The sequence below is a fragment of the Paracidovorax cattleyae genome, assembly GCF_900104515.1.
GTDB classification, from domain to species: Bacteria; Pseudomonadota; Gammaproteobacteria; order Burkholderiales; family Burkholderiaceae_C; genus Paracidovorax; species Paracidovorax cattleyae.
Genome location: NZ_FNJL01000001.1, coordinates 113,182 through 168,191, shown reverse-complemented (window position 1 = coordinate 168,191; position 55,010 = coordinate 113,182). Strand labels below are relative to the sequence as shown.

At 68.9% G+C, this 55,010-nt stretch carries 54 protein-coding genes and 1 tRNA gene (2 of these 55 only partly in view); 40 read left to right on the top strand and 15 right to left on the bottom strand.

The annotated features are described in order from the left end of the window. Together BLR05_RS00790 and BLR05_RS00785 are read left to right on the top strand one after the other, a co-directional pair. Positions 1–1,167, top strand: the 3' portion of a protein-coding gene (locus BLR05_RS00790) for a molybdopterin molybdotransferase MoeA (RefSeq protein ID WP_092831801.1). The gene continues 93 nt to the left of window position 1, outside the view; the window shows 1,167 of its 1,260 coding nt (coding positions 94–1,260); the start codon falls outside the window, past its left edge; it ends in the stop codon at positions 1,165–1,167. Continuing rightward, a complete protein-coding gene (locus BLR05_RS00785; RefSeq protein WP_092831800.1) occupies positions 1,164–1,451 on the top strand; it encodes a MoaD/ThiS family protein in 288 nt (95 codons plus the stop codon). Before BLR05_RS00790 ends, BLR05_RS00785 begins: the two co-directional genes overlap by 4 nt. An 11-nt stretch (positions 1,452–1,462) precedes the next feature. Here BLR05_RS00785 and dapA read toward each other — a convergent pair whose 3' ends face one another. The 3 genes from dapA to BLR05_RS00770 all read right to left on the bottom strand — a co-directional run bounded on the left by dapA (position 1,463) and on the right by BLR05_RS00770 (position 3,136). Continuing rightward, on the bottom strand, positions 1,463–2,386 hold the full coding sequence (gene dapA, locus BLR05_RS00780) for a 4-hydroxy-tetrahydrodipicolinate synthase (RefSeq protein ID WP_092831799.1): 924 nt from the start codon (positions 2,384–2,386) through the stop codon (positions 1,463–1,465). Between the two features lie 134 nt (positions 2,387–2,520). Then, positions 2,521–2,850, bottom strand: coding sequence for a hypothetical protein (locus tag BLR05_RS00775; protein WP_092831798.1), 330 nt, complete (start codon positions 2,848–2,850; stop codon positions 2,521–2,523). A 31-nt stretch (positions 2,851–2,881) separates the two neighbouring features. Next, positions 2,882–3,136 carry a hypothetical protein gene (locus BLR05_RS00770; protein ID WP_092831797.1) on the bottom strand — a complete coding sequence of 85 codons (255 nt, stop codon included), beginning with the start codon at positions 3,134–3,136 and terminating at the stop codon, positions 2,882–2,884. Between the two features lie 91 nt (positions 3,137–3,227). Here BLR05_RS00770 and BLR05_RS00765 point away from each other — a divergent pair, with 91 nt between their 5' ends. From BLR05_RS00765 to BLR05_RS00735, 7 genes are all read left to right on the top strand, one after another. After that, positions 3,228–3,464 carry a hypothetical protein gene (locus BLR05_RS00765; protein WP_092831796.1) on the top strand — a complete coding sequence of 79 codons (237 nt, stop codon included), beginning with the start codon at positions 3,228–3,230 and terminating at the stop codon, positions 3,462–3,464. A gap of 5 nt (positions 3,465–3,469) precedes the next feature. Continuing rightward, complete coding sequence (locus BLR05_RS00760; protein WP_092831950.1) at positions 3,470–3,988, top strand: molybdenum cofactor biosynthesis protein MoaE; 519 nt, start codon at positions 3,470–3,472, stop codon at positions 3,986–3,988. 184 nt (positions 3,989–4,172) lie between these two features. After that, positions 4,173–6,782, top strand: a complete 2,610-nt coding sequence (gene clpB / locus BLR05_RS00755) for an ATP-dependent chaperone ClpB (RefSeq protein WP_092831795.1) — start codon at positions 4,173–4,175, stop codon at positions 6,780–6,782. A 28-nt stretch (positions 6,783–6,810) separates the two neighbouring features. Next, a complete protein-coding gene (locus BLR05_RS00750) occupies positions 6,811–7,164 on the top strand; it encodes a hypothetical protein (protein WP_092831794.1) in 354 nt (117 codons plus the stop codon). 113 nt (positions 7,165–7,277) lie between these two features. Continuing rightward, positions 7,278–8,714 (top strand): coniferyl aldehyde dehydrogenase, encoded by a 1,437-nt coding sequence (locus BLR05_RS00745; protein WP_092831793.1) that lies wholly within the window; start codon positions 7,278–7,280, stop codon positions 8,712–8,714. A 197-nt stretch (positions 8,715–8,911) separates the two neighbouring features. Beyond that, positions 8,912–9,445 carry a GNAT family N-acetyltransferase gene (locus BLR05_RS00740; protein WP_013593723.1) on the top strand — a complete coding sequence of 178 codons (534 nt, stop codon included), beginning with the start codon at positions 8,912–8,914 and terminating at the stop codon, positions 9,443–9,445. A gap of 22 nt (positions 9,446–9,467) precedes the next feature. Continuing rightward, a complete protein-coding gene (locus BLR05_RS00735; RefSeq protein WP_092831792.1) occupies positions 9,468–10,640 on the top strand; it encodes a methyltransferase in 1,173 nt (390 codons plus the stop codon). A 28-nt stretch (positions 10,641–10,668) separates the two neighbouring features. Here BLR05_RS00735 and BLR05_RS00730 read toward each other — a convergent pair whose 3' ends face one another. Next, positions 10,669–11,265, bottom strand: coding sequence for a hypothetical protein (locus BLR05_RS00730; protein ID WP_092831791.1), 597 nt, complete (start codon positions 11,263–11,265; stop codon positions 10,669–10,671). Positions 11,266–11,325: 60 nt separating this feature from the next. On the opposite strand from BLR05_RS00730, the gene BLR05_RS00725 reads away from it, so the two are divergent. Continuing rightward, on the top strand, positions 11,326–12,297 hold the full coding sequence (locus BLR05_RS00725) for a tRNA dihydrouridine synthase (RefSeq protein ID WP_092831790.1): 972 nt from the start codon (positions 11,326–11,328) through the stop codon (positions 12,295–12,297). Between the two features lie 27 nt (positions 12,298–12,324). On the opposite strand, the gene BLR05_RS00720 is transcribed toward BLR05_RS00725, so the two are convergent. Beyond that, on the bottom strand, positions 12,325–14,184 hold the full coding sequence (locus tag BLR05_RS00720) for a phospholipase D family protein (protein WP_092831789.1): 1,860 nt from the start codon (positions 14,182–14,184) through the stop codon (positions 12,325–12,327). 133 nt (positions 14,185–14,317) lie between these two features. After that, the gene (locus BLR05_RS00715; protein WP_092831788.1) at positions 14,318–14,617 is read right to left on the bottom strand and encodes a hypothetical protein; all 300 of its coding nucleotides are present in this window, start codon (positions 14,615–14,617) and stop codon (positions 14,318–14,320) included. Positions 14,618–14,667: 50 nt separating this feature from the next. Here BLR05_RS00715 and BLR05_RS00710 point away from each other — a divergent pair, with 50 nt between their 5' ends. The 23 genes from BLR05_RS00710 to BLR05_RS00600 all read left to right on the top strand — a co-directional run bounded on the left by BLR05_RS00710 (position 14,668) and on the right by BLR05_RS00600 (position 36,737). Further along, a complete protein-coding gene (locus BLR05_RS00710) occupies positions 14,668–15,840 on the top strand; it encodes a pyridoxal phosphate-dependent aminotransferase (RefSeq protein WP_092831787.1) in 1,173 nt (390 codons plus the stop codon). Positions 15,841–15,967: 127 nt separating this feature from the next. Continuing rightward, positions 15,968–16,234 (top strand): 30S ribosomal protein S15, encoded by a 267-nt coding sequence (gene rpsO / locus BLR05_RS00705; protein WP_011794401.1) that lies wholly within the window; start codon positions 15,968–15,970, stop codon positions 16,232–16,234. A 218-nt stretch (positions 16,235–16,452) separates the two neighbouring features. Then, positions 16,453–18,705 carry a polyribonucleotide nucleotidyltransferase gene (gene pnp, locus BLR05_RS00700; RefSeq protein WP_092831786.1) on the top strand — a complete coding sequence of 751 codons (2,253 nt, stop codon included), beginning with the start codon at positions 16,453–16,455 and terminating at the stop codon, positions 18,703–18,705. 103 nt (positions 18,706–18,808) lie between these two features. Further along, on the top strand, positions 18,809–19,801 hold the full coding sequence (locus tag BLR05_RS00695; protein WP_092831949.1) for an NAD(P)H-quinone oxidoreductase: 993 nt from the start codon (positions 18,809–18,811) through the stop codon (positions 19,799–19,801). Next, positions 19,798–20,541: a triose-phosphate isomerase gene (gene tpiA / locus BLR05_RS00690; RefSeq protein ID WP_092831785.1), complete on the top strand. Its 744-nt coding sequence runs from the start codon at positions 19,798–19,800 to the stop codon at positions 20,539–20,541. The genes BLR05_RS00695 and tpiA overlap by 4 nt, the downstream gene beginning before the upstream one ends. A gap of 35 nt (positions 20,542–20,576) precedes the next feature. Continuing rightward, entirely contained in the window at positions 20,577–20,966 is a 390-nt protein-coding gene (gene secG, locus BLR05_RS00685) for a preprotein translocase subunit SecG (RefSeq protein WP_092831784.1), read from the top strand. A gap of 116 nt (positions 20,967–21,082) precedes the next feature. Then, positions 21,083–21,167, top strand: a tRNA-Leu gene (locus tag BLR05_RS00680). Positions 21,168–21,243: 76 nt separating this feature from the next. Further along, positions 21,244–21,603, top strand: a complete 360-nt coding sequence (locus tag BLR05_RS00675) for an NADH-quinone oxidoreductase subunit A (RefSeq protein ID WP_092831783.1) — start codon at positions 21,244–21,246, stop codon at positions 21,601–21,603. Positions 21,604–21,627: 24 nt separating this feature from the next. Further along, a complete protein-coding gene (locus BLR05_RS00670; protein ID WP_011794407.1) occupies positions 21,628–22,107 on the top strand; it encodes a NuoB/complex I 20 kDa subunit family protein in 480 nt (159 codons plus the stop codon). 13 nt (positions 22,108–22,120) lie between these two features. Beyond that, positions 22,121–22,729 (top strand): NADH-quinone oxidoreductase subunit C, encoded by a 609-nt coding sequence (locus BLR05_RS00665; protein ID WP_092831782.1) that lies wholly within the window; start codon positions 22,121–22,123, stop codon positions 22,727–22,729. Between the two features lie 28 nt (positions 22,730–22,757). Further along, positions 22,758–24,011: an NADH-quinone oxidoreductase subunit D gene (locus BLR05_RS00660; RefSeq protein ID WP_092831781.1), complete on the top strand. Its 1,254-nt coding sequence runs from the start codon at positions 22,758–22,760 to the stop codon at positions 24,009–24,011. After that, positions 24,008–24,535, top strand: a complete 528-nt coding sequence (nuoE, locus tag BLR05_RS00655) for an NADH-quinone oxidoreductase subunit NuoE (protein ID WP_092831780.1) — start codon at positions 24,008–24,010, stop codon at positions 24,533–24,535. The genes BLR05_RS00660 and nuoE overlap by 4 nt, the downstream gene beginning before the upstream one ends. Next, on the top strand, positions 24,532–25,890 hold the full coding sequence (gene nuoF / locus BLR05_RS00650) for an NADH-quinone oxidoreductase subunit NuoF (RefSeq protein WP_092831779.1): 1,359 nt from the start codon (positions 24,532–24,534) through the stop codon (positions 25,888–25,890). The genes nuoE and nuoF overlap by 4 nt, the downstream gene beginning before the upstream one ends. A gap of 15 nt (positions 25,891–25,905) precedes the next feature. Then, positions 25,906–28,071 (top strand): NADH-quinone oxidoreductase subunit NuoG, encoded by a 2,166-nt coding sequence (gene nuoG / locus BLR05_RS00645; protein ID WP_092831778.1) that lies wholly within the window; start codon positions 25,906–25,908, stop codon positions 28,069–28,071. Further along, positions 28,068–29,144 carry an NADH-quinone oxidoreductase subunit NuoH gene (gene nuoH / locus BLR05_RS00640; RefSeq protein ID WP_092831777.1) on the top strand — a complete coding sequence of 359 codons (1,077 nt, stop codon included), beginning with the start codon at positions 28,068–28,070 and terminating at the stop codon, positions 29,142–29,144. Before nuoG ends, nuoH begins: the two co-directional genes overlap by 4 nt. 15 nt (positions 29,145–29,159) lie before the next feature. Beyond that, positions 29,160–29,675 (top strand): NADH-quinone oxidoreductase subunit NuoI, encoded by a 516-nt coding sequence (gene nuoI / locus BLR05_RS00635; protein ID WP_092831776.1) that lies wholly within the window; start codon positions 29,160–29,162, stop codon positions 29,673–29,675. A 38-nt stretch (positions 29,676–29,713) separates the two neighbouring features. After that, positions 29,714–30,382, top strand: coding sequence for an NADH-quinone oxidoreductase subunit J (locus BLR05_RS00630; RefSeq protein ID WP_092831775.1), 669 nt, complete (start codon positions 29,714–29,716; stop codon positions 30,380–30,382). Further along, the gene (gene nuoK, locus BLR05_RS00625; protein ID WP_011794416.1) at positions 30,379–30,687 is read left to right on the top strand and encodes an NADH-quinone oxidoreductase subunit NuoK; all 309 of its coding nucleotides are present in this window, start codon (positions 30,379–30,381) and stop codon (positions 30,685–30,687) included. Before BLR05_RS00630 ends, nuoK begins: the two co-directional genes overlap by 4 nt. Before the next feature lie 28 nt (positions 30,688–30,715). Beyond that, positions 30,716–32,752 carry an NADH-quinone oxidoreductase subunit L gene (gene nuoL, locus BLR05_RS00620; protein ID WP_092831774.1) on the top strand — a complete coding sequence of 679 codons (2,037 nt, stop codon included), beginning with the start codon at positions 30,716–30,718 and terminating at the stop codon, positions 32,750–32,752. Positions 32,753–32,765: 13 nt separating this feature from the next. Then, positions 32,766–34,241, top strand: a complete 1,476-nt coding sequence (locus BLR05_RS00615) for an NADH-quinone oxidoreductase subunit M (protein WP_092831773.1) — start codon at positions 32,766–32,768, stop codon at positions 34,239–34,241. A 24-nt stretch (positions 34,242–34,265) separates the two neighbouring features. Then, positions 34,266–35,759, top strand: coding sequence for an NADH-quinone oxidoreductase subunit NuoN (nuoN, locus tag BLR05_RS00610; protein ID WP_026431605.1), 1,494 nt, complete (start codon positions 34,266–34,268; stop codon positions 35,757–35,759). Between the two features lie 124 nt (positions 35,760–35,883). Next, positions 35,884–36,189 carry a DUF2818 family protein gene (locus BLR05_RS00605; protein ID WP_019703758.1) on the top strand — a complete coding sequence of 102 codons (306 nt, stop codon included), beginning with the start codon at positions 35,884–35,886 and terminating at the stop codon, positions 36,187–36,189. 71 nt (positions 36,190–36,260) lie between these two features. Then, positions 36,261–36,737 carry a DUF1178 family protein gene (locus BLR05_RS00600; RefSeq protein WP_092831772.1) on the top strand — a complete coding sequence of 159 codons (477 nt, stop codon included), beginning with the start codon at positions 36,261–36,263 and terminating at the stop codon, positions 36,735–36,737. A 45-nt stretch (positions 36,738–36,782) separates the two neighbouring features. Here BLR05_RS00600 and BLR05_RS00595 read toward each other — a convergent pair whose 3' ends face one another. Then, on the bottom strand, positions 36,783–38,618 hold the full coding sequence (locus BLR05_RS00595) for an ABC transporter transmembrane domain-containing protein (protein ID WP_092831771.1): 1,836 nt from the start codon (positions 38,616–38,618) through the stop codon (positions 36,783–36,785). Between the two features lie 343 nt (positions 38,619–38,961). Between BLR05_RS00595 and BLR05_RS00590 the strand changes: the two genes are divergently transcribed. The 6 genes from BLR05_RS00590 to BLR05_RS00565 all read left to right on the top strand — a co-directional run bounded on the left by BLR05_RS00590 (position 38,962) and on the right by BLR05_RS00565 (position 45,118). Beyond that, positions 38,962–39,735, top strand: a complete 774-nt coding sequence (locus tag BLR05_RS00590; RefSeq protein ID WP_092831770.1) for an ABC transporter ATP-binding protein — start codon at positions 38,962–38,964, stop codon at positions 39,733–39,735. Positions 39,736–39,924: 189 nt separating this feature from the next. Next, positions 39,925–40,638, top strand: coding sequence for an ABC transporter ATP-binding protein (locus BLR05_RS00585; protein ID WP_092831769.1), 714 nt, complete (start codon positions 39,925–39,927; stop codon positions 40,636–40,638). A gap of 56 nt (positions 40,639–40,694) precedes the next feature. Further along, a complete protein-coding gene (locus BLR05_RS00580; protein WP_092831768.1) occupies positions 40,695–41,912 on the top strand; it encodes an ABC transporter substrate-binding protein in 1,218 nt (405 codons plus the stop codon). A 67-nt stretch (positions 41,913–41,979) separates the two neighbouring features. Then, positions 41,980–43,185, top strand: coding sequence for an ABC transporter substrate-binding protein (locus BLR05_RS00575; RefSeq protein ID WP_092831767.1), 1,206 nt, complete (start codon positions 41,980–41,982; stop codon positions 43,183–43,185). 48 nt (positions 43,186–43,233) lie between these two features. Further along, positions 43,234–44,118: a branched-chain amino acid ABC transporter permease gene (locus tag BLR05_RS00570; RefSeq protein WP_092831766.1), complete on the top strand. Its 885-nt coding sequence runs from the start codon at positions 43,234–43,236 to the stop codon at positions 44,116–44,118. A gap of 19 nt (positions 44,119–44,137) precedes the next feature. After that, positions 44,138–45,118, top strand: a complete 981-nt coding sequence (locus tag BLR05_RS00565) for a branched-chain amino acid ABC transporter permease (protein ID WP_092831765.1) — start codon at positions 44,138–44,140, stop codon at positions 45,116–45,118. A 13-nt stretch (positions 45,119–45,131) separates the two neighbouring features. Here the strand turns inward: BLR05_RS00565 and BLR05_RS00560 are convergent, their stop codons facing one another. The 6 genes from BLR05_RS00560 to BLR05_RS00535 all read right to left on the bottom strand — a co-directional run bounded on the left by BLR05_RS00560 (position 45,132) and on the right by BLR05_RS00535 (position 53,102). After that, a complete protein-coding gene (locus BLR05_RS00560) occupies positions 45,132–46,253 on the bottom strand; it encodes a lipocalin-like domain-containing protein (protein ID WP_092831764.1) in 1,122 nt (373 codons plus the stop codon). Between the two features lie 2 nt (positions 46,254–46,255). Further along, a complete protein-coding gene (locus tag BLR05_RS00555; RefSeq protein ID WP_092831763.1) occupies positions 46,256–47,335 on the bottom strand; it encodes a PLP-dependent cysteine synthase family protein in 1,080 nt (359 codons plus the stop codon). 65 nt (positions 47,336–47,400) lie between these two features. Continuing rightward, entirely contained in the window at positions 47,401–48,450 is a 1,050-nt protein-coding gene (locus BLR05_RS00550) for a tetratricopeptide repeat-containing glycosyltransferase (protein ID WP_092831948.1), read from the bottom strand. Between the two features lie 94 nt (positions 48,451–48,544). Next, positions 48,545–49,477, bottom strand: coding sequence for a collagen-like domain-containing protein (locus tag BLR05_RS00545; RefSeq protein ID WP_092831762.1), 933 nt, complete (start codon positions 49,475–49,477; stop codon positions 48,545–48,547). Positions 49,478–49,593: 116 nt separating this feature from the next. Continuing rightward, complete coding sequence (locus tag BLR05_RS00540) at positions 49,594–50,301, bottom strand: IPTL-CTERM sorting domain-containing protein (RefSeq protein WP_092831761.1); 708 nt, start codon at positions 50,299–50,301, stop codon at positions 49,594–49,596. 200 nt (positions 50,302–50,501) lie between these two features. Continuing rightward, positions 50,502–53,102 (bottom strand): FtsX-like permease family protein, encoded by a 2,601-nt coding sequence (locus BLR05_RS00535; RefSeq protein ID WP_092831760.1) that lies wholly within the window; start codon positions 53,100–53,102, stop codon positions 50,502–50,504. Positions 53,103–53,251: 149 nt separating this feature from the next. On the opposite strand from BLR05_RS00535, the gene BLR05_RS00530 reads away from it, so the two are divergent. Further along, a complete protein-coding gene (locus tag BLR05_RS00530) occupies positions 53,252–53,680 on the top strand; it encodes an Hsp20/alpha crystallin family protein (RefSeq protein ID WP_092831947.1) in 429 nt (142 codons plus the stop codon). A 15-nt stretch (positions 53,681–53,695) separates the two neighbouring features. Here the strand turns inward: BLR05_RS00530 and BLR05_RS00525 are convergent, their stop codons facing one another. Further along, positions 53,696–54,367, bottom strand: coding sequence for an ABC transporter ATP-binding protein (locus tag BLR05_RS00525; RefSeq protein WP_192883873.1), 672 nt, complete (start codon positions 54,365–54,367; stop codon positions 53,696–53,698). Positions 54,368–54,396: 29 nt separating this feature from the next. Further along, a protein-coding gene (miaA, locus tag BLR05_RS00520; protein WP_092831758.1) for a tRNA (adenosine(37)-N6)-dimethylallyltransferase MiaA crosses the window boundary here: on the bottom strand, positions 54,397–55,010 show its 3' portion. It continues 439 nt past the right edge of the window; 614 of the gene's 1,053 nt are visible here — the last part of the coding sequence; its start codon lies off the right edge, out of view — the gene reads right to left on this strand; its stop codon occupies positions 54,397–54,399.

The following is a 55,010-nucleotide window of genomic DNA, read 5'->3' as shown; positions in this document are numbered from 1 at the left end:
TCGGACGAGGTGGACACTTTCGAGGCCGACGGCCGTGTGCTGGCGGCCGATGCGGTGTCGCCGCTGAGGGTGCCGCCCCACGACAACAGTGCCATGGATGGCTATGCCGTGCGCCGGGCGGACGTCGCAGCGGCGGGTGCCTCCCTGGCCATCGAATTGCCGGTCTCCCAACGCATTGCGGCCGGTTCCGCACCGCAGCCGCTGCAGCCGGGCACGGCCGCGCGCATCTTCACGGGCGCGCCCCTGCCGCCCGGTGCCGATGCCGTGTGCATGCAGGAGGACTGCGAGGCGCTCGATGGCGGCGCGCGCGTGCGCATCCAAGCCGTGCCCCAGCCGGGCCAGTGGGTGCGCCGTGCGGGCGAGGACATCGAGGCCGGCGCGACGGTGCTGCCAGCCGGCTCGCGGCTCACGCCGGCCGCGCTGGGACTGGCGGCCAGCATCGGCCTGGCCCGGTTGCGCGTGGCGCGCCGGCCCCGCGTGGCGCTGTTTTCCACGGGCGACGAGCTGGTGATGCCCGGCGAGGTGCCGCCGGAGCACATGCCTGCCGGCGCCATCTACAACAGCAACCGTTTCTTCCTGCGCGCGATGCTCCTGCGCCTGGGCTGCGATGTGTCGGATTTCGGCATCGTGCCCGACCGGCGCGACGCCACGGAACAGGCACTGACCGGCGCCGCCGCGGCGCACGACCTGGTGCTCACCAGCGGAGGCGTGTCGGTGGGCGAGGAGGACCATGTGAAGGCTGCCGTGGCCACGCTCGGGCGCATCGACCTCTGGCAGGTGGCGCTCAAGCCGGGCAAGCCGTTCGCCTATGGCCGCATCGGCGAGCGCGTGCATTTCATGGGGCTGCCGGGCAACCCGGTGTCGAGCCTCGTGACCTTCGTGATCCTCGTGCGGCCGTTCCTGCTGCGTCTGCAGGGCGTGCAGGATGTCGTACCGCGCGCCGTGGAAGCGAGGGCGAATTTCCACTGGCCGAGGGCCGACAAGCGGCGCGAGTTCCTGCGGGTGCGCCGCGATGCCGGCGGCGGACTGGAGCTGTTCCCGAACCAGGGCTCGGGCGTGCTGACTTCTGCGGCCTGGTGCGATGGGCTGGTGGACAACCCGCCGGGCCGCACCATCGCCCGTGGCGACATGGTGCGCTTCATCCCCCTGTCCGATCTGCTCGCATGACCTCCGGCACGACCCGTTCATCCTTTCCGGCCGTGAGGGTCATCGTGCGGTATTTCGCGTCCATCCGCGAGGCCGTGGGGCAGGGCAGCGAGACCCTGTCCACGCAGGCCGGCACGGTGGGCGCACTGCGCGATGCGCTGATCGCGCGCGGCGGGCCGTGGGCGGAAAGCCTGGCGCGCGGACGCGCTGTGCGCACGGCGCTGGACCAGGTGCTGTGCTCCGAGGACACCCCGCTGCCGGACGGTGCCGAGGTCGCGTTCTTCCCCCCCGTGACGGGCGGATGAGCCTGACCGTATCAGGCCACGGCCCGGTCCAGCGCCTGCAACTGCCGGGCCTGGGCGCGCGCGGCCTCCTGCAGGCGCAGAGCGAGCGCAGCGGAGACCGGCGCCATGGGTGCGCGCAGGGTTCCGTCCATCCATCCCTCCGCGGCGAGCAGGGCTTTGACCGGCGCCGGATTGGGCTCTGCGGAGAAGGCTTCGATCAGCGGCAGGAGGGCGCGCCAGAGTTCCCGTGCCCGGCCGAGGTCGCCGCGCTCGATGGCTTCCAGGCATTGCACGAGCCGCGCGGGCTGCCAGTGGGCACTGGCCGCGATGGCCCCGGCCCCGCCGAGCGCGGCCGTGGTGAAGATGTGGGCATCCTCGCCTGCCAGCACCTGCAGCGCCCCATCGGCGATCAGGGCCTGCGTCTTGGAGGCGTTGCCGCCGCAGTCCTTGATAGCCCGGATGTGGGGATGGGCCGCCAGCGTGCGCAGCGTGCCCAGTTCCAGCGTGGCCCCCGTGCGGTACGGAATGTCGTACACGATGAGTGGCATGGCGCTCGCGTCGGCGATCGCGTGGAACCACTGCAGCAGCCCCTGCTGGGACGGCCGGATGTAGTGGGGTGCGGGCACGAGCAGCCCGGCCAGCGGCCACGCACCGAGGCGGCGGGTGCGCTGCACCGCGTGGTCCAGGTGGTGGCCCGACAGGCCCATGACCACCGGGAGGCTGCCGGCCGCGTCCAGGATGGTGGCCAGCACCGCGTCCTGCTCCTGCTCGTCCAGCGCTGCGGCTTCGCCGGTGGATCCGCAGGCCACGAAGCCCGCGATGCCTTCGCTCGCGAGCCTGCGGGCCAGCGCATCGAGACCGGCATGGTCCACCGCGTCTCCCGATGGGCTGAAAGGGGTCACGAGGGGTACCCACAGGCCGGAGAAATCGCCGCGGGCGCGCTGCGGCCGCGGCATGGAGGGAGGGGACAGCGCTGGGTTGAGGGGCATGCGGTTCAGTTTATCGGCGCTGCTGTAAAAGCTCTGTCAATAAGTGCCGTGGCGCGTTTCAAAGTGCGCCCGCCACCGCCGGGCCCTGGTGGCACCCGGCTTCAGGCTGGGGCCGTCGGCACCTCGGGCAGCTCAGGGCTGCGCCAGTTGAGCAGCTCTGCCAAGCGCAGCGTGGTCCACCGCGCCTCGATGGGCGATACGCCGGAGCCCGGCGTGCACAGGCCGGCGTGGATGCGCCCGAGGATCTCCGCCTCCGAGGGCGCCTGCACATGGTAGAGCGTCTGCGCCTGCTCCACGAGGTGGTTGGCGAGGTCTTCGCACAGTTCGTAGCGCTCGCGTATCTCGGCCGCCGGGGCTGTCAGGCGCTGGCGCGCGTCGCTGTAGAGCGCAGTGAAGGAGGGCGGGACGTGGATCTGGTTGTCGTCGTGCATGGGCGGGACGGGGCCGGCGGCCGGCCGCGGTTCAGTCGGGAGTGAAGAGCCGCTCGAAGCGCCGGGCGTCGTCCGCCTGCTCGAAGGTGACGAGCTGTCCCATCTTGTTGTCCTCGCGGCGGCATGCGGCAAACAGGCTGGCCGGGCCGGCCAGGCCGTAGTCCGGCAGGTGGATGATCGCGTAGGGATGCGGGACGAAGACCTGGTGCGCATACACGCCGCGGTGCTGGTTGCGCGGCGAGGGGAACAGGACGTAGAGTTCGGTGGTGATGGTCTGCGTGGCCATGGGCGGCCACTGTAGCAAACCGGTCGCGCGGCAGCCGTTCCCGTGGACAATCCGCCCTGGACATCACGCACACGAGTACGAGGAAGACTGCATGGCACGCCAGGACAAGAACGCATGGGCCGCGAAGGTGGTCACCCTGATCCGGGGCGGGCAGACGCAGGCCGCCATGGCGCAGATCAAGGTCGCGCCCTCGGCAGGCGATGTCGCGCGGCTGCAGACGCTCCTGGCGGGTGTTCCGTCCGATACCCCCGTGCGGCGCCAGCTCGACGCGTTCATCGAGGAGGAGCGCGCGCTGCTCGCCGCTCCCCGCCTGCACCGGGCGCCGTGACCGCCATGGCCGAGCGGGTGGTATCCACCTCCGCGCCCCACGCGGCAGGCTTCGCCCGGGTCGCCATCCAGCCGCAGGATTTCGATGTGTCGGCCGAGCTGACCGCGTTGCGCGCCCGGGACGGGCGCGTGGGAGCGGTCTGCTGCTTCGTCGGCACGGTGCGCGACCGCAGCGACGGCGATGCCGTGGCAGCGATGGAGCTGGAGCACTATCCCGGCATGACCGAGAAATCCATCGAGGCCATGGTGGACGAGGCCCTGCTGCGCTTCGACATCTTCGGCGCGCGCGTGGTGCACCGGGTGGGCCTGCTGGCTCCGCAGGACCAGATCGTGCTGGTGGCCGTCACCTCGGCCCACCGCGGCCAGAGCTTCCAGGCCTGCGAATTCCTCATGGACTACCTGAAGACCCGGGCCCCTTTCTGGAAGAAGGAAACCACGCCGCAGGGCGCGCGCTGGGTGGATGCGCGCGTCAGCGACGACGCGGCGCTGGCCCGCTGGGGCATCGCATCGGGCAACCACGGCTGACCGGCCGGCACCGGCCCCATGGCGGCCGGACGGGAAAATCCCTGCACTGTCTCGCCGCAGCAGGGATGGATGCTCCTTTTCTGGTAGCGGTGGTGCCGCTCGTGTGATGCACATGCCGCGCGGGCAGCTTGAAAACTCCGGGCGGGCCCCTCAATTGCCCAGCAGTTCCGGAGGACCACAGACCATGCGTCTCGACAAACTCACCACCAAGTTCCAGGAAGCCCTCAGCGACGCGCAATCGCTCGCGCTGGGCAATGACAACGCCTATATCGAACCCGTCCACCTGCTGGCCGCCATGCTGCGGCAGCAGGAGGGCCCGCGCGCGCTGCTGCAGCGCGCCGGCGCCAACGTGGCCGCCCTGCAGACGGCAGCCGAGAACGCCATCAAGCGGCTGCCCCAGGTGCAGGGCCAGGACCAGGTCCAGGTCGGGCCCGAACTGGGCCGCCTGCTGCAGGCCACGGAGAAGGAGGCCATCAGGCGCGGAGACCAGTTCATCGCCAGCGAACTCTTCCTGCTCGCGCTCGTGGACGGCAAGGGCGATACAGCCCAGCTGGCGCGCGAGCACGGCCTGACGCGCAAGAGCCTCGAAGCCGCGATCGACGCGGTGCGCGGCGGCGCGCAGGTCAACAGTGCGGAGGCCGAAGGCCAGCGCGAAGCGCTCAAGAAGTACACGCTCGATCTCACCGAGCGCGCCCGGGCCGGCAAGCTCGACCCGGTGATCGGCCGCGACGACGAGATCCGCCGCGCCATCCAGGTGCTGCAGCGCCGCAGCAAGAACAACCCGGTGCTCATCGGCGAGCCCGGCGTGGGCAAGACCGCCATCGTGGAAGGCCTGGCGCAGCGCATCGTGGCGGGCGAGGTGCCCGAGAGCCTGAAGGGCAAGCGCGTGCTGTCGCTCGACATGGCCGCGCTGCTCGCAGGCGCCAAGTACCGCGGCGAGTTCGAGGAGCGGCTCAAGGCCGTGCTGAACGAACTGGCCAAGGACGAGGGCCAGACCATCGTCTTCATCGACGAGCTGCACACCATGGTGGGCGCGGGCAAGGCCGAGGGCGCGATGGACGCCGGCAACATGCTCAAGCCAGCCCTGGCACGCGGCGAGCTGCACTGCGTGGGCGCGACCACGCTCGACGAGTACCGCAAGTACATCGAGAAGGATGCGGCGCTGGAGCGTCGCTTCCAGAAGATCCTCGTGGGCGAGCCCAGCGTGGAGGCGACCATCGCCATCCTGCGCGGCCTGCAGGAGCGCTACGAACTGCACCACGGCGTGGAGATCACCGACCCGGCCATCGTGGCCGCGGCCGAGCTGTCCCACCGCTACATCACCGACCGATTCCTGCCCGACAAGGCCATCGACCTCATCGACGAGGCCGCGGCCAAGATCAAGATCGAGATCGATTCCAAGCCCGAAGCCATCGACAAGCTCGATCGCCGGCTGATCCAGCTGCAGATCGAGCGCGAGGCCGTCAAGAAGGAAAAGGACGAAGCCTCGCAGAAGCGTCTGGCGTTGCTGGAGGACGAAATTAGCAAGCTGCAGAAGGAAATCGCCGACCTGGAGGACATCTGGACCTCCGAGAAGGCGCAGGCCCAGGGCAGCCAGCAGGTGCGCGAGCAGGTCGAGAAGGTGAAGCTGCAGATCGAGGAGCTCAAGCGCAAGGGCGACTTCAACAAGGTCGCCGAGCTGCAGTACGGCAAGCTGCCCGACCTCGAGCGCCAGCTCAAGGAAGCCCAGGCCAAGGAAGAGGGCACCGACGGCACCGCCACGCCCAACCGGCTGCTGCGCACCCAGGTGGGCGCGGAGGAGATCGCCGAGGTGGTCAGCCGCGCCACGGGCATCCCTGTCTCGAAGATGATGCAGGGCGAGAAGGACAAGCTGCTGCAGATGGAAGACAAGCTGCATGAGCGCGTGGTGGGCCAGGACGAGGCCATCGCAGCCGTGGCCAACGCCATCCGCCGCTCGCGCTCGGGCCTGTCCGATCCGAACCGGCCCATGGGTTCCTTCCTGTTCCTCGGCCCCACCGGGGTGGGCAAGACCGAGCTGTGCAAGGCGCTGGCGGGCTTCCTGTTCGACAGCGAGGAGCACCTCGTTCGCATCGACATGAGCGAGTTCATGGAGAAGCACTCCGTGGCCCGCCTGATCGGCGCGCCGCCCGGCTATGTGGGCTACGAGGAGGGCGGCTACCTGACCGAGGCCGTGCGCCGCAAGCCCTACAGCGTGCTGCTGCTCGATGAGGTGGAAAAGGCCCACCCTGACGTGTTCAACGTACTGCTGCAGGTGCTCGACGATGGCCGCCTGACGGATGGCCAGGGCCGCACCGTGGACTTCAAGAACACGGTGATCGTGATGACGAGCAACATCGGCTCGCACCTGATCCAGGCGATGGTCGGCCAGGATGCGGACGACGTGAAGGAGGCGGTCTGGGGGGAACTCAAGAACCATTTCCGGCCCGAATTCCTCAACCGGATCGACGAGACGGTGGTGTTCCATGCGCTCGACGCGAAGAACATCGAAGCGATCGCACGCATCCAGTTGCAACTGCTGGAAGCGCGCCTGGCGAAAATGGAATTGCACCTGCAGGTATCCCCCGGTGCTTTGTCCGAGCTGGCCAAGGTGGGGTTCGATCCGGTGTTCGGCGCTCGTCCGCTCAAGCGCGCGATCCAGCAGCGCATCGAGAATCCGCTCTCGAAGCTGCTGCTCGAAGGCCGCTATCCGCCCAAGAGCGTGATCCCGGTGAACGTGGATCCCGTACAGGACCCTGGGGTCTTCCATTTCGGCGAAGCGGCTGCGGTGGGGTAAGTTCGATGTTGTACGGAAAGGATGTGCCTTGAATGATTTCCTGGCCGGTGTGATCCGGTGGATCGTGCGCCTCGCGGTCGTGGCCGTGGGGGCGGTGTTTTTCCTGAGCCTGCTCATCGTCGTGGCGCTGCTCGCCGTGGTGTGGGGCGTGCGCTCTCTCTGGGCGCGCGTTACGGGCCAACCCGCCACGCCCTGGGCCATGCGCATGGATCCGCGCGAAGGCTGGAGCACGGTGTACCGCAGCACCGCGCGCTGGTCGGCCGCCGGCCGGCGGGGCCCGGCCGCCGATGGGGATCCGGGGCCGCTGCGCTCGGCCGAACTGCCCGGTGCGCGCGCCGACGTCATGGACGTGCAACCGCGCGACCTGCCCGGCAAGGTGTGATGTGACCGGCGGGCTCCGCCGCGGCATGTCGGCGCCCGCCCGCACGTGCTTTCCCTGGCTTTTGGAGACGCCCGTTTACAAGGCGTTGCGAGGGCCTTCCCTATGATTGCCGCATGACGCCAGACGACATCCGCCACCATTTCCAACTCCAGCGGCAGGCCAGCCGGGAACAGCCCGGGACACCGCTGCTGGTGCGGCGGGAACGCCTGCTGCGCATGCGCAAGCTGCTGGACGAGCATGGGCCCGCGCTCGCGGCGGCCGTGCAGGCCGACTTCGGCATCCGTTCGCCTCGGCTGACCGAGGTGGCCGACCTGTTCGTGCTGCGCACCCAGCTCGCGCACACGCTGCGGCACCTGGCGCGCTGGAGCAAGCCGCGCCGCGTGCACACGCCGCTGCACCTGCAACCCGCGCACGCCTTCATCCAGCGCCAGCCGCTGGGCGTAGTGGGCGTGATCGCTCCCTGGAACTACCCGGTGCAGCTCGCGCTCGGTCCGGCGATCTGCGCGCTCGCGGCGGGCAACCGCGTCATGCTCAAGCCCAGCGAACTCACCCCGCACACATCCGCCCAGCTCGCATTGCTGGTGGCGCAGTTCTTCTCGCCCGACGAGTTCTGCGTGGTGCAGGGTGATGCGGCCGTGGCCGCGCTGGTGGCATCGCTGCCTTTCGACCATCTCGTCTTCACGGGCTCCACGGCCGTGGGCCGCAAGGTCGCGCAGGCCGCTGCCGCGCACCTGACGCCCACCACGCTGGAGCTGGGCGGCAAGTCGCCCTGCATCATCGACGCGGACTGCGACCTGCAGGATGCCGCGCTCAAGATCGCGCACGGAAAGTTGCTCAACGCCGGGCAGACCTGCGTGGCGCCCGACTACGTGCTGCTGCCGCGCGGCAGCGAGGGGGCGTTTGCGGAGGCATACCGCGCCGCCGTGGCGAAGCTGTTCCCGTATTTCGAGGGCAACCCCGACTACGCCTCCATCATCCATTCGCGGCACCTCGCGCGCCTGCGCACCATGCTGCAGCAGGCCCAGACGCAGGGCGCGGAGGTGCACGTGCTCGAGCCCGTGCCGGGTTCGCCGCCACCGCCTCCACAGAGTATCGGCGATGGCGTGGCGCGGCAGATGCCGCCGGTGCTGGTCTTCCATGCCACGCTGCAGATGCAGATCATGCAGGAGGAGATCTTCGGGCCGGTGCTGCCCGTGCTCGGCTACGACCGCCTGCAGGACGCCATCGACCACATCAATTCCGGGCCGCGCCCGCTGGCGCTCTACTGGTTCGGCCGCAGCGAGGCGGCGCGCGACGACGTGCTGCGGCGCACCGTGAGCGGCGGCGTCACGGTGAACGACACGCTGCTGCACGTCGCGCACGACAATCTGCCGTTCGGCGGTGTCGGCGATAGTGGCTGGGGGGCCTATCACGGGGAGCACGGATTTCTGCGCCTTTGCCACCAGAAATCCGTGCTGGTGCAGTCCCGCTGGTCGCTCGGCAAGCTGCTGCATCCGCCCTACGGCGCGCGTTTCGACCGGGCGCTGGAGTTGCTGCGGCGCTGGCTCTGAAACCTGTTTCCGCCCCGCGGCCGGCGCAGCTGCCGCTCGCTTTCCGGCGGGCTTTGCGGCCGCTGCGCAAGGCCTCGCGCGACCCGCGCGCAGGGGCTTCCATCACCCGGGGTCTGGAGCCGGAAAACCAATTGCGCGACAATCGCGGGTTTTGCGTTCCGCACCCCTTTTTTCTTCTTCTGTTCCGTTCGTTCCCAATGTCCAGTATTCAGGCCAGTATTCAGGTCCGTCCCGCCACGCTCCGCGATGCCAAAGCCATCGCCCAGATCCATACGCAGTCCGCGATGGAAGCGTACCGCGGCCTTGTTCCCGACGACCAATTGAAAGCCATGTCTTCGGTCGAGAAGCGCCAGGCGTACTGGCGTGAAGCCATCGAGTACTGCGAGCCCCAGGTGCAGGTGGCGGTGGAAGGCGACAAGATCGTCGGCTTCGTCGGTTTCGACCGTTCGCGCGATGCCAAGTCCCGCCCCACCACCGGCGAGATCTGGGCCATCTATGCCGCGCCGTCCCACTGGGACCAGGGCGTGGGCGTGGCCCTCTGGGATGCCGCGCGCGAAGGCCTGCAGCAGGAAGGCTGCACCAACGTGACCGCGTGGGTGCCCATGCGCAACGAGCGCGCGCTGCGCTTCCACGAGCTCGCGGGCTTCAAGCGCGAAATGTCCACCGCCAAGACCGCCGTCATCGGCGGGGTGAAGATCGAGGAAGTGCGCCTGCAGCGCCCCCTCAACTGATCCGCCAGAGCCCTTGCCCGGCATGATCCACTGGAACCACGGCGGCCAGGACCGCAGCGCGCAATGGCACTCGGAGGCCGGCGTTGCCGCGCCGCGCCGCGTGGTGGTGGCGGACGACACGCTGCCTGCCGATGCGGCCTATCGCATGGCCTGCGAAGGCACGGGGCTGCTGTGGCAGGGGGATTTCCAGAATGCCCGGCACCTGCTGCAGGCGCTGATGCGCCGGGCCGACGGCCGCAGCCGGCCGCGCGGCGGCGCGAAGGGCCGCGGCAAGGCGGCCGCCGCACCAGCCACGGCACCGGCCCAGGCCCAGGCCTTCCACCTGCACCGCCAGGCCCAGGCCCAGCGGGCGCGGGTGCTCGGCATACTGCTCATTCCCGTGGAGGGCGACCATGGCATCGCGCTACGGCGGGCGCCCGACTGGCGGCCGGCGCTGGCCGAGGCCTGGGGCGCTCCCGACGGCACGCCCCGCGTGGCGTCCCTGCGCGAGCTGCTGGGTCTCGTGGGCGCGCACGAATGGCGCAAGAAGGGCGTGGAGATTCCTGCCCTGGGGGCGCCGCCGGACAACCGCATCCATCCGCACTACGGGGTGTTTTCGCCCGTGCGCGGCGAGTACATCGATCTCGTGGCGCAGGCGCCGTTGCCCGCGGACGCAGCTGCGCTGGCCTTCGACATCGGCACCGGCACCGGCGTGCTCGCGGCCGTGCTCGCGCGGCGCGGCGTGCGCCGTATCGTCGCCACCGACCAGGACCCCCGGGCGCTGGCCTGCGCGCAGGAGAACCTGCAGCGCCTGCGCGCGATGCGAGTCGTGGAAATCCTGCAGGCCGATCTCTTTCCCCCGGGCCGAGCGCCCCTGGTGGTGTGCAATCCGCCCTGGGTGCCGGCGCGTGCCGCCGCTCCCGTCGAGCGGGCGGTCTATGACGAGGACAGTCGCATGCTGCGGGGCTTCCTCGGCGGCCTGGCCGAGCACCTGGAGCCGGGCGGGGAGGGCTGGCTGATCCTCTCGGACCTGGCGGAGCACCTGGAGCTTCGCCCGCGCGCCCAGCTCCTCGGCTGGATCGAGGCTGCGGGCCTGCGGGTGCTGGGCCGGCACGACATCCGGCCGCGCCACGGGAAGGCCGCCGATGCGTCCGATCCGCTGCATGCGGCGCGTGCTGCGGAGGTCACTTCGCTCTGGCGACTCGGCGCCGCCTGACGCCCGCGGGGCCTTCCGGTGCGCCGTGTCAGGCCGGCGTGGGCAGCAGTTGCTCCATGCGCTGGCGCACGATGGCGGCCCGCTCCGGGCCGGCCAGCAGTTCGATCTCTTCCAGCAGCGCTTCGCTGACATCCATCATGCTGTCGCGGTCGCGTGCACCGCGCAGCGCCTCGAGGAAGTTCTGGGCGAGCGCAGGATTGCGGCGCGCGAACATGCGCTCGCAGATGTCGAACAGGTACATGCGCGCGCCCGCGAGCGAGCGCAGCGCGTTGGATGGTGCGGGAGGGGTTGCCGGCTGTGCCGGCGCCGTGGCGGGTGCATCGACTGGCACCGGGCGCGGCGTGGCGGCTGCCGTGGGTGTGGCGGCAGGTACCGGGGCTGCGGAGCCACCGGCCTGCGCGAGGTAGCCGTCCGCCAGCAGGCGGGCCACGATGTCCTTGCCGGCGCCGTGGTAGAGCGCTTCCAGCTCGGCTGCGGGCCGGCCGTCGGCCAGCAGCAGCAGCGAGCGTTCGCGCAGGCTGAGGGTGCGCACGCCGGGGGAGAGTTCCAGGCGGGCCTTGTCGGTCTTCAAGAGCAGCATGGAGTGCGGGGAGGGCGGGACATTGGCGACAATGGAAGGCTGCATTCCACCGCACTCCGATGACGCCGCGATGACGCGGCTTCCGGTGCGGGCGCTCCTGCCCCGATGTCCCATCCTCCCCTGCTGCTGCTCGCCCCCATGGAAGGGCTCCTCGACTTCGTCCTGCGCGACGTGCTGACGCGCGTCGGCGGCGTGGACCGCTGCGTCTCCGAGTTCATCCGCGTGACCGGCACGCTGCTGCCGGACAAGGTGTTCCTGCGCTACATCCCCGAGCTGCGCAATGGCGGGCGCACGGCGGCGGGCGTGCCGGTGCGTGCCCAGTTGCTCGGGTCGGACCCCTCCAGCATGGCCGAGAACGCGGCGCGGCTGGCCGCACTGGGTCCCGAGGGCATCGACCTGAATTTCGGCTGCCCGGCCAAGGTGGTGAATCGCCACGGCGGCGGCGCCGCGCTGCTGCGCGAGCCCGAGCGCATCGCCGCCGTGGTGGCCGCGGTGCGCCGTGCGGTGCCTCCAGGCATGCCGGTGTCGGCCAAGATGCGGCTGGGCTACGACGACACGTCGCTGGCCCGGGAGTGTGCCCAGGCCGCGGAGGCCGGCGGCGCCTGCGAACTGGTGGTGCATGCCCGCACCAAGGCCGACGGCTACCGCCCGCCCGCCTACTGGGAACTGGTTGCGCCGCTGCGCGCGGCCGTGGGCATTCCCGTGATCGCGAACGGCGAGATCTGGACGGTGGCGGATGCAATGCGCTGCCGGGCGCTCTCCGGCGGCGATGCCCTCATGCTGGGCCGCGGCATCGTGGCGGACCCGGGCCTGGGCCTGGCCATCCGCTCAACCGACGCGGGCCGTGCCGATGCTCCGGCGCTGGCCTGGGAGGCGCTGCTGCCGCAACTGGGCGTTTTCTGGCGCACGGTCTGCGAAGACCTGGAGCCGCGCCAGCGCGCGGGGCGGCTCAAGCAGTGGCTCAACCTGCTGCGCCGGCGCTTCCCCGAGGCGGAGGCCGCCTACCAGCACGTGCGCACGGTGACCGACCAGCGCACCATCACCGCCTGGGTGGAGGCGCATACAGGCGGGGCATGAGCCCCTGAGCGCCCGCGCCGGCCCCGCCTACAGCAGGTGGTCCGGTGCCAGCGGGCCCAGCAGCTGGAGCAGCATCCGCAGGCCCAGGCTGGCGTCGGGTTCGTGCGTGGCGTCCGGCAGCCCGCTGCCCTGCGGCGCCCGCCAGACGAGGCTGCCGTCCGGCAGCCGCTCGACGTGCCAGGCATCCTCGCGCATGGCGGTCTCGATCTGCGCCGAAGCCATGCGCGACAGGCTGCGGCTCTGGATCAGCAGGGCGATCTCGGTGTTCTGCAGTTGCGAGCGCAGGTCGAGGTTCATCGAGCCGACGGCGAGGAGCCGCCCGTCCAGCACCAGCACCTTGGAGTGAAGCATCGCGCGGGATTTGCCGGTGGCGTTGGCGCCGGAGTCGCCGAAGGCGGATTTCACGCCGGCCTGTTCGCTGCGCAGCTCGTAGAGCTCCAGGCCCATCGACAGCAGCTCTTCGCGGTGCCGTGCGTAGCCCACGTGGGCGATCGGCGCGTCGTTGGAGGCCAGCGAATTGGTGAGCACGCGGATGCGCACGCCCCGGGCGCGGGCATCGGCGAAGGCGCGCTTCATGTCGTCACCAGGCACGAAGTAGGGCGAGATGACCAGCAGGTCCTGGCGCGCCTGGCCGAGCAGGTGGAGCAGGCCGTCCACGACGGTATCACCCTCTGCGGCACGTCCGGCAGATGTCTGCAGCAGCCCGTCCGAGGGCGCGGAAGGACTGGCTGCCCGGGATGCAGGAGGCACTGCGCCCCGGGGGCCCCGCACGTCCAGTGCGGTGCCCGGCGGAGTGCTGCGGATGCTGGCCGCTTCTCCGTCCGCCGCGATCTTCGCGGGCCGGTCCGCAAGGAGGACCGCCGGCGCCCAGACGAAGGGCGCCGCGCCCAGGTCCATCGGCTGCTCGTTCCAGATGCGTGCGCGCTTTTCGGCGGAAGGCCCGCCGGGCGCGGGACGCGGCTCCCCGTCGGGCGGCCGGGGGCCGTCGCCATCCGCGGCAGGGGCCCTGTCGTCGCCAGGCACCCGGTCGTCCGGCGCGGTGCCGGCGTCGCCTTCTGAAGCGTTGCGCTCCCGATAGCGGTCGAGCGTCTGCTGCCGCAGGCGCCGCAGTTCTTCCTGCGTGATGAGCGACTGCACCGGGTAGGCGCGCGGGTTGTTCCAGTAGGCGTCGAAGCTGCGCGACATCTCCGCGACGATGGGGCCGGCGGCGAGCACGTCCAGGTCCACGAAGTTGCCGGAATCGGCCTGCCCGAAGTAGGCGTCGCCCAGGTTGCGCCCGCCGGTCACCCCCATGGTGTTGTCGGCGATGAAGAGCTTGTTGTGCATGCGCTGCTGCACGCGCGAGAAGTCGGTGAGCGATCCCCACAGCCGGCCCACCATGGAGCCGCGGGGGCCGGCGACGGGGTTGAACATGCGCATCTCGATGTTCGGCTGGAAGGCCAGCCCCATCACCAGCGCATTGCGTCCGGTGCTGTGGAAGTCGTCGAGCAGCACCCGCACGCGCACGCCCCGGCGCGCCGCCGCCACGACGCCGCGCAGCAGCCGCTCGCTGCTGGCGTCCGCGTGGATGGCGTAGTACTGCAGGTCCAGCGTCTTGCGGGCGGCCTCCACCAGTGCCAGGCGGCTGCCGTAGGCGTCCTGCGGCCCGCTCAGCAGCAGGAAGCCCGAGGCATGGCGGGCGCCGGCCGCCTGCCTGCGCTCGTCCACCATGCGCGCGAGCGGGGTGTCCGCGGTGGCCGAGGCGGGCAGGGCGCTGGATTCCGGGCGCTCCACGTTCTGCGGCAGGCCGCTGCAGGCGGCGGTGGCCAGGGCGAGGGCCAGGATGGCGCACCAGCGCCCGAAGGCGGCGCGGGCGCACGGAAGGAGGGCGGCGGAGCCTTCGGGCATGGGAGTCCTGCGGTGCATGGAATGCGAGGGTGCCCGAGGTATAGCGCGGCGCCTGCCGCCGAGCTGTCGGACAACGCCCCGGCGGTGGCGCCGGCCGCCATCTCGCGGCATGCCCGGGCAGGAGGACGGGTGTTCAGCGGCGGGCGTAGCCGAGGCACGCGCCCGCGTTGGGCAGCCCCCTGCATTCCCGGATCAGCCGGCGTTCCCGCTGGGCAGGCGTCTCTGCGGACGAGGAGGCCGGGCTGCTGCGCACGCGTGGCGCCTTCCCGCGCGCCCGCGAACGGGCTTCGGTCTGGTGCGGGCCCGCGGTGGCCGGAGCATTGGCTCCCGGGGGCGCGGGCGTGCTGCCATTGGCTGCGGCCGCGGTGCCCACGGCCAGGATGCCAGCGAGCAGCACCACGGTGGCACGGGCAGGATTTGTTTTCGATTGCATGGGGGTTCCTCCGGCTGGACAATGTACCGTTTCGCCGACCTGACATTTCCATGCGCCACACCCTCGCCCACCTCGAAGAATCCAAGATCCGTGAAGTCGCCAACGCCGGGATGGGACGGCCCGATGTCCTGGCGTTCTGGTTCGGCGAAAGCGACGAGGCCACCCCGGACGTGGTGAACGAGGCCGCCATCGCCTCGCTGCGCGCGGGTGAAACCTTCTATTCCCACAACCTCGGCCTGCCCGCGCTGCGCGAGGCCATCGCAGCCTACATGGCGCGCCTGCACGGTCCGGCCATCGACGCCGGGCGCATCGCCGTCACGTCCGGCGGCGTCAGCGGCCTCATGCTGGCGGTGCAGGCGCTGGTGGACCCGGGCGACGAGGTGGTCGCCGTCACCCCCGTCTGGCCCAACCTCGTGGCGCAGCCGCGCATCCTGGGTGCGCGCCTGCAGTGCCTGCCGCTGCGCCCGCGCGGGGACGGTGCCTGGACGCTGGACATGGACGCCCTGAAGCGCGCCGTGACGCCGGCCACGCGGCTGCTGGTGGTGAACGCCCCCAACAATCCGACGGGCTGGACGCTGTCGGCGGCCGAGCAGCGCGAGATCCTGGCGCACTGCCGCGCCACGGGCACCTGGATCCTGGCCGACGAGGTCTATGAGCGCCTGTACTACGAACCGACGCCCCACGGCTGCGCGCCGAGCTTCCTCGACCTCGCCGTGCCGGAGGACCGCCTGGTGGTGGTGCACAGCTTCTCCAAGAGCTTCCTGATGACGGGCTGGCGGCTGGGCTGGCTCGTCCTGCCGCCCGCGCTCGCCGCCCACATGGGCAAGCTGATCGAGTTCAACACCTCGTGCGTGAGCGTCTTCACGCAGCGCGGCGGCATCGCGGCGCTGCAGCACGAGGCGGAGATCGTCCCGCGCGTCACCGCCCACATGCACCTGTGCCGCGACACCCTGCTGCCACTGCTGCAGGCGGTGCCCGGCGTGCGTGCCCACGCGGCCAGCGGCGGCATGTACGCCTTCTTCCGCATGGACGGCCACGGCGACGCGATGGCCACCGCCAAGCGCCTCGTGGCGGAGGCCGGCCTGGGCCTGGCGCCCGGCAATGCCTTCGGTCCGGAAGGGGCGGGCTGGCTGCGCTGGTGCTTCGCCTCGCGCGACCCCGCGCGGCTGGTGGAAGGGGTGGCGCGCCTGCGGAAATGGCTCGAGAAGGCCGGCGCGTTATAATCCTGGGGTTTTGCATGGTGCAAGACGCACGCCGCCGGCCGTTCCAGCCCGCGGCGCAAGTCAAAACCTGGGGCCGCAGCCTCGCCACGCGCGATGCCCGCCGGCCCCGACACTCAAGGAAAAACCAATGATCGCATCCTCCGTCAAGGCCGAAGTCATCAAGGACAACGCCCGCGCCGCCAACGATACCGGCAGCCCCGAAGTGCAGGTGGCCCTGCTCACGGCCCGCATCAACGAGCTGACCCCCCACTTCAAGCAGCACGCCAAGGACCACCACGGCCGCCGCGGCCTGCTGCGCATGGTGAGCCGCCGCCGCAAGCTGCTGGACTACCTCAAGGCCAAGGACGCCGACCGCTACACGGCCCTGATCGCCAAGCTCGGCCTGCGCAAGTAAGCGCATTCGCATGCAGGAACGCCTGGGTTAGCGTGCTGACTCAGGCGTTTTCTACTTCGGAGCCGCAATAGCAGAGCGAAGCTGTGTCATTCCAATGGCCCTGGGGCTGCCCCGCCCGGGGCTCCAGGCCCACTGGAATGGCATCGTGTTCTGAATTGCCCTCCGGCCCCCGCTGGCCCGCGCGGCCAGCCTTCCACACCGAAGCATAGGAAACACGCATGACCATCTTCAACAAAGTCACCAAGTCCTTCCAGTGGGGCGACAAGACCGTCGTCATGGAAACGGGCGAAATCGCCCGCCAGGCCAACGGCGCCGTGCTGGTCGAGATCGACGGCACTGTCATCCTCGCCACCGTGGCGGCCTCCAAGTCGGCCAAGCCCGGCCAGGACTTCTTCCCCCTGACGGTGGACTACATCGAGAAGACCTACGCCGCCGGCAAGATCCCCGGCAGCTTCTTCAAGCGTGAAGCCAAGCCCAGCGAGCACGAAACGCTGACCAGCCGCCTGATCGACCGCCCGATCCGCCCGCTGTTTCCCGAAGGCTTCCTGAACGAAGTGCACGTGGTCGTCCACACCGTGTCGCTCAACCCCGAGGTCGATGCCGACATCGCCGCCATGATCGGCGTGAGCGCTGCGCTGGCCATCTCCGGCATCCCGTTCAGCGGCCCGATCGGCGCCGCCCGCGTGGGCTACATCAACGGCGAATACGTGCTGAACCCGGGCCAGACCGCCCGCAAGAATTCCCAGATGGACCTGGTCGTCGCCGGCACCGAAGCCGCCGTGCTGATGGTCGAGTCCGAAGCCCAGCAGCTCAGCGAGGAAATCATGCTGGGTGGCGTGGTGTTCGGCCACGAGCAGGCCAACGTCGCCATCAACGCCATCCACGAACTGGTGCGCGAAGCCGGCAAGCCCGTGTGGGAGTGGCAGGCGCCCGCTGAAGACGAAGCCTTCGTCGCCAAGGTCAAGGACCTGGCCGAAGAGAAGCTGCGCGCCGTCTACCAGATCCGCAGCAAGCAGGCCCGCACGCAGGCCCTGCGCGAAGCCAACGCCAGCGTGATGGAAGCGCTCAAGGCCGGCGGCGAGCCCTTCGACGCCGGCAAGGTGGGCGACCTGCTGTTCGCCATCGAATCGAAGATCGTGCGCAGCCAGATCCTGGCTGGCGAGCCGCGAATCGACGGCCGCGACACGCGCACCGTGCGCCCCATCGAGATCCGCAACTCCGTGCTGCCCCGTACGCACGGTTCCGCGCTGTTCACGCGCGGCGAGACGCAGGCCCTGGTGGTGTCCACGCTGGGTACCGAACGCGACGCGCAGCGCATCGACGCGCTGGCCGGCGAGTTCGAGGACCGCTTCATGTTCCACTACAACATGCCTCCCTTCGCCACCGGTGAAGTGGGCCGCATGGGCTCCACGAAGCGCCGCGAGATCGGCCATGGCCGCCTGGCCAAGCGCGCGCTGGTCGCCGTGCTGCCGACGAAGGAAGAGTTCCCCTACACCATCCGTGTGGTCTCCGAGATCACCGAGTCCAACGGCTCGTCCTCGATGGCTTCCGTCTGCGGCGGCTGCCTGTCGATGATGGACGCCGGCGTGCCGATGAAGGCCCACGTGGCCGGCATCGCCATGGGCCTGATCAAGGAAGACAACCGCTTCGCGGTGCTGACCGACATCCTGGGCGACGAGGACCACCTGGGCGACATGGACTTCAAGGTGGCCGGCACCACGGCCGGCATCACCGCGCTGCAGATGGACATCAAGATCCAGGGCATCACCAAGGAAATCATGCAGGTCGCCCTGGCCCAGGCCAAGGAAGCCCGCCTGCACATCCTCGGCAAGATGCAGGAAGCGATGGGCGAGGCCAAGACCGAGGTCTCCAGCTTCGCGCCCAAGCTCTACACGATGAAGATCAACCCCGAGAAGATCCGCGACGTGATCGGCAAGGGCGGCGCGGTGATCCGTGCGCTGACCGAAGAGACCGGCTGCCAGATCAACATCGAGGAAGACGGCACGATCACCATCGCCGCGACCGATGCCGAGAAGGCCGAAGTCGCCAAGAAGCGCATCGAGCAGATCACGGCCGAGGTCGAGATCGGCAAGATCTACGAAGGCCCCGTGGTCAAGATCCTGGATTTCGGCGCGCTGATCAACCTGCTGCCCGGCAAGGATGGCCTGCTGCACATCAGCCAGATCGCCCACGAGCGCGTGGAGAAGGTGACCGACTACCTGACCGAAGGCCAGGTCGTGAAGGTCAAGGTGCTCGAGACCGACGAGAAGGGCCGCGTGAAGCTGTCCATGCGCGCGCTGCTGGACCGTCCGGCGGGCGACAGCGGCCGTCCGGCGCCCGCCGAGCGTGGCGACCGTGGTGACCGTCCGGAGCGTGGCGAGCGCCGCGAACGCCGCGACTACGGCAGCTCCGAGCAGCAGCAACAGCAATCCGTGGATGCCGGCGCGCAGCCGGGCCAGATGGATGCCTGAGGACTTCCGCCGCCACCCCGGTGGCGGCCGGTCCGGCCTGTCCTCGCGGCAGTGCCGGGCATCTGCAACCTGACATCCCAGGAAACCCTGTATGGCGACCACCATGCGTGCCGTGGAAATCACGGGCCCCGGCGGCCCGGATGTGCTGCGCCTCGCGGAGAGGCCCGCGCCGCGGCCGGGCGCGGGCGAACTGCTGATCCGCGTCGCGGCCAGCGGCATCAACCGCCCCGACGTGCTGCAGCGCAAGGGACACTACGCCCCTCCACCGGGCGCATCCGACCTGCCGGGCCTGGAAGTGGCTGGCACGATCGAGTCCGGTGACGCGGAGGCGATGGCCGCTGCGGGCCTCAAGGCCGGCGACCGCGTGTGTGCTCTGGTCGCGGGCGGCGGGTATGCCGAGTGGTGCGTCGCACCCGTCGCGCAATGCCTGCCTGTGCCCGAAGGCTGGAGCGATGTGGAGGCGGCCTCGCTGCCCGAGACCTTCTTCACGGTGTGGAGCAACGTGTTCGACCGCGGCCACCTCGCGGCCGGCGAAACCCTGCTGGTGCAGGGCGGCAGCAGCGGCATCGGCGTGACGGCCATCCAGCTCGGCCGTGCCTTCGGCGCCACGGTGATCGTGACGGCGGGCTCGGACGAGAAGTGCCGCACCTGCCTGGAGCTCGGCGCGCACCATGCCATCAACTACAGGACGCAGGACTTCGTGGCCGAGGTCCGGCGCATCACCGAGGGCCGCGGCGTGGATGTCGTGCTCGACATGGTGGCGGGCGACTACGTGGCGCGCGAGGTCGAGTGCCTGGCCGAGGACGGCCGGCTCGTGATCATCGCGGTGCAGGGCGGCGTGCAGTCCTCCTTCGATGCGGGGCTGGTCTTGCGCCGCCGCCTGACGGTGACCGGCTCGACGCTGCGCCCCCGCTCGGTTGCGTTCAAGGGCGCCATCGCGTCCGCCCTGCGCGAGCGGGTGTGGCCGCTGCTGGCGGCGCGCACCGTGCGGCCCGTGGTGCACAGCACCTTCCCGGCGGCGGAGGCCTCCGCCGCCCATGCGCTCATGGAGTCGAGCCAGCATGCCGGCAAGATCGTTTTGACGTGGACAGCATGACAAAGAAGAAACTCATCGCGGGCAACTGGAAGATGAACGGCGCCCTGGGCGCCAACGCCGCGCTGGTGGAGGCGCTGCGCGCCGGCACGGGCGTGGGTTGCGACGTGGCCGTGGCGGTGCCGGCGGCCTACCTCGCGCAGGTGCAGGGACTGACCGAGGGCTCGGCCATCGCGCTGGCCGCGCAGGACGTGTCGCAGCACGAAGCCGGCGCCTACACGGGTGAGGTCTCCGCCGCGATGCTCAAGGAGTTCGGCGTACGCTACGTGCTGGTCGGGCATTCCGAACGCCGCCAGTACCACGGCGAGACCGACGAGCAGGTGGCCGAGAAGGCGCAGCGCGCACTGGCTGCCGGCATCACGCCGGTGGTGTGCGTGGGCGAGACACTGGCCGAGCGCGAAGCCGGCCAGACCGAGGCCGTGGTCAAGCGCCAGCTGGCCGCGGTCATCCACCTGAACGGCCATTGCATCAGCGAGATCGTGGTGGCGTACGAGCCCGTCTGGGCGATCGGCACCGGCCGCACCGCCACGCCCGGGCAGGCCCAGCAGGTGCATGCCGTGCTGCGGGCGCAGCTGGCCGCGGCCAGCGAGCACGCGGACCGCATCCGCCTGCTCTACGGCGGCAGCATGAACGCCGCCAACGCGGCCACGCTGCTGGCCCAGCCCGACATCGACGGGGGCCTCGTGGGCGGCGCATCGCTCAAGGCCCAGGAGTTTTTGCAGATCATCGCAGCGGCCGCCTGAGCGGCACCGCGCGAACCAACCGGAGTAGAGAAGAAATGAATGTGCTCGTGAATGTAATCCTGGCCGTGCAGATGCTGGCCGCGCTGGCGATGATCGGCCTCGTGCTCATCCAGCACGGCAAGGGCGCCGACATGGGGGCCGCGTTCGGCAGCGGCAGCTCGGGCAGCCTGTTCGGCGCCAGCGGCAGCGCGAACTTCCTGTCGCGTTCGACGGCGGTGCTGGCCGGCGTGTTCTTCGCGGCCACGCTCGCGCTGGCCTATTTCGGCAACGTCCGTCCTGCCGGCGTGGGCAGCGTGCTGGAGACCCCGGCGGCCGCCCCTGCAGCCGTGCAGCCGGTGGCGCCCGCGTCCACTTCCGCCATTCCCGCATCCGCGCCGGCACCTGCGGCACCGGCCTCTGGCGCAGCGCAGATCCCGACAAAATAATTGTTGGAAAAGTAACCGATTCATAGAGAGTCGGGTTTTTCCGGAGTAAAATCCCGGATTGTCTGGAAAGCCAAATAGCCCTTCGGGTTCCTCATGCCATCCAGATGCAGACATCAGCCGTCGTGGTGAAATTGGTAGACACGCTATCTTGAGGGGGTAGTGGCGAAAGCTGTGCGAGTTCGAGTCTCGCCGACGGCACCAACACACAAGCAAGCCCGCCCGGCCATTCCTCATCGCAGGAACGGGGGTGCGGCCCCAGCGGTGAGTACCCCTCCAGATGAACCTCGATCAATACCTCCCCGTTCTTCTGTTCATCCTGGTCGGCATCGGAGTGGGGGTGGTGCCCCTGGTCCTGGGCTACGTGCTGGGCCCGAACCGCCCCGACACGGCCAAGAACTCCCCCTACGAGTGTGGCTTCGAGGCTTTCGAAGATGCGCGCATGAAGTTCGACGTGCGCTACTACCTCGTCGCCATCCTTTTCATTCTTTTCGATCTGGAAATCGCATTCCTCTTCCCGTGGGCGGTCACGCTGCACGAGGTCGGGGTGACCGGTTTCGTCGCCGTCATCGTCTTCCTGGCCATCCTGGTCGTGGGCTTCGCCTACGAGTGGAAAAAGGGTGCCCTGGATTGGGAATGACGGGGCTTCACAAGGAACGACACGATGATTGAAGGCGTGATGAAGGAAGGCTTCATCACCACGAGCTATGACTCTGTGGTGAACTGGGCCAAGACCGGATCGCTGTGGCCCATGACCTTCGGTCTGGCCTGCTGCGCCGTCGAGATGATGCATGCCGCCGCGGCGCGCTACGACATCGGGCGCTTCGGCGCCGAGGTGTTCCGCGCCAGCCCCCGGCAGTCCGATCTGATGATCGTGGCCGGCACGCTCTGTAACAAGATGGCCCCGGCCCTGCGCAAGGTGTACGACCAGATGTCGGAGCCGCGCTGGGTGATCTCCATGGGGTCCTGCGCCAACGGCGGCGGCTACTACCACTACAGCTACTCGGTGGTGCGCGGCTGCGACCGCATCGTGCCGGTGGACGTGTACGTGCCGGGCTGCCCCCCGACCGCCGAGGCGCTCATCTACGGGATCATCCAGCTCCAGCAGAAGATCCGCCGCACCCACACCATCGCCCGCGTCTGAAGGGTTCTCCAGCATGACAGCCATTGCCATCCGACCCGAGGCTCTGCGGGATGCGGTCGCCGCTGCGCTCGGCGACAAGGCGCGCGACATCGTGCTCGCGCTCGACGAACTCACGGTGACCGTCTCGGCCGCCGACTGCCTGGCCGCGATGCAGCTGCTGCGCGACGCGCCCGGCTGCCGGTTCGAGCAGCTCGTGGACCTCTGCGGCATCGACTACTCCACCTACGGCGACGTGGGCACGGAAGGCCCACGCTACGCCGTCGTGTCGCACCTGCTGTCCGTCAGCCTCAACCAGCGCGTGCGCGTGAAGGTGTTCTGCCCCGACGACGACTTCCCCGTGGTGGCTTCCGTGTCCGGCATCTGGAACTCCGCCAGCTGGTACGAGCGCGAGGCCTTCGATCTCTACGGCATCGTGTTCGACGGCCATGACGACCTGCGCCGCATCCTGACCGACTACGGCTTCATCGGCCATCCCTTCCGCAAGGACTTCCCGCTGTCGGGCCACGTCGAGATGCGCTACGACACCGAGGCGCGCCGCGTGGTGTACGAGCCGGTGACGATCGAGCCGCGCGAGATCACGCCCCGCATCATCCGCGAAGAAAAGTACGGAGGCCTGCACTGAGGCGCCCGGCGCATTCAGGCGATCCACGATGGCTGAAATCAAGAACTACTCCCTGAACTTTGGTCCGCAGCATCCGGCCGCGCACGGCGTGCTGCGCCTGGTGCTCGAGCTCGACGGCGAAGTCGTGCAGCGTGCCGACCCCCACATCGGCCTGCTGCACCGCGCCACCGAGAAGCTGGCCGAGCACAAGACCTTCATCCAGTCGCTGCCCTACATGGACCGGCTGGACTACGTCTCGATGATGTGCAACGAGCACGCCTACTGCCTGGCCATCGAGAAGCTGCTGGGCATCGACGTGCCGCTGCGCGCGCAGTACATCCGCGTGATGTTCTCCGAGATCACGCGCCTGCTGAACCACCTGATGTGGCTGGGCTCGCACGGCAACGACTGCGGCAGCTCCACCATCCTGATCTACACGTTCCGCGAACGCGAGGACCTGTTCGACATGTACGAGGCGGTGTCGGGTGCGCGCATGCACGCGGCCTACTTCCGCCCGGGCGGCGTCTATCGCGACCTGCCCGACAGCATGCCGCAGTACCAGGCGAGCAAGGTGCGCAACGCCAAGGCGATCGAGGTGCTGAACCAGAACCGCCAGGGTTCGCTGCTGGACTTCATCGACGACTTCACGCAGCGCTTCCCGAAGTGCGTGGACGAGTACGAGACGCTGCTGACCGACAACCGCATCTGGAAGCAGCGGACGGTGGACATCGGCATCGTGACGCCGGAGCGTGCGCTGAACCTCGGCATGACCGGCCCCATGCTGCGCGGCTCGGGCATCGCCTGGGACCTGCGCAAGAAGCAGCCCTACGACGTCTACGACCGCGTGGAATTCGACATCCCCGTGGGCAAGACGGGCGACTGCTACGACCGCTACCTCGTGCGCGTGCAGGAGATGCGCCAGTCCAACCGCATCATCAAGCAGTGCGTGGACTGGCTCCGCGCCAACCCCGGGCCCGTCATCACCGACAACCACAAGGTGGCGCCGCCGTCGCGCGAGTCGATGAAGTCGAACATGGAAGAGCTGATCCACCACTTCAAGCTCTTCACCGAAGGCTTCCGCGTGCCCGAGGGCGAGGCCTATGCCGCCGTCGAGCATCCGAAGGGCGAGTTCGGCATCTACCTGGTGAGCGACGGTGCCAACAAGCCCTACCGCCTCAAGATCCGTGCCCCGGGCTTCGCCCACCTCGCGACGCTCGACGAGATGTCGCGCGGGCACATGATCGCCGATGCCGTGGCCATCATTGGCACCATGGACATCGTGTTCGGAGAGATTGACCGATGAGTACCGAATCGAACCAAGCAGCCGGCACGTCGCCGGTGACCGAGGCGACGCGCGCGCGCTTCGCCCGCGAAGTGGCGAAGTACCCGCCGGAGCAGAAGCAGTCCGCCGTGATGGCCTGCCTGTCCATCGTGCAGCAGGAGCAGGGCTGGGTCAGCGCCGAGAGCGAGGTCGTGATCGCCGAGGTCCTGGGCATGCCCCAGATCGCCGTGCATGAAGTCACGACCTTCTACAACATGTACAACCAGCAGCCGCTGGGCAAGTACAAGCTGAACGTCTGCACCAACCTGCCGTGCCAGCTGCGCGACGGCCAGAAGGCGCTGCACCACCTCGAGAAGAAGCTCGGCATCGCCATGGGCGAGACCACGCCCGACGGCCTGTTCACGCTGCAGCAGTGCGAGTGCCTGGGTGCGTGCGCCGATGCGCCCGTGATGCTGGTGAACGACCGCACGATGTGCAGCTTCATGGACAACGAGAAGCTCGATCAGCTCGTGGACGGCCTGCGCCAGGCGGAGGGACAGGCATGACCACCGCGGCACAGATCCTCTCGCAGTTCCAGGCCACGGGTGTCCAGACCTGCTTCCACGACCGCCACATCGAGCCGCAGATCTACGCGGGCCTCGACGGCACGAACTGGAGCCTCAAGGACTACGAGGCGCGCGGCGGCTACCAGGCCCTGCGCAAGATACTGGGCACCGACGGCGGCGAGCCGATGACGCAGGACCAGGTCATCGCCACCGTCAAGGAATCCGGCCTGCGCGGCCGCGGCGGTGCGGGCTTCCCGACGGGCCTGAAGTGGAGCTTCATGCCCCGCTCGTTCCCCGGGCAGAAGTACCTCGTCTGCAACTCCGACGAAGGCGAGCCGGGCACCTGCAAGGACCGCGACATCCTGCAGTTCAACCCGCACATCGTCATCGAGGGCATGATCATCGCGGCCTTCGCGATGGGCATCTCGGTGGGCTACAACTACATCCACGGCGAGATCTTCCAGACCTACGAGCGCTTCGAGGCCGCGCTGGAAGAGGCGCGCACCGCGGGCTACCTGGGCGACAACATCCTGGCCAGCAGCTTCAGCTTCCAGCTGCACGCTGCCCACGGCTTCGGCGCCTACATCTGCGGCGAGGAAACTGCGCTGCTCGAATCGCTGGAGGGCAAGAAGGGCCAGCCGCGCTTCAAGCCACCGTTCCCGGCCAGCTTCGGCCTCTACGGCAAGCCCACCACGATCAACAACACCGAGACCTTCGCGGCGGTGCCCTGGATCATCCGCAACGGCGGCGCGGCCTACCTGGCCTGCGGCAAGCCGAACAATGGCGGCACCAAGATCTTCTCGGTGTCCGGTGACGTGGAAAAGCCCGGCAACTACGAAGTGCCCATGGGCACGCCGTTCGCCAAACTGCTGGAACTTGCCGGCGGCGTGCGCAAGGGCCGCCAGCTCAAGGCCGTGATTCCGGGCGGCTCGTCCGCCCCGGTGCTGCCGGCGTCCATCATCATGGAATGCACGATGGACTACGACTCCATCGCCAAGGCCGGCTCGATGCTGGGCTCCGGCGCCGTGATCGTCATGGACGATTCGCGCAGCATGGTCGAGAGCCTGCTGCGCCTGTCGTACTTCTATTCGCACGAATCCTGCGGCCAGTGCACGCCCTGCCGCGAGGGCACGGGCTGGATGTGGCGCGTGATCGACCGCATCCAGCACGGCCAGGGCCGCGAAGGCGACCTGGACCTGCTCAATTCGGTGGCGGACAACATCCAGGGGCGCACCATCTGCGCCCTGGGCGACGCGGCGGCCATACCGGTGCGCGCGATGATCAAGCACTTCCGTCCGGAATTCGAGGCGCTGATCCGCAACAAGACGAGTCCCCAGGCTCCGGCCTCCGCCTGATCGCGAGAAACGCATATGGTTGAAATCGAACTCGACGGGAAGAAGGTGGAAGTCGCCGAAGGCTGCATGGTGATGCATGCGGCCGAGAAGGCGGGCACCTACATCCCTCATTTCTGCTATCACAAGAAGCTCTCCATCGCCGCCAACTGCCGCATGTGCCTGGTGGACGTGGAGAAGGCTCCCAAGCCGATGCCCGCCTGCGCCACGCCGGTGACGCAGGGCATGATCGTGCGCACCAAGAGCGACAAGGCCATCAAGGCCCAGCAGTCGGTCATGGAATTCCTGCTGATCAACCACCCGCTGGACTGCCCGATCTGCGACCAGGGTGGCGAGTGCCAGCTGCAGGACCTGGCCGTGGGCTACGGCGGTTCCTCCTCGCGCTACGAGGAAGAAAAGCGCGTGGTCTTCCACAAGGACGTCGGCCCGCTGATCTCCATGGAGGAGATGAGCCGATGCATCCATTGCACCCGCTGCGTGCGCTTCGGCCAGGAAGTGGCCGGCGTGATGGAACTGGGCATGATCCACCGCGGCGAGCATTCCGAGATCACCACCGTGGTGGGCGATACCGTGGACTCCGAGCTGTCGGGCAACATGATCGACATCTGCCCCGTGGGTGCGCTCACGAGCAAGCCGTTCCGCTACAGCGCCCGCACGTGGGAGCTGTCGCGCCGCAAGTCGGTCAGCCCGCATGATTCCACCGGTGCCAACCTGATCGTCCAGGTGAAGAACCACAAGGTCATGCGCGTCGTCCCGTTCGAGAACGAGGATGTGAACGAGTGCTGGATCGCCGACCGCGACCGCTTCTCGTACGAAGCACTGAACGGCCCCGATCGCCTCACGAAGCCCATGCTCAAGCAGGGCGGCCAGTGGAAGGAAGTGGACTGGCAGACGGCCCTCGAATACGTGGCCAACGGCCTGCGCGGCATCCAGTCCGAGCACGGTGCCCAGAGCATCGGCGCGCTGGTCAGCCCGCACAGCACGCTGGAAGAGCTGCACCTCGCGACGCTGCTGGTGCGCGGCCTGGGCAGCGACAACATCGACTACCGCCTGCGCAACGCGGAATTCGCCGCGCCTGAAGGCGTCCGCTGGCTGGGCATGCCCATCGCGGCGCTGTCCACGCTGCAGTCCGTGCTGGTCGTGGGCTCCAACCTGCGCAAGGAACACCCGCTGTTCGCGCAGCGCATCCGCCAGGCGGCCCGCAAGGGCTGCGCGGTGAGCGCACTGAACGCCGTGGCCTGCGACTGGGCCATGCCGATGGCGCAATCCATCGTGGCGCCTGCCGGCGAGTGGGCCGCTGCGCTGGCCGACATCGCTGCCGCCGTGGCCCGGGAGCGTGGCGTGGCTGCGCCCGTGGCCTCCGGCCGGGTGACCGATGCGGCGCTGGCCGTGGCACGTTCGCTCGCGTCCGGCGAAGGCCGTGCCGTGCTGCTCGGCAATGCCGCGGCGCACCATGCCCAGGCCTCGTCGCTGCTGGCGCTGGCCCAGTGGATCGGCGCGCAGACCGGCGCCATGGTCGGCTACCTGACCGAAGCCGCCAACACCGTCGGCGCGCAGTTCGTGGGCGCACAACCCCGGCAGGGCGGGCTCGATGCGGGCCGCATGCTGGCCGGCGGCCTGAAGGCCGCGCTGCTGCTGGGTACCGAGCCGGTGCACGATTCCGCTGCGGGCGCGCGCGCCGCAGAGGCGCTCGCGCAGGCCGAGATGGTCGTGACGCTGAGCCCGTTCAAGACCAACCTGGAATTCAGCGACGTGCTGCTGCCCATCGCCCCGTTCACCGAAACCTCCGGCAGCTTCGTGAATGCCGAAGGCCGACTGCAGGGTTTCCACGCCGTGGTCAAGCCGCTGGGCGACGCCCGTCCGGCCTGGAAAGTGCTGCGCGTGCTCGGCAACCTGCTGGGCGTGCAGGGCATCGGCTTCGAGACCTCGCAGGAAGTGCTGGCCCACGCCGTGGGAGCCACCGGCGCCGAACTGCCGACGCACGTGCCGGCCGCCCGCCTGTCCAACACGACGTCCGCGGCAGCCGCCGTGCCGGCCATCGCGTCCGGTGCGCCGGAGCCCGTGGTCGCCGCCATCTACCAGCTCGACAGCCTCGTGCGCCGTGCGCCCTCGCTGCAGCTGACGGCCGATGGTCGCCAGGCTGCCACAGCCGCCACCGTCGCCGTGGAAGGAGCCGCAGCATGATCGACGCGCTCTACAACGGCGGGCTGAACCTCGTCGCCCAGTCCTGGTGGACGGGCGCCGTGTGGCCCGTGCTCTGGAATCTGCTCAAGATCGTCGCCATCGTGGCGCCGCTCATGGGCGCGGTGGCCTACCTTACGCTCTGGGAGCGCAAGCTGCTGGGCTTCATGCAGGTGCGCCACGGCCCCAACCGAGTGGGTCCGTTCGGCCTGCTGCAGCCGCTGGCCGACGGCCTGAAGCTGCTCACCAAGGAAATCATCCAGCCTGCGGCGGCCAGTAAGGGCCTGTTCGTGCTGGGCCCGGTGATGGCCATCATGCCCGCGCTCGCGGCCTGGGTGGCGATTCCCTTCGGTCCCGACGTGGCGCTGGCCAATGTGAACGCCGGCCTGCTGCTGATCATGGCGATCACCTCGATCGAGGTGTACGGTGTGATCATTGCCGGCTGGGCCTCGAACTCGAAGTACGCCTTCCTGGGCGCGCTGCGCGCATCGGCCCAGATGGTGAGCTACGAGATCGCCATGGGCTTCTGCTTCCTGGTGGTCATCATGGTCTCGGGCAGCATGAACCTCACGCAGATCGTGCTGAGCCAGGGGCAGGGCACGATGGCGAACGCCGGCCTGTCCTTCCTGTCGTGGAACTGGCTGCCGCTGCTGCCGATCTTCGTCGTCTACCTGATCTCGGGCGTTGCCGAGACCAACCGCCACCCGTTCGACGTGGTGGAAGGCGAGGCGGAAATCGTGGCCGGCCACATGGTCGAATACTCGGGCATGGGCTTCGCGATCTTCTTTCTGGCCGAGTACGCCAGCATGTGGCTCGTGTCCATCCTGGGCGTGACCATGTTCCTGGGCGGCTGGCTGTCGCCGGTGGCGGCCCTGGACTTCATCCCGGGCTGGATCTGGCTGGGCCTCAAGACCTTCCTCGTGGTGTCCATGTTCATCTGGATCCGCGCGACCTTCCCGCGCTTCCGTTACGACCAGATCATGCGCCTGGGTTGGAAGATCTTCATTCCGGTCACCCTGGTGTGGCTGCTGATCGTGGGCGGATGGCTGCTGTCGCCCTGGAACATCTGGAAATAAGCGGGACACGACATCATGGCTGCTGTTGCTGCTGCTACGACATCTTTTTCCTTCAAGGACTTTTTCAAGAGCTTCATGCTCGTGGAACTGGTCAAGGGCATGGCCCTGACCGGCCGCTACGCGTTCCGCCGCAAGGTGACGGTGCAGTTCCCCGAAGAGAAGACTCCGCTGTCGCCGCGCTTCCGCGGGCTGCACGCGCTGCGCCGCTACGAGAACGGCGAGGAGCGCTGCATCGCCTGCAAGCTCTGCGAGGCCGTCTGCCCGGCGCTCGCGATCACGATCGAGTCGGACGTGCGGGCCGACGGCTCGCGCCGCACGACGCGCTACGACATCGACCTCACGAAGTGCATCTTCTGCGGCTTCTGCGAAGAGAGCTGCCCGGTCGATTCGATCGTCGAAACGCAGATCCTGGAATACCACGGCGAGAAGCGGGGCGATCTGTACTTCACCAAGGACATGCTCCTGGCGGTCGGCGACCGCTACGAGGCCGAGATCGCCGGCGCCAAGGCGGCCGACGCCAAGTACCGCTGACCTGCGGCTCCTGAACCACTTTTCACAAGATCCGATTCATGGACGCCAAGACTGGTTTCTTCTATCTGTTCTCGGTCGTGCTGCTGTATGCAGCCTTCCGGGTCATCACCGCGCGCAACCCCGTGCATGCGGTGCTCCATCTGATCCTCGCGTTCTCGCAGGCCGCCGCCATCTGGCTGCTGCTGAAGGCGGAGTTCCTGGCCATCGCGCTCGTGCTGGTGTACCTGGGCGCCGTGATGGTGCTGTTCCTGTTCGTGGTGATGATGCTGGACATCCACATCGACACCGTTCGGCAGGGCTTCTGGCGGCACTTCCCGCTCGCGGCCTTCATCGGCGCGCTGATCGCGCTCGAAATGGCGGCAGTGCTGATGGGCGGCTTCCGTGGCATGGACGAACCCAAGGCCGTGCCGGCCATGGTGGACGCGGCCGGCAACTTGGTGCAGTACTCCAACACCAAGGCGCTGGGCAAGCTGCTCTACACCGAATACCTGTACCCGGTGGAAATTGCCGCGGTGATCCTGCTGGTGGCGATGATCGCCGCCATCGCCCTGACCCTGCGCCAGCGCAAGGACACCAAGGTGACCAAGGTCTCGGAGCAGGTGCGCGTGCGTGCCGCCGACCGTGTCGCGCTGGTGAAGGTCGCCGCGACACAGAAGCCCGCGGAAGAAGCGGCAGCACCCGCAGCCGCCGAGGAGAAAAAGGCATGACGTTGACCCTTGGCCATTTCCTGTCGCTGGGCGCGATGCTGTTCGCGCTGTCGGTGATCGGCATCTTCCTGAACCGCAAGAACCTCATCGTCCTGCTCATGGCCATCGAGCTGATGCTCCTGGCCGTGAACATGAACTTCGTCGCGTTCTCCCACTACCTGGGCGACATGCACGGGCAGGTGTTCGTGTTCTTCATCCTGACGGTGGCCGCGGCCGAATCCGCCATCGGCCTCGCGATCCTGGTGCTGCTGTTCCGCAACAAGTCCAGCATCGACGCGGAAGATCTCAACACCCTCAAGGGCTGATCCGCCGGTACTTGCAAGGTCCTCAAGAATGAGTCAAACCCTCTCAGCTTCGACGCTCCTCGCGGTGCCGCTGGCGCCGCTGGCGGGCTCCGCGCTCGCCGGCATCCTCGGCACGGCCTTCGGCGGCAACCGCATCGGACGCCGCGCGAGCCACACCCTCACGATCCTCGGCGTGTTCGTCGCGTTCGTACTCTCGGCCCTCACGTTCAAGAGCGTGGCGCTCGACGGCGCCCGCTTCAACGAGACGCTCTACACCTGGATGGTGGTGGGCGGCCTCAAGATGGAGGTCGGCTTCCTCATCGACACGCTCACCGCCATGATGATGTGCGTGGTGACCTTCGTGTCGCTGATGGTGCACATCTACACCATCGGCTACATGGAAGAGGACGACGGCTACAACCGCTTCTTCTCGTACATTTCGCTGTTCACGTTCTCGATGCTCATGCTGGTCATGAGCAACAACCTGCTGCAGCTGTTCTTCGGCTGGGAGGCGGTGGGCCTGGTGTCGTACCTGCTGATCGGCTTCTGGTTCAACAAGCCCACGGCCATCTTCGCCAACATGAAGGCGTTCCTGGTCAACCGCGTGGGTGACTTCGGCTTCATCCTGGGCATCGGCCTGATCGCCGCCTACACAGGCACGCTGAACTACGGCGAGATCTTCGCCAAGTCGGGAGAGCTCGGCACCATCGGCTTCCCCGGCACCGACTGGATGCTCATCACCGTGATCTGCATCTGCCTGTTCATCGGCGCGATGGGCAAGAGCGCGCAGTTCCCGTTGCACGTGTGGCTGCCCGACTCGATGGAAGGCCCGACCCCGATCTCCGCGCTGATCCACGCGGCCACCATGGTGACCGCCGGCATCTTCATGGTGTCGCGCATGTCGCCGCTGTTCGAGCTGTCGGACACGGCCCTCAACTTCATCCTCGTGATCGGTGCCATCACAGCCCTGTTCATGGGCTTCCTGGGCATGATCCAGAACGATATCAAGCGCGTGGTGGCCTATTCCACGCTGTCGCAGCTGGGCTACATGACCGTGGCGCTGGGCGCTTCCGCCTACTCGGTGGCCGTGTTCCACCTGATGACGCACGCGTTCTTCAAAGCGCTGCTGTTCCTCGGAGCGGGCTCGGTGATCATGGGCATGCACCATAACCAGGACATCCGCTGGATGGGCGCCGTGCGCAAGTACATGCCCATCACCTGGATCACCTCGCTGCTGGGCTCCCTGGCGCTGATCGGCACGCCGCTGTTCTCGGGCTTCTACTCCAAGGACAGCATCATCGAGGCCGTGCACGCCAGCACGCTGCCCGCCGCAGGCTTCGCGCACTTCGCCGTGCTGGCCGGCGTGTTCGTCACAGCGTTCTACTCGTTCCGCATGTACTTCCTGGTCTTCCACGGCAAGGAGCGCTACGACCAGAACCCGGATGCGCACCACGACGACCACCATGCCCATGACGACCAAGGGCACGGCCATGGGCACGACGCCAAGCCGCACGAGTCGCCCTGGGTGGTGACGGTGCCCCTGGTTCTGCTGGCCATTCCCTCGGTGGTGATCGGCTTCCTGGCCATCCAGCCGATGCTGTTCGGCGACTTCTTCAAGGACGTGATCTTCGTGGATGCCGCCAAGCACCCCGCGATGGCCGAGCTGTCCGAGATGTTCCACGGCCCGGTGGCGATGGCCCTGCACGGCCTGCAGACGGCGCCGTTCTGGCTGGCACTGGCCGGCGTCGCGCTCTCCTACTACATGTACATGGTCAACCCGGCCGTGCCCGCCGCGATCAAGCGCGCCTGCATGCCGATCTACACCCTGTTCGAGAACAAGTACTACCTCGACTGGATCAACGAGAACATCATCGCCCGCGGCGCCCGCGCGCTGGGTACGGGCCTGTGGAAGGGCGGTGACCAGGCCCTGATCGACGGTGCCGTGGTGAACGGCTCCTGGAGGATCGTGGGCTGGGTCGCGGGCGTCGTGCGCTGGGCGCAGTCGGGCTACATCTACCACTATGCGCTGGTCATGATCCTGGGCGTGTTCGGGCTCATGACGTACTTCGTGTGGCTCAACAAGTAGAGGAAGAAGAAAAATGGGTTTGTTGAGTCTTGCCATCTGGACGCCGATCGCCTTCGGTGCCCTGCTGCTGGCCTTCGGACGCGACGATCAGGCGCGTGCCGTTCGCTGGATCGCGCTGGTCGGCGCGCTGATCGGCCTCGCCGTGACGCTGCCGCTCTTCAGCGGCTTCGACAACGGTACGGCCGCCGCGCAGTTCGTCGAGAAGCTGCTCTGGATCGAGCGCTTCAACGTGCACTACCACCTGGGTCTGGACGGCATCTCGTTCTGGTTCGTGCCGCTGACGGCCTTCATCACGGTGATCGTGGTGATCGCGTCGTGGGAGTCGATCACCGAGCGCGTGAACCAGTACATGGGCGCGTTCCTGATCCTCTCGGGCCTCATGATCGGCGTGTTCAGCGCCCTCGACGGCCTGCTGTTCTACGTGTTCTTCGAAGCCACGCTGATCCCGATGTACCTCATCATCGGCATCTGGGGCGGTCCGAACAAGATCTACGCGGCGTTCAAGTTCTTCCTCTACACGCTGCTCGGTTCGCTGCTGATGCTGATCGCGCTGGTGTACCTGTACAACCAGTCCGGTGGCAGCTTCGACATCGCCACCTGGCACCAGCTGCCGCTGTCGGCCCGCGCGCAGACGCTGCTGTTCTTCGCCTTCTTCGCGGCCTTCGCCGTGAAGGTGCCGATGTGGCCGGTGCACACCTGGCTGCCCGACGTGCACGTGGAAGCGCCCACGGGCGGATCCGCCGTGCTGGCGGCCATCATGCTGAAGCTGGGTGCCTACGGCTTCCTGCGCTTCTCGATGCCCATTGCTCCCGACGCGGCGCGCCACTGGGCATGGCTGATGATCGCGCTGTCGCTGGTGGCGGTGATCTACGTGGGCCTCGTGGCCATGGTGCAGAAGGACATGAAGAAGCTGGTGGCGTATTCGTCCGTGGCGCACATGGGCTTCGTGACGCTGGGCTTCTTCATCTTCAACGACCTGGGCGTCTCGGGCGGCCTGGTGCAGATGATCGCCCACGGCTTCGTGTCGGGCGCGATGTTCCTCTCGATCGGCGTGCTGTACGACCGCGTCCACTCGCGGGAGATCGCTGCCTACGGCGGCGTGGTCAACACCATGCCCAAGTTCGCGGCGTTCGCGCTGCTGTTCGCGATGGCCAACTGCGGCCTTCCGGGCACGGCCGGCTTCGTCGGCGAGTGGATGGTGATCCTGGGCGCCGTGAAGGCGAACTTCTGGATCGGCCTGTTGGCAGCCACCGCGCTGATCTTCGGCGCTGCCTACACGCTGTGGATGTTCAAGCGCGTCTATCTCGGCCCCGTGGCCAACGACAACGTGCGCGGCCTGCTGGACATCAGCGCCCGCGAATTCCTGGTGCTGGGCGTGCTGGCCGTGGCCGTGCTCTACATGGGCCTGTACCCGCGCCCCTTCACCGACGTGATGGACGTGTCGGTGGCCGAACTGCTCAAGCACGTGGCGCAGACCAAGCTCCATTGAACCGACTGACAACGAGAGACCGAGATGATTGACAACATCAGCTGGCTGGCGGTGTACCCGGAGATCGTGCTCCTGGTAATGGCCTGCGTGATCGCCCTGGTGGACCTGGGCGTGACGAGCCCCCGTCGCACCGGCACCTACGTGCTCACCATGCTCACCCTGGCCGTGGTGGCCGTGCTGCAGGGCATGTACGCGAGCAGCGGCAACACGTTCTACGGCTTCGGCAACATGGTCGTGAGCGACGCCATGGGCAACTGGCTCAAGTGCTTCGCCACCATCGCCGTGATGGTGACGCTGGTCTATGGCCGGCCCTACGCCGCGGACCGCGGCATGCTGCGCGGCGGTGAGCTGTTCACGCTCTCGATGTTCATGCTGCTGGGCGTGTTCGTCATGGTGTCGGGCAACAACTTCCTCGTGATCTACCTGGGCCTCGAACTGCTCACGCTCTCCAGCTATGCGCTGGTGGCGCTGCGCCGCGACCACACCACGGCGACGGAAGCCGCCATGAAGTACTTCGTGCTCGGCGCGATGGCCAGCGGCTTCCTGCTCTACGGCCTCTCGATGCTGTACGGCGCCACCGGCTCGCTCGACATCGGCCAGGTGTTCAAGGCCGTGAACTCGGGCCAGATCCGCCACCAGGTGCTGGTGTTCGGCCTCGTGTTCGTCGTGGCCGGCCTCGCGTTCAAGATCGGCGCCGTGCCGTTCCACATGTGGATTCCGGACGTCTACCACGGCGCGCCGACGGCCGTGACGATCATCATCGGCAGCGCGCCCAAGCTCGCAGCCTTCGCCATCATGATCCGCCTGCTGGTGGACGGCCTGCTGCCGCTGGCCATCGACTGGCAGCAGATGCTGGCCGTGCTGGCGATCGGCTCGCTGCTCGTGGGCAACCTGGCGGCCATCGCGCAGACCAACCTCAAGCGCATGCTGGCCTACTCGACCATCGCGCAGATGGGCTTCGTGCTGCTGGGCCTGCTGTCGGGCGTCATCAACGGCAACGTGGATGCGAACGCGGTGGAGAACGCCTACAGCTCGGCGATGTTCTACATCCTGACCTACGTGCTGACCACGCTGGCGAGCTTCGGCATCATCCTGCTGCTGGCGCGCGAAGGCTTCGAGAGCGAAGAGATCTCCGATTTGGCCGGCCTGAACCAGCGCAGCCCGCTCTACGCCGGCGTGATGGCCATCTGCCTGTTCTCGCTCGCGGGCATCCCCCCGATGGTGGGCTTCTACGCCAAGCTGGCCGTGCTGCAGGCCCTGGTGGCTTCCGGCCAGGCCCCGTACATCGCGCTGGCCGTGTTCGCCGTCGTGATGTCGCTGATCGGCGCGTTCTACTACCTGCGCGTCGTGAAGGTGATGTACTTCGATGCACCGCTGACGGCCACCAGCGTGTCCGCGCCGCTCGACGTGCGCATGGTGCTCACCGTGAACGGCGCCCTCGTGCTGGTCCTCGGCCTTGTGCCGGGCGGCCTGATGGCACTGTGTGCCGACGCGGTGGTGCGAGCGCTGGCCACCTGAACGGCCGTTCGCGGAGGCCGGCCGCCGTTTCCGATTCCCCGCTCCATCGCGCTCCGCCACCACGCGGGCGCTGCGGTGGAGAGAAGGGCAGCGGCTGCTTCCGGACCTGTTGAGATTGCTCCCCGTGTCATCCTCCGCATCCATCTGGCTGGTGATCGTGGCGGCCCTCGTGGCCGCCAACCTGCCTTTCTGCAACCACCGCTGGCTGGTGGTCGGGCCCCGTGCGGTGCCGGCCAAGCCGCTGGCGGCGCGCCTGGGCGAGTGGCTGCTGTGCTATTTCCTGGTGGGCGGGCTGGCCCTGCTGCTGGAAAAGCGTGCCGGCCAGATCGCACCGCAGGGCTGGGAGTTCTATGCCGTCACGGTCGCGCTCTTCGCGACGCTGGCCTTTCCCGGTTTCGTTTACCGCTACCTGCTGCGCCGCAGGGGCTGACGTCGGGCCACAGGCGCCTGTGCCGTCGCCCGCGCATTTGGACGTTACGTCACGGACCTCGTTGCATCATCATGAAGGTGCTTGACCTGCGTTGCGCACTCGACCATGCCTTCGAGGGATGGTTTGCTTCCGAAGCGGATTTCCAGGACCAGCTCGCCCGCGGCCTGGTGGAGTGCCCGCTGTGCGCCAGCCGGGAGATCCGCAAGGTGCTCAGCGCACCCCGCCTGAACCTGAAGTCTTCCGCCGGAGCGTCCGTGGCGGTGCCTGCTGCTCCCGCGCAGGCGGACCTGGCGATGCCGGGAGGGGATAGGTCCACGCCCCAGGCCCTGCAGGCTGCGTGGCTGCAGCTGGCGCGCCATGTGATGGCCCATACCGAAGATGTGGGAAGACGTTTCGCCCAGGAGGCGCGCCGCATCCATGAGGGCGACGCCGAAGACCGCCCCATCCGCGGGCAGGCCAGCGTGCAGGAGACGGTGCAGCTCCTGGAGGAAGGCATCGCGGTGCTGCCGATGTCCCTGCCGACGGCCGCCAAGGAAACCCTGCAATAGCCTGCAGGGCCGCACCGTGCGGCAACGGACGGCCGCCCGCCCCGTTCAGGCCGTGAACTGCAGCGCCGCGAGACGGGCATACGTGCCCCCGCGCAGCATCAGCTCGGCGTGCGGCCCCTGCTCGACCACCCGGCCCTGTTCCATCACGACGATCCGGTCCGCGTTCTGGACCGTGGCCAGGCGGTGGGCGATCACCAGCGTGGTGCGGCGCCGGCCCTGCGAATGCAGCGCGGCGTCCAGCGCGGCCTGCACCATGCGTTCGCTTTCGGCGTCCAGCGCGCTGGTGGCCTCGTCGAGCAGCAGCAGCGGGGCATCCTTGAGCAGGGCGCGGGCGATGGCGATGCGCTGGCGCTGTCCACCCGACAGGCGCACGCCGCGCTCTCCCAGGAAGGTGCCGTAGCCTTCGGGCAGGGCGGCGATGAAATCGTGCGCGAAGGCTGCGCGCGCGGCGTCTTCCACCTCGGCGTCGCTGGCTTCGGGCCGGCCATAGCGGATGTTCTCCCGGGCCGAGGCCGAGAAGACCACGGCATCCTGCGGCACCACGGCGATGCGGGACCGGAAGTCGTCCGGCGCCAGGCTGCGCAGGTCTTTCCCGTCCAGCAGGATGCGGCCGCCGTCCGGTGCCGGATCGACGTCATAGAAGCGCTGCAGCACCTGGAAGACGGTGGTCTTGCCGGCTCCGCTCGCACCCACCAGCGCCACGGTCTCGCCGGGCTGGATGTGCAGGTCGAAGTCCCGCAGCGCAGGCTGCGCGGGCCGGGAGGGATAGTGGAACCCGACATGCTCGAAATCCACGCGCAGGCCCTGGCTGCCCCCGGGCAGGGGTTCGGGCGCCGGCGGCGAGGCGATCGCGGGGCGGGCTGCCAGCAATTCCATCAGCCGTTCGGTCGCACCCGCCGCGCGCAGCAGGTCGCCGTAGACCTCGCCCAGGACCGCGACCGCCCCGGCCAGCAGCATGACGTAGATCACCGTCTCGCCGAGCTGTCCGGCCGACATGTCGCCGGCCAGCACGGCCTGTGTGCCGCGGTACAGGCCCCACAGCAGCAATCCCGCATTGGCAACGATGATGAAGGCCACCAGGGCGGCGCGCGCCCGGCTGCGGCGCACGGCGGCGTCGAAGGCGTGCGCGGTGGCGGCCTGGAAACGTGCGCTTTCCCGGGCCTCCGCCGTGTGGCTCTGCACCACGGGAATCGCGTTCAGCACTTCTCCCGCGAGCGCGCTGGCATCCGCTACCCGGTCCTGGCTGTCGCGCGACAGCCGCCGCACCCGGCGACCGATCCACGCGGTGGGAGCCACCACGAGCACGATGCCCAGCAGCACGACGGCCATCAGGCGCGGATGGCTCCAGACCAGCATGCCCAGCGCGCCCAGTCCCATCACCGCGTTGCGCAGGCCCATGGACAGGGAGGAGCCGACCACGGTCTGCACCAGCGTGGTGTCGGTGGTCAGGCGCGACAGGACCTCGCCCGTCTGCGTGCTTTCGAAGAAGGCCGGGCTCTGGCGCAGCACGTGCGCGTACACGGCGTTGCGCAGGTCGGCGGTGACCCGCTCGCCGAGCCAACTGACCAGGTAGAAGCGTGCCGCCGAGAACATGCCCAGCGCCACGGCCACGCCGAACAGCAGCCCGAAGTGTTCCTGCAGCGCCATGGCCTGGGCTCCGCGGTCCCCGGGCAGCAACCCGCCGTCGATCAGCGAGCGCAGGGCCATGGGGAAGGCCAGCGTGGCAGCCGCTGCCAGCACCAGGAACACCAGTGCCAGGAGGATGCGGCCCGCATAGGGCCGAAGGAAGGGCGACAGGCCCGCCAGGGCGCGCGTCGGTGGGCGCGAGGGATTTCCCGGGGGCGTGGCGGGATGGAGGGTCGGTGCGGAGGCGGATGGCATGGTGGCACCAGTGTAAGAAGGTGGCGGCCTGCGCGCCGGGGGCTCTTGGCAAGGAGCGTGTTTGCTACTGAAGGTGTAGCAATGATTGAAGGCGTGGAAAAGCGTTCCGCGCTGCAGTGGCGCGGCAAGCCCGTGGGCCGGGGGCGGGCGCCGTGCGCGTGCTGGATGGGGCGGGCCGGCGGGGCGGGGGGTGTTTGCTTAGGCGTTTATACATAGGCATTTGTCCCAGTTCCTGGCCTTCGGCAGGGCGGCATACGATGCACCGCAACCCTGCCCCCCGGCATGCGCCGCCGTTCCTCGCGCGGCATGCCGGCGGGGTCCACCACGGAGCGGCTCCTGCCCCATGAGCGACGACGTCATCCTCGAAACCCGCCATCTCACCAAGGAATTCAAGGGCTTCACCGCGGTCAGCGATGTGAACCTGTCGGTGCGCCGCGGTTCCATCCATGCGTTGATCGGCCCCAACGGCGCGGGCAAGACCACCTGCTTCAACCTGCTGACCAAGTTCCTTGAACCCACGTCCGGCACGATCACCTTCAACGGCGCGGACATCACCCGCGAGGCGCCCGCGCAGATCGCGCGGCGCGGGGTGATCCGCTCGTTCCAGATCTCGGCCGTGTTCCCGCACCTGACGCTCACCGAGAACGTGCGCCTCGGCCTGCAGCGCCGCCTTGGCACGTCCTTCCATTTCTGGAAGAGCGAACGCAGCCTGGCGCACCTCGACAGCCGGGCGCGTGAACTGCTCGCGGAAGTGGGCCTCGCCGACCTGGCCGACGAGGTCACCGTCAACCTGCCCTACGGCCGCAAGCGCGCGCTCGAGATCGCCACGACGCTCGCGATGGAGCCCGAGCTGATGCTGCTCGACGAGCCCACGCAGGGCATGGGCCACGAGGACGTGGACCGCGTGACGCAGCTCATCAAGAAGGTGTCTGCCGGGCGCACGATCCTCATGGTGGAGCACAACATGAAAGTCATCTCCACCATTGCCGACCGCATCACGGTGCTGCAGCGCGGGGCCGTGCTGGCCGAGGGACCGTACGAGGAGGTCTCGCGCAATCCGCAGGTCATGGAGGCCTACATGGGCACCACGGACGGCCAATTGCAGGGGACCCACTGATGATGCGCCAACCCCCTGTGGCGCTTCGCGCCTTCCCCCTTCTCCGGCGGGAAGGGGGACGCCGCCAGTGGCCGGGCCAAGCCCGTTCCACGGCGTCTGCTGGCCCGGCCTGCTCCGCGGCCTTCGGAACGGAAAGGCCGTGCTGCTTTCAACGGCGGCTGGCCGCAATCTGCGCATTGGATCACTGAGATGGCATCGTCCCCCGCTCTCGAAATCCGCGGCCTGGAGGCCTGGTATGGCGAATCGCACGTGCTGCACGGCGTGGACATGGTCGTGCAGCCCGGCGAGGTGGTCACGCTGCTGGGCCGCAACGGCGCCGGCCGGACCTCCACGCTGCGGGCCGCGATGGGCCTGACCGGTGCGCGCAAGGGTTCGGTGAAGATCAACGGGCAGGAAACCATCCAGATGCCCACGCACCGCATCGCCCACCTGGGCGTCGGCTACTGCCCTGAAGAGCGCGGCATCTTCTCCAGCCTGTCGTGCGAGGAGAACCTGCTGCTGCCGCCCGTGCTCAAGACGGGCCGCGCAGGCATGCCGGTGGACGAGATCTACGCGATGTTCCCCAACCTCGCGGAGCGCCGCCACAGCCAGGGCACGCGCCTGTCGGGCGGGGAGCAGCAGATGCTGGCGGTGGCGCGCATCCTGCGCACGGGCGCCCAGCTGCTGCTGCTCGACGAGATCTCGGAAGGGCTGGCGCCCGTCATCGTGCACGCCCTTGCCCGCATGATCACCACGCTGCGAGAGAAGGGCTACACCGTGGTGATGGTGGAGCAGAACTTCCGCTTCGCCGCACCGCTCGCCGACCGCTTCTACGTGATGGAGCACGGCCGCATCGCGCTGCAGTTCGGCGCGGCGGAGCTGCAGGAGCGCATGCCGGTGCTCAACGAGTTGCTGGGCGTCTAGCCCGCCCGGGTCCATCCACCCATCCCTATCCGATACCCGCCTCAGGAGACAACGACATGAAAAAGCAGCAACGCACGGCAATCCTCAAGACCCTCGCCGCCGCGCTCGGCCTGGCCGGGGTGTGCATGGCCCCGGCCGCGCAGGCGCAGGACGGCAAGGTGAAGATCGGTTTCATCACCGACATGTCGAGCCTGTACGCGGACGTGGAAGGCAAGAACGGCGCGGTGGCCATCCAGATGGCGATCGACGACTTCGGCGGCAAGGTGCTGGGCATGCCGATCGAGCTGGTTTCCGCCGACCACCAGAACAAGGCCGACATCGCGGCCAGCAAGGCGCGCGAATGGATCGACACGCAGGGCCTCACGATGCTCTTCGGCGGCACCAACTCGGGCACGGCGCTGGCCATGGCCAAGGTGGCGCAGGAGAAGAAGCGCGTCTTCATCGTGAACGGCGCCGGCACCTCGGCGCTCACCAACGAGCAGTGCAGCCCCTACACCGTGCAATATGCCTACGACACCGTGGCGCTCGCCAAGGGCACCGGCAGCGCCGTGGTGCAGCAGGGCGGCAAGGACTGGTTCTTCCTCACGGCCGACTATGCCTTCGGCGCCGCGCTGGAGGCCGATACGGCCAAGGTGGTGAAGGACAAGGGGGGCCGCGTGCTGGGCAGCGTGAAGCATCCCCTCAATGCGTCGGACTTCTCGTCCTTCCTGCTGCAGGCGCAGAACTCCAAGGCGCAGATCCTGGGGCTGGCGAACGCGGGCGGCGACACCATCAACGCCATCAAGGCGGCGCGCGAGTTCGGCATCAACAAGAGCATGAAGATGGCAGGCCTGCTGGTGTTCCTGACCGACATCCACAGCCTGGGCCTGAAGAACACCGAAGGCCTGCTGCTCACCACCAGCTGGGACTGGAATCTCGACGACAAGACGCGCGCCTTCGGCCGCAAGTTCTTCGCCAAGACCAAGCGCATGCCCACCGACATCCAGGCAGCCGACTACTCGGCCACCATGAACTACCTCAAGGCGGTGGAGGCCGCCAAGAGCACGGACGCCGACAAGGTGATGGAAAAGCTCAAGTCCACGCCCATCGACGACTTCTACGCCAAGGGCAGCATCCGCCCCGACGGCCGCTTCGCGCACGACATGTACCTCGTGCAGGTGAAGGCGCCGTCCGAGTCGAAGGAGCCGTGGGACTACTACAAGGTGGTCGCCAAGCTGCCCGTCGACCAGGTGTGGACCACGAAGGCCGAGAGCAAGTGCGCGCTCTGGAAGTGATGCGCGCAGCCTGAATCCGGCTTTTTTCCCCGCGATGGACGAACGACAACAGAAGGAGACAAGGACCATGGCACACGCAATCACGAAACTGGCGATGGCGCTCGGCGCCGCAGGGCTCTTCGCGGCGTCGGCCGCGCATGCGCAGCAGGACGCCCCGGTGAAGATCGGCTTCATCACCGACATGTCGAGCCTGTATGCCGACGTGGAGGGCAAGAACGGGGCGGTGGCGATCCAGATGGCGATCGACGACTTCGGCGGCAAGGTGCTCGGCCGGCCGATCGAGCTGCTCACGGCGGACCACCAGAACAAGGCGGACATCGCAGCCAGCAAGGCACGCGAATGGATCGACACGCAGGGCCTGACCATGGTCTTCGGCGGCACCAACTCGGGCACGGCACTGGCCATGGCCAAGGTGGCGCAGGAGAAGAAGCGCGTCTTCATCAACAACGGCGCAGCCACCTCTGCACTGACCAACGAGCAGTGCAGCCCCTACACCGTGCATTACGCCTACGACACCGTGGCGTTGGCCAAGGGCACGGGCGCCGCCATCGTGGACGCGGGCGGCAAGAGCTGGTTCTTCCTCACGGCCGACTATGCGTTCGGCCATGCGCTGGAGGCCGACACCTCCCGCGTGGTGAAGGAAAAGGGCGGCACCGTGGTGGGCTCCGTGCGGCACCCGCTCAACGCGTCGGACTTCTCGTCGTTCCTCTTGCAGGCGCAGAACTCCAAGGCGCAGATCCTGGGCCTGGCGAATGCGGGCGGCGACACGATCAACTCGATCAAGGCCGCCAAGGAATTCGGCATCGGCAAGAACATGAAGCTCGCCGGCCTGCTGATCTTCTTCAGCGACATCCACAGCCTGGGCCTGAAGACCACGGAGGGCCTGCAGTTCACCACCAGCTGGTACTGGGACCTGAACGACGAGACCCGCAAGTTCGCCGACCGCTTCATGGAGAAGACCAAGCGCCGGCCGACCGAGATCCAGGCGGCCGACTACTCGGCCACCATGAACTACCTCAAGGCCGTGGAAACCGCCAAGAGCATCGAGGCCGACAACGTGATGGAAGCCTGGCGCGGCATGAAGATGGACGACTTCTTCAACAGCGGCACGCTGCGCCCTGACGGCCGCTACGTGCACGACATGTACCTCATGCAGGTGAAGACGCCCGCGGAATCCAGGGGCACCTGGGACTACTACAAGCTCGTGAAGAAGCTGCCGGGCGACCAGGTCTTCGCCACCAAGGCCGAGAGCAAGTGCGCGCTCTGGAAATGATCCGCACCGCCTGAGCGCCCTCCACCCCGCATCCCAATCCGCCTTCCCATGGAAATCTTCGGTGTCTCCCTGCCGGCCCTGCTGAGCCAGCTCCTGCTGGGGCTGGTCAACGGCTCGTTCTACGCCATCCTCAGCCTGGGGCTGGCGGTGATCTTCGGCCTGCTCAACGTCATCAACTTCGCGCATGGCGCGCTGTTCATGCTGGGGGCGCTGCTCACCTGGATGGCGGGTTCGTATTTCGGCATCAACTACTGGGTGATGCTCGTCGCGGCGCCGCTCGTCGTCGGCCTCTTCGGCGTGGCGATCGAGCGGCTGCTGCTGCGCTGGATCTACAAGCTCGACCACCTCTACGGCCTGCTGCTCACCCTCGGGCTCACGCTGCTGATCGAGGGCGTGTTCCGCTCCATCTACGGCGTCTCGGGCCTGGGGTACGACACGCCCGAGCTGCTCGAAGGCGCCACCAACCTCGGCTTCATGATCCTGCCCAACTACCGGGCCTGGGTGGTGGTGGCTTCCCTCGTCGTGTGCGTGGGCACCTGGTACGTCATCGAGAAGACCAAGCTCGGCGCGTACCTGCGCGCCGGCACCGAGAACCCGCGTCTGGTGGAGGCCTTCGGCATCAACGTGCCGGTGATGATCACGCTCACCTACGCCTTTGGAGCGGCGCTTGCCGCCTTCGCGGGCGTGCTGGCTGCGCCGGTGTACCAGGTTACCCCCCTCATGGGCCAGAACCTCATCATCGTGGTGTTCGCGGTGGTGGTGATCGGCGGCATGGGCTCGATCATGGGCTCCATCCTCACGGGCCTGGGCCTGGGCATCGTCGAGGGCTTCACCAAGGTGTTCTATCCCGAGGCATCGTCCACCGTGGTGTTCGTCATCATGGTGGTGGTGCTGCTCATCCGCCCCGCCGGCCTGTTCGGCAAGGAAAAGTGACCAGGACGGGGCCGCGCACATGCACCACAAGAATCTCGCCACCTTCGGCTACGGCCTGCTGCTGCTGGGCCTGATCGCCGCGCCGTTCCTCGGCGCCTATCCGGTCTTCGTGATGAAGCTGCTGTGCTTCGCACTGTTCGCTTCCGCCTTCAACCTGCTGCTGGGCTACACGGGCCTGCTGTCCTTCGGCCATGCGGCCTTCCTGGGCGGCGCCGCCTACGTCACCGGCCACGCGATCAAGGTCTGGGGCCTCACGCCCGAGATCGGGCTGCTGCTGGGCACGGCGGGCGGCGCGCTGCTGGGCCTGCTGTTCGGCTGGCTGGCCATCCGCCGGCAGGGCATCTACTTCTCGATGATCACGCTGGCGCTCGCGCAGATGCTGTTCTTCGCCTGCCTGCAGGCGCCGTTCACGGGCGGCGAGGACGGCCTGCAGGGCGTGCCGCGCGGCAAGCTGTTCGGCGTGCTCGACCTGTCCAGCGACTTGATGATGTACTACGTGGCGCTGGTCGTGGTGGTCGCCGCCTTCCTGCTGATCGTGCGCACCATCCATTCGCCGTTCGGCCAGGTGCTCAAGGGCATCAAGGAGAACGAGCCGCGCGCCATCTCGCTGGGCTACGACACGCAGCGCTTCAAGCTGCTGGCCTTCGTGATCTCGGCCGCCATCGCAGGCCTGGCCGGCTCGCTCAAGACGCTGGTGCTGGGCTTCGCCACGCTGTCGGACGTGCACTGGACGGCCTCGGGCCAGGTGATCCTGATGACGCTCGTCGGCGGCCTGGGCACGCTGTCCGGCCCGCTGGTCGGCTCCGCCGTGGTGGTGCTGCTGGAGAACAAGATCGGCGAATTCGGCAACTTGCTCGCGTCCCTCACGGGCGCGGACTGGTTCCGCACGCTGGGCGAATCGGTGACCATCGTCACCGGCCTGATCTTCGTGGTCTGCGTGCTGGCGTTCCGCCGCGGGATCATGGGGGAGATCATCGCAAGGATCAGGAAGACCCACTGAGCCTGCTGCGCCTTTACAGGCGCAGCGCGCCTCCGTAGCCCGTGAGTTCCAGGTAGCCGCGTCCCACCTCGCTGCCGGAGGCGTCGCGCAGCGTGCTGAGGCCTTCCCAATAGATCGCGCCGGTGGAGCCGCGGCTGTCCAGTTCCTGGTCGTCGGCCAGGGCATCGACCTCGAAGCGCCCGGCGGGCGTGTCGATGCGCCAGGCCACCGGATAGCGCGTGCCGGTGTGCGGGCTGGTCCAGTGCCGAAGGGGTGTGAACGCCATGGCCTGCCCGTCCTCGAAGACCTGCAGCGCGGCATCCGCGACCGCGCGGAACGAGCCGCCGGCCCAGAGCGCGCTGCCATCCTGGCGGCGCAGCCGGAAGGCCGTGAGCGCGCCGCCGTTGTCCAGGTTCATGCCGATCCAGTCCCAGCCCACGGCCTCGGGATGCATCAGGGCCTCGCTCCACTCGTGGTCCAGCCAGGCGCGCGCCGCGCGGGGGGCACCGCTGCCGTCCGCGCCGATGGCAAGGCGCCGGCCCGGCAGCGCGATGGTGCCGCGCACCGCCAACTGGGGCTGGCTGTAGTAGTAGCTCGCCTGCTCCGGCTGGGGCCCCTTGCGCGACAGGCCCTGGCGGCCCTGCAGGATCAGGGGCTGGGTGCTGTCGAACTGCAGTTCCAGGTTGAAGCGTTCCGCCGGAATGCGGGCCGCGTACCGGCTGCCGCCGTCCGCCGTGCCGCTGCGGGCCAGCCACCAGTCCCCGATGCGGACGGCGGTGTCGGACTCCTGCGCCTGTGCCACGCCGAAGCCCTGGCGTGCGATGCGCTGGTCGTGCAGCAGCCGGCCGCTGCCCACGTCGGTGAGCGCGGCATGCGCGAACAGCAGCTGGTGGGCCGCGAAGGCGGAGCGCAGCGTGCGGGTCTCGTCCACCCGGGAGCGGAAGAAGGTGATCTGGAAACCCCAGTCCTGGCCGTCCGCACGGGCGTGTCCGGTGATGTACCACCACTCGGTGCGCAGGTCCGGGTGGCTGCCGTGGTCGCGCGGAAACGCCATGGCACGCGCGGGCAGTGCGCGCGCTGCGGGCATCCACGCGCTGGCGGACGCGGCGCCGAGCGCGGCGGCGAGACAGGCGCGGCGCGTCGGGCGGCCCGGCATCGTCAGGCGTCCATGCTGGCCTGGATGCCGGCGCGCGCGGCCGCGCAGTCGCCGATGGTGCCGGCCACCCAGGCATCGTCGAAGTAGGTGGGCAGGTAGCGTTCGCCCGAGTCGCACAGCAGCGACAGCAGCGAGCCTTGTTCGCCGCGCTTGTGCATGCCGCTGGCCAGGCGCAGCATGGCCGCGAAATTGGTGCCGGTGGAGGGGCCGACGCGCCGTCCGAGCAATTGCGAGAGCACCTGCATCGCCGCCACCGAGTCGGTATCCGCCACTTCCTCCAAGTGGTCCACGAGCGTGCGGATGAAGCTCGGCTCCACGCGCGGCCGGCCGATGCCCTCGATGCGCGAGCCCGCCGCCGTGAGCGTGCCGTCGCCCGAGCGCCAGTACGCGCCGAACACCGAGCCGGCCGGATCGGCCACGCAGACCTGGGTGGCGTACCGCTGGTAGCGGATGTAGCGGCCGATGGTGGCACTTGTGCCCCCCGTGCCGGCGCCGACCACGATCCAGCGCGGCACGGGGTGGCGTTCGTGCTGCATCTGCACGAACATGCTCTCGGCGATGTTGTTGTTGCCGCGCCAGTCCGTCGCCCGCTCGGCATAGGTGAACTGGTCCATGTAGTGCCCGCCGGTGTCGGCTGCGATCGCGCGCGCCGCGTCGTACACCTGGGCCGGGCTGTCCACGAAGTGGCATCGCCCGCCGTGGAACTCGATCTGCGCCACCTTTTCCACCGAGGTGCGGCGCGGCATCACCGCCACGAAGGGCAGACCCAGCAGCCGCGCGAAATACGCTTCGCTCACCGCCGTGGAGCCGCTGGAGGATTCGACGATGGTCGAGCCTTCGTGGATCCAGCCATTGCACAGCGCGTACAGGAACAGCGAGCGCGCGAGCCGGTGCTTCAGGCTGCCCGTCGGGTGGGTGGACTCGTCCTTCAGGTAGAGGTCGATGCCATGGGCCGCGTAGGCCGGCAGGTTGAGCGGGATGAGGTGCGTGTCGGCGCTGCGGTGGTAATCAGCCTCGATGCGGGCAATGGCTTGGTGCAGCCAGCCGCCGGGCGCGGCGCCGGAGGAGGGGAGTGCGGTCATGCGGGAAGTATCGCAGGCGGGCGGGCGGGCGGGCGGGTGGCGGCGCCCATGCTCCGCATCCTGCGCTACAGCCCGAAGAAGGGGCGGTTGGCTTCGATGCGTGCGGCCTCGGAAGGCGGGAAGCGCCGCTCGCGCAGGAGGTTCTGCAGCGCCTCGCGGCCCTGCTCGAAGGCCTGCACGTAGAACGCGCTCACGGTGAGCTCATCGAGCGCGCGCCACTCGTACACGCCGGCGTCCACGAACAGGATATCCGCGGGCCGCGGCATGCGCGCCGCCTGCTGCGCATAGAGGTGGGCCAGTGCGAACTCCGACCGCAGCCGGTGGTAGCGGGCCAGTTCGCACAGGGGTTCGGCGCGCACCGGCCGCTGCGCATAGGCCGCGAGATAGGCGTCCCGCACCTCGTGCGGCGGGCCTTCCAGCCGCTCGGTGAGCACGGCGACCTGGAAGACCGCGAACCAGCATTCCTCGTCCCAGCCGCCCATCGCCGCGCGCCGCCGGTAGGCTTCGCGCGACTCCTGCAGCCGGCCCGCGTCCCGCAGGCTCTGGGCCAGGTAGAACGCATAGCGCGTGTTGCCGGGCTCGTCCCGCAGCGCCTGTTCGAGCACGGCGATGTCGCGCAGGTAGGTCTGCGGATCGCGGGCGCGCGCGCCATCGTGCGACACATCGATCACCGGGCCGGGCAGCGGCTGCCAGGGCGCGTGCGCGGGCGCGGCCAGGAACTCGTGCAGAACGCCCTCCCAGCGCCAGGGCACGCGCGCGGCGGCCATGGCGTTGCGCAGGTACTCGCAGTCGTTCATGCGGCAGGTGAACATGTACCCGTCGGCTGACAGCACAGGCCAGGCGAACCCCTCGGGAACGCGCAACTGCTCGTCCGCATCGATGAAGAGCACGTAGTCCGCCTGCGGCCGCGCGAGCTCCAGCGCCTCGTTGCGGTTGTGCGCGAAATTCTTCCAGGGCCGCTCGTGCAGGCTGCCGGCCACGCCCTGCAGGAATTCGCGCACGATGTCCTGCGTGCCGTCGGTGGAACCCGTGTCCACGATCACCCAGTGGTCGATGAAGGGCCGCACGGAAGCGAGGCACCGGATGATCACCGGTGCCTCGTTCTTCACGATCATGTTGAGGCAGATGCGGGGGCGGCTCACTGCGGATCGGGTGGTGGACGCCGGGCGTATCGTACCGGGGCCTGGAGCGGCCCCGGTTGTGGGGGGCCTACTGGCAATAGGCCTCGGCCGTCACGTTCGCAGCCGATGTGCAGTTGAACTTGCAGGTCCACTGGTTGGCGGCGGAGCGGCGCGACGACGAGATGGTGTTCAGGAAGTCCGCCGAATTGCAGCCGCCCGATACCACATTGCCGGAGGAGCATGTCGCCGTCAGATTGTCCTGCCCCGTGCCTCCATTGCAGGTCGTGGTGGCCGACACGGAAGTCGTCAGGGTGCCGACGCTCCCCGTCGGGCCCGTGGCCCCGGTCGCGCCGGTATTGCCGGTCGAACCCGTCGGGCCGGTCGCCCCGGCGGGCCCTGTCGGCCCGGTGTTGCCCTGGACACCTTGAACGCCCTGCGGACCCTGTGCGCCCTGCGGCCCCGTCACGCCCGTGGCCCCGCTGGTGCCGGTCGGGCCGGTCACCCCGGTGGCGCCCGTGGCACCGGTGCTGCCCGCGGGGCCGGTCGAGCCCGTGGCTCCGGTCACCCCCGTGGCGCCTGTCGGGCCCGTGGCCCCGGTGGCGCCGGTTCCGGATGGCCCTGTGGCCCCGGTCACCCCGGTGGCGCCCGTCGGGCCGGCCGCGCCGGTGGCGCCGGTCGCACCCGTGGCGCCAGCAGGGCCCGTCGCCCCGGTAGGGCCCATGGGGCCCGTGGCTCCCGTCGCGCCGCCGCCAATGCCAGGGGAGCACTTGGTGAGCTGCCCCGTGCCCGCGTCATAGCAGGTCAGGTTGCTGCTCGTGCCGGTCGAAGGCAGGCCCGGGATGTAGACCTCGCCCGTGCCCTGCACGCGCAGCCTTTCCTGGTTGCCGCCCTTGACGACGAAACCGCCGCCGGCAGGAGGGGTGACGGTCACGTCCGCGGCGAGCGCGCCTGCAGCATGCAGGGCGATGACGGAGCACAGCGTGGTGGCGGCCCAGTGATGGCCCAGGCGTTTCTTCGGCATGGTGGAACCCTCTCTCTATTGATTTTCTGGATGTCCTGGAACGCGCATGCGGCGCTCGCGACAGGTACCGGCCTGGGCCGCGGTGCTCCACCCGGGCCGGTTATTCATTCATTCATTCAGCCTGCGCGGTGCGGGCGCGGTACCGGTGCGCGGAGTTTCCAGCCCATGAGCGCGACCATCAGCAGCGACAGCAGCGCCAGGCCGTATTCACTGAGCGTGGGAATCGAGGTCACTGCCGTCGCTGCAGCCCCGATCTGCACCGTGGGCGGCACGCTGGCGAAATTGCGCGTGACGGTGGCATTCGGGCCCAGGTTGACCACGGCCGTGCCGCTGGCGGCCGTGAGCTGCACCGGCTGCGCCTGGGTGCCCTGGATCGTGAGCGAGCCCAGCACCGTGATGTTGGCGCCTGCGGGCAGGACGAAGTTGCGGCCCGTCGTGCTCTGCAGCACGAGATTCTGCACGACGATGTTGCCGCTGATCTGGGAAGTGTTGCCGGGGTCGCATCCGTCGCGCAGCACGAGGGTGTTGTTGCCGGTGTTCACCGGACCCGTGGCGATGAGGTCTCCGCCCACCGAGATGGTGCCGCCGGAGCCGGTCACGTTGGAGCCGGAGGCAAACGTTGCGGAAGAGTCCACCGACAGCGTGCCGCCGCTGAGATTCAGCGTGCCCTGCATGTCCAGCGACGTGCAGGCGATGTCCACGGTGCCGCCCGGAGGCACGTCGAGCGAGGAGCCCGGCGGGACCACCCATTGGGCCGCGGCGGGTGCGCAGAGGGCGACGGCGAGCGCGGCGCCGGCCAGCCAGCGCAGTGGGTGACGAAGCATGAAGATATCCTCCGGTGCAACCTGCAGGCCGGTGATGGTGGCCGGTGGCTGCGATGAATGTAGTAATACGTTGAACGGCCTCGTCGGTGCTCGGGCACCTTGTCATGGAGCGTCCTCCCCTGAACCCCATAGCCATTCGCAATGACGTCATTCTGCGGGAAATTCAACAAAAAGCATCACGTGGTAAGCATTTATTTGATTTACCAATCTTCCCGGAGCGCCAGTTCTGCGTGGCGGGATGCAGACGAGTAGCCTGCAAGCCACGCTGCCACCGTGCCCGTCGCGACCACGGCGCAGCACAGCAGCGCCAGGCGTGCTGCGGGGATGTGCATCTCCATGGTCCAGTGGAAGCTTTGCGGATTCACCACGTGGACGAGCACTGCCGAGACGGCGCAGCCGAGCGCCAGCCCCGCGACGGCCCCGACAGCGGTCCATGCCGCGCCTTCGCCCGCCACCACGCCGAGGATCTGCGGACGCGTCAGGCCCAGGTGCGACAGCAGGCCCAGTTCCTTGCGACGCGCGAGCACCTGCGCCGAGAAGCTCGCGGCGATGCCGAACAGCCCGATGCCGATGGCCACGGCCTGCAGCCAGTAGGTCACGGCGAAGCTGCGGTCGAAGAGCGCTAGGGAACGTTCCCGGATCGCCTGTGCGGTGCTGAACTCGACGGCGGGCTCCCCGCCTTCGCGCAGCGCCTGCGGCAGCCGGGCCGTGATGGCGAGCCGCAGCGCGGCCTCGTCCGCGCCCGGCGCGGGCCATATCGCCAGATCGTCGATGCCCGCATCGCCCGTGAGCCGGATGTAGTCGCTGCGCTCCATGGCGACCGCGCCGAACTGGCGCACATAGTCGCGCCATATGCCTGCGACGAAGAATTCGGCCGTGGGCTGTCCGGCGCCCAGCGCGCGCAGGGCCATGGCCCGGGACAGCGCCGGCCAGCGGGTGCCCGGCCGCACCCCGTACAGATCGGCCAGCGCTTCGCTCACGTACACCGCCATGTGCCCCGGCGGCACGGCCAGCGGTGCCTCGCGCAGCGGCAGTGTCTGCGCCGCGCCGCGCCCGAAGGACCGGGCCAGCAGTGCCACGGCGGGGCGTGAGGGATCCAGCAGCAGGCTGCCGATGCGCAGCGCCTCGGCCCGTTCCACACCGGGCAGCCGCGCCACGGTGTCGTCCCAACCCGGCGGAAAGGGTGCATCGCCGCCGCCTCCGCCGGCACCCGCTGCACGCAGGTACAGCGGCGCGGGCAGTGCGGTGTCCAGCCACTGCAGCACCGAGCCGCGGAAGCTGGCCACCATCACCGTCAATGCCACGGACAGGGCCAGACTGGCCACCACGCCGCCGACTGCCACGGCCGCCATGCCGTGCATCCGCCGGGCACGCTCCACCGCGAGCATCGGCAGCGGGCGACGGCCCGCCCAGGGGGCCAGCAGGCTCAGCAGTCCATGCACCAGCACCGGCAGCAGGCCGATGCCACCCACCAGCAGCAGCGCGACCGATGCGTATGCACCGATCGGCAGCCCCCCCACCGGCGGCGCGAATGCCAATGCACACCCCGCCGCGGCGCACATCGCGGGCAGTGCCAGCCGGGGCTGCATGTCGGAGGCCGTGCCGGCCCCCTTGAGTGCTGCGGCCGGAGCCAGCCGTTCCGCCTCGCGCGCCGGCCACCAGCCGCCCGCCAGCGCGGCCGCGGTCCCCAGCGCCACGTACAGCAACGCGGCGCCGGCACTCCACTGCAGCGGGGGGCGCACACCATCGAAATATCCCCCGCCCAGGTCGCCCCCCATGGCGCGCAGCGCCAGTGCGGCCAGGCCCGTGCCTAGCGCGATGCCGGCCACGCTGCCGGCGGCTCCCAGGGCCGCGGACTCGGTCAGCACCAGGGCCCGCCGCATGCGCGGCGTGGCACCGAGCACCGCCAGCAGCGCGAATTGCGGACCGCGGCGCGCCACGCTCAGCGCCAGCACGGAGAACACCAGGTAGCCTCCGGTGAAGAGCGCGACCAGGGCCAGCACCGTCAGGTTCACCCGGTAGGCGCGGGACAGGTCGTCCGTGCGCCGTGCCGTGTCCTGCGGCCGCACCACGGCAAGGCCCGCCGCATCGGCCGCCTCCAGGCCCGCGGCCTGCAGCATCTGTGGCAGCGCTGCCTGGAAATCCTCCACGCGCCGGCCGGGCTGCAACTGCACGTCGATGCGACTCAGCCGGCCTGCGCGGCCGAAGAAATCCTGCGCCGCGCCGATGTCCATCACCGCCAGCGGCGGCCCCGCGGCCGCCACCGTGCCGGCCACCCGGGCTGCGTGCCCGGCCAGGCCCTGGCGCAAGGTGAGCGGGCTGCCGCGGTCTGTGCCCAGCCCGAGTGTCTGCAGCGCCGCCGCGTTGAGGAACAGCGTGGCAGGCGACAGCATGGCGAGCCGGCCGGCGTCCGGGAACGGCCGCGGCGCGAGTTCCGGCGCCATGGTGCCGAGCAGCAGTGCGTCTGCCGCCACGACGCGCAACGCCACCGGACTGCGTCCGGGGGCGACGGCCTGCACGGGGATCTCCAGCACCGGGCCCGCCCGCGCCACCAAAGGGTGGGTGGCCACGGGGCCGTAGAGCAGTTCCGGCAGGTCGCCCTGCGCGGCGCGCAACTGCAGGTCGGGCTGGCCGCCGGCCGCGCGCACGGCCTGGCTGAATTCCGAGAGTGCGGAGGCATGGATCACATGCACCGCGAAGGCCAGGGCGACACCCAGCATGACGGACACCATGGCCACCGCGGTGCGCCAGGGATGGCGGCGCAGTTCCTGCCAGGAAAAGGTGCGGAGCAAGGCGAGCATGGAGCGATTGTGGCGCTGCCGTCACGGCGGGTGCCTCGGCGGTTCCGCACGGGTCTTGAAGCGCGTGGCCGCAGGCCTATATGGGCAGTGCGGCCGGCATGCCGGCACGTTTTCCACCCCCGATGTTCGACACGACGAAGGAGCTCATCATGAATTCACTCGTGACCCGTGGCGGTCTTCTGGACGAATTTTTCAAGGACTTCGCGCCCGGCTTCTACGTGCGCCCGCTGCACGGCGACGGCCTGCCCACGCCGCAGCAGATCAAGGTGGACGTGAAGGAAAGCGACGGCGGCTACACCGTGCACGCCGAGATTCCCGGCGTGCCCAAGGAAGACATCCATGTCTCGCTCGACGGCAACGTTGTGAGCCTGCGCGCCGAGGTGCGGCAGCACGACCAGCAGACCGAAGGCGACAAGGTGCTGCGCTCGGAGCGCTATTACGGCGCAGTCGCCCGCTCGTTCCAGCTGCCGACCGAGATCGACGCGCAGGAAGCGAAGGCGAAATACGACCACGGCGTGCTCACGCTGACGCTGCCCAGGAAGCGCGGCACCGGCGGGCAGCGGCTCGCGATCGAATAGGGCGGTTCGGGGCGGTCAGCCGGCCGCGATGCCTTCCGGCCGGATGCCGTCCGCGGTCAGGCGCAGCGTGCGGTCGGCGCGCTGCGCCGCGGCCCGCGAATGGGTGACGAGCACCATCGCGGCGCCGTGGTCGCGCGTTTGCGCGACGAGCAGGTCCATCACCCGTTCCGCGGTGGCCGGATCCAGGTTGCCGGTGGGCTCGTCGGCCAGCAGCAGGCCGGGGCCGTGCACCAGCGCGCGCGCGATGGCCACGCGCTGTAGCTGGCCGCCGCTCAGTTGCCGGGGCAGCCGCGCGCCCAGGCCCTGCAGGCCCACCGCCTCGAGCATGCGGTCCACCCGCGCCGGGTCGCTGCGGCCCAGCAGCATCAGCGGCAGTGCCACGTTCTGCGCCACATCCAGGTGCGGCAGCACGTGGAATGCCTGGAACACGAAACCCACGTGCACACGCCGCCAGCGGGCGCGCTCCGCATCGTCCATCGTGCCCAGGTCGGCCGCACCATGGCGCACACTGCCGGCCTGCCAATGGTCCAGCCCGGCCAGGCAGTTGAGCAGCGTGGACTTGCCCACGCCGGATTCGCCGACGATGGCAATGAATTCCCCGGGCTGCACCGCCAGATCGACGCTACGGAAAACGGGCGTGCCGGTGCCGTAATGGCGCGTCAGCCCGGCCGCCTGCAGCAGCGGCATGCCCGCGGAGATTCCGTCGCCGTGGGCCGTCACGCCCGCACCCCGAGCGTTTCGAGCGCGACAGCCACCCAGCGGTCCGTGGCGCCCTGCGCATCGCAGGCGATCGCATGGCGCCACGGCATCGCGCGCAGCCAGGTGATCTGCCGCTTGGCGAGCTGCCGGGTGGCGGCGATGCCGCGCTCGCGCAGCTCCGCCAGCGGGAGGCGGCCGGTGCGCTCCTCGGCGTCCAGAGCCTCCCACGCCTGGCGGTAGCCCACGCAGCGCATCGACGGCAGGTCCGGGTGCAGGTCGCCGCGCGTGCGCAAGCGCCGGACTTCGTCCACGAAACCCTCGTCCAGCATGGCGTCGAAGCGCTGGGCGATGCGTTCGTGCAGCCAGGCACGGTCCTGCGGTTCGAGCGAAAAAAGCGGCATGGGCCCGTGTCCCGCACCCGCAGCATTCCCGGACGGGGCGGCACGGGTGTGAAAGCTCGAGAGCGGCCGGCCGGACACATGCCAGACCTCCAGCGCCCGCTGGATGCGCTGGCTGTCGCCGGGCGCCAGCCGGGCCGCCGTCTGCGGGTCCACGCGGGCCAGTTCCGCATGCAGGGCCGGCCAGCCTTCGGCCGCGGCCTGTGCTTCCAGGCGGGCCCGCACGCCGGCGT

Excerpts from the sequence above, each read along its gene's own strand:
- nuoN (WP_026431605.1), top strand. The coding sequence starts at position 34,266 with ATGATTGACAACATCAGCTGGCTGGCGGTGTACCCGGAGATCGTGCTC.
- BLR05_RS00600 (WP_092831772.1), top strand. The coding sequence starts at position 36,261 with ATGAAGGTGCTTGACCTGCGTTGCGCACTCGACCATGCCTTCGAGGGA.
- BLR05_RS00555 (WP_092831763.1), bottom strand. The coding sequence starts at position 47,335 with ATGACCGCACTCCCCTCCTCCGGCGCCGCGCCCGGCGGCTGGCTGCAC.
- BLR05_RS00530 (WP_092831947.1), top strand. The coding sequence starts at position 53,252 with ATGAATTCACTCGTGACCCGTGGCGGTCTTCTGGACGAATTTTTCAAG.
- BLR05_RS00660 (WP_092831781.1), top strand. The coding sequence starts at position 22,758 with ATGGCTGAAATCAAGAACTACTCCCTGAACTTTGGTCCGCAGCATCCG.
- rpsO (WP_011794401.1), top strand. The coding sequence starts at position 15,968 with ATGATCGCATCCTCCGTCAAGGCCGAAGTCATCAAGGACAACGCCCGC.
- BLR05_RS00595 (WP_092831771.1), bottom strand. The coding sequence starts at position 38,618 with ATGCCATCCGCCTCCGCACCGACCCTCCATCCCGCCACGCCCCCGGGA.
- BLR05_RS00720 (WP_092831789.1), bottom strand. The coding sequence starts at position 14,184 with ATGCCCGAAGGCTCCGCCGCCCTCCTTCCGTGCGCCCGCGCCGCCTTC.
- BLR05_RS00630 (WP_092831775.1), top strand. The coding sequence starts at position 29,714 with ATGGACGCCAAGACTGGTTTCTTCTATCTGTTCTCGGTCGTGCTGCTG.
- BLR05_RS00715 (WP_092831788.1), bottom strand. The coding sequence starts at position 14,617 with ATGCAATCGAAAACAAATCCTGCCCGTGCCACCGTGGTGCTGCTCGCT.
- BLR05_RS00580 (WP_092831768.1), top strand. The coding sequence starts at position 40,695 with ATGAAAAAGCAGCAACGCACGGCAATCCTCAAGACCCTCGCCGCCGCG.
- BLR05_RS00745 (WP_092831793.1), top strand. The coding sequence starts at position 7,278 with ATGACGCCAGACGACATCCGCCACCATTTCCAACTCCAGCGGCAGGCC.
- BLR05_RS00565 (WP_092831765.1), top strand. The coding sequence starts at position 44,138 with ATGCACCACAAGAATCTCGCCACCTTCGGCTACGGCCTGCTGCTGCTG.
- BLR05_RS00550 (WP_092831948.1), bottom strand. The coding sequence starts at position 48,450 with ATGATCGTGAAGAACGAGGCACCGGTGATCATCCGGTGCCTCGCTTCC.
- BLR05_RS00670 (WP_011794407.1), top strand. The coding sequence starts at position 21,628 with ATGATTGAAGGCGTGATGAAGGAAGGCTTCATCACCACGAGCTATGAC.
- BLR05_RS00775 (WP_092831798.1), bottom strand. The coding sequence starts at position 2,850 with ATGCACGACGACAACCAGATCCACGTCCCGCCCTCCTTCACTGCGCTC.
- nuoH (WP_092831777.1), top strand. The coding sequence starts at position 28,068 with ATGATCGACGCGCTCTACAACGGCGGGCTGAACCTCGTCGCCCAGTCC.
- BLR05_RS00740 (WP_013593723.1), top strand. The coding sequence starts at position 8,912 with ATGTCCAGTATTCAGGCCAGTATTCAGGTCCGTCCCGCCACGCTCCGC.
- BLR05_RS00785 (WP_092831800.1), top strand. The coding sequence starts at position 1,164 with ATGACCTCCGGCACGACCCGTTCATCCTTTCCGGCCGTGAGGGTCATC.
- BLR05_RS00675 (WP_092831783.1), top strand. The coding sequence starts at position 21,244 with ATGAACCTCGATCAATACCTCCCCGTTCTTCTGTTCATCCTGGTCGGC.
- BLR05_RS00545 (WP_092831762.1), bottom strand. The coding sequence starts at position 49,477 with ATGCCGAAGAAACGCCTGGGCCATCACTGGGCCGCCACCACGCTGTGC.
- BLR05_RS00735 (WP_092831792.1), top strand. The coding sequence starts at position 9,468 with ATGATCCACTGGAACCACGGCGGCCAGGACCGCAGCGCGCAATGGCAC.
- BLR05_RS00535 (WP_092831760.1), bottom strand. The coding sequence starts at position 53,102 with ATGCTCGCCTTGCTCCGCACCTTTTCCTGGCAGGAACTGCGCCGCCAT.
- BLR05_RS00695 (WP_092831949.1), top strand. The coding sequence starts at position 18,809 with ATGCGTGCCGTGGAAATCACGGGCCCCGGCGGCCCGGATGTGCTGCGC.
- nuoI (WP_092831776.1), top strand. The coding sequence starts at position 29,160 with ATGGCTGCTGTTGCTGCTGCTACGACATCTTTTTCCTTCAAGGACTTT.
- secG (WP_092831784.1), top strand. The coding sequence starts at position 20,577 with ATGAATGTGCTCGTGAATGTAATCCTGGCCGTGCAGATGCTGGCCGCG.
- pnp (WP_092831786.1), top strand. The coding sequence starts at position 16,453 with ATGACCATCTTCAACAAAGTCACCAAGTCCTTCCAGTGGGGCGACAAG.
- BLR05_RS00725 (WP_092831790.1), top strand. The coding sequence starts at position 11,326 with ATGTCCCATCCTCCCCTGCTGCTGCTCGCCCCCATGGAAGGGCTCCTC.
- BLR05_RS00770 (WP_092831797.1), bottom strand. The coding sequence starts at position 3,136 with ATGGCCACGCAGACCATCACCACCGAACTCTACGTCCTGTTCCCCTCG.
- nuoK (WP_011794416.1), top strand. The coding sequence starts at position 30,379 with ATGACGTTGACCCTTGGCCATTTCCTGTCGCTGGGCGCGATGCTGTTC.
- BLR05_RS00590 (WP_092831770.1), top strand. The coding sequence starts at position 38,962 with ATGAGCGACGACGTCATCCTCGAAACCCGCCATCTCACCAAGGAATTC.
- BLR05_RS00575 (WP_092831767.1), top strand. The coding sequence starts at position 41,980 with ATGGCACACGCAATCACGAAACTGGCGATGGCGCTCGGCGCCGCAGGG.
- nuoL (WP_092831774.1), top strand. The coding sequence starts at position 30,716 with ATGAGTCAAACCCTCTCAGCTTCGACGCTCCTCGCGGTGCCGCTGGCG.
- BLR05_RS00560 (WP_092831764.1), bottom strand. The coding sequence starts at position 46,253 with ATGCCGGGCCGCCCGACGCGCCGCGCCTGTCTCGCCGCCGCGCTCGGC.
- BLR05_RS00615 (WP_092831773.1), top strand. The coding sequence starts at position 32,766 with ATGGGTTTGTTGAGTCTTGCCATCTGGACGCCGATCGCCTTCGGTGCC.
- dapA (WP_092831799.1), bottom strand. The coding sequence starts at position 2,386 with ATGCCGCGGCCGCAGCGCGCCCGCGGCGATTTCTCCGGCCTGTGGGTA.
- nuoG (WP_092831778.1), top strand. The coding sequence starts at position 25,906 with ATGGTTGAAATCGAACTCGACGGGAAGAAGGTGGAAGTCGCCGAAGGC.
- BLR05_RS00585 (WP_092831769.1), top strand. The coding sequence starts at position 39,925 with ATGGCATCGTCCCCCGCTCTCGAAATCCGCGGCCTGGAGGCCTGGTAT.
- BLR05_RS00730 (WP_092831791.1), bottom strand. The coding sequence starts at position 11,265 with ATGCAGCCTTCCATTGTCGCCAATGTCCCGCCCTCCCCGCACTCCATG.
- clpB (WP_092831795.1), top strand. The coding sequence starts at position 4,173 with ATGCGTCTCGACAAACTCACCACCAAGTTCCAGGAAGCCCTCAGCGAC.
- nuoF (WP_092831779.1), top strand. The coding sequence starts at position 24,532 with ATGACCACCGCGGCACAGATCCTCTCGCAGTTCCAGGCCACGGGTGTC.
- BLR05_RS00710 (WP_092831787.1), top strand. The coding sequence starts at position 14,668 with ATGCGCCACACCCTCGCCCACCTCGAAGAATCCAAGATCCGTGAAGTC.
- BLR05_RS00765 (WP_092831796.1), top strand. The coding sequence starts at position 3,228 with ATGGCACGCCAGGACAAGAACGCATGGGCCGCGAAGGTGGTCACCCTG.
- nuoE (WP_092831780.1), top strand. The coding sequence starts at position 24,008 with ATGAGTACCGAATCGAACCAAGCAGCCGGCACGTCGCCGGTGACCGAG.
- BLR05_RS00570 (WP_092831766.1), top strand. The coding sequence starts at position 43,234 with ATGGAAATCTTCGGTGTCTCCCTGCCGGCCCTGCTGAGCCAGCTCCTG.
- tpiA (WP_092831785.1), top strand. The coding sequence starts at position 19,798 with ATGACAAAGAAGAAACTCATCGCGGGCAACTGGAAGATGAACGGCGCC.
- BLR05_RS00540 (WP_092831761.1), bottom strand. The coding sequence starts at position 50,301 with ATGCTTCGTCACCCACTGCGCTGGCTGGCCGGCGCCGCGCTCGCCGTC.
- BLR05_RS00760 (WP_092831950.1), top strand. The coding sequence starts at position 3,470 with ATGGCCGAGCGGGTGGTATCCACCTCCGCGCCCCACGCGGCAGGCTTC.
- BLR05_RS00525 (WP_192883873.1), bottom strand. The coding sequence starts at position 54,367 with ATGCCGCTGCTGCAGGCGGCCGGGCTGACGCGCCATTACGGCACCGGC.
- BLR05_RS00665 (WP_092831782.1), top strand. The coding sequence starts at position 22,121 with ATGACAGCCATTGCCATCCGACCCGAGGCTCTGCGGGATGCGGTCGCC.